At 68.1% G+C, this 55,361-nt stretch carries 53 protein-coding genes and 1 tRNA gene (2 of these 54 only partly in view); 18 read left to right on the top strand and 36 right to left on the bottom strand.

Going from position 1 to position 55,361, the window contains the following annotated elements; all coding sequences use genetic code 11:
* A protein-coding gene (locus tag J7500_RS14975; protein WP_294062647.1) for a DUF2167 domain-containing protein crosses the window boundary here: on the top strand, positions 1-93 show its final stretch. The gene continues 858 nt to the left of window position 1, outside the view; only the last 93 of its 951 coding nucleotides appear in the window; the start codon falls outside the window, past its left edge; it ends in the stop codon at positions 91-93.
* A 418-nt stretch (positions 94-511) separates the two neighbouring features.
* Here J7500_RS14975 and J7500_RS14970 read toward each other — a convergent pair whose 3' ends face one another.
* Positions 512-1,135 (bottom strand): TetR/AcrR family transcriptional regulator, encoded by a 624-nt coding sequence (locus J7500_RS14970; RefSeq protein WP_294062646.1) that lies wholly within the window; start codon positions 1,133-1,135, stop codon positions 512-514.
* Between the two features lie 126 nt (positions 1,136-1,261).
* Between J7500_RS14970 and J7500_RS14965 the strand changes: the two genes are divergently transcribed.
* Positions 1,262-1,750, top strand: coding sequence for a hypothetical protein (locus tag J7500_RS14965; protein ID WP_294062645.1), 489 nt, complete (start codon positions 1,262-1,264; stop codon positions 1,748-1,750).
* Between the two features lie 18 nt (positions 1,751-1,768).
* Here J7500_RS14965 and J7500_RS14960 read toward each other — a convergent pair whose 3' ends face one another.
* Genes J7500_RS14960 through J7500_RS14940 form a run of 5 tightly spaced genes read right to left on the bottom strand, consistent with a single transcriptional unit; the run spans position 1,769 to position 6,500 of the window.
* A complete protein-coding gene (locus J7500_RS14960) occupies positions 1,769-2,911 on the bottom strand; it encodes a mechanosensitive ion channel family protein (protein ID WP_294062644.1) in 1,143 nt (380 codons plus the stop codon).
* Positions 2,912-2,919: 8 nt separating this feature from the next.
* Positions 2,920-3,888, bottom strand: a complete 969-nt coding sequence (locus J7500_RS14955) for a DNA topoisomerase IB (RefSeq protein ID WP_367112988.1) — start codon at positions 3,886-3,888, stop codon at positions 2,920-2,922.
* Positions 3,801-5,015: an acyltransferase gene (locus J7500_RS14950; protein ID WP_294062643.1), complete on the bottom strand. Its 1,215-nt coding sequence runs from the start codon at positions 5,013-5,015 to the stop codon at positions 3,801-3,803. The genes J7500_RS14955 and J7500_RS14950 overlap by 88 nt, the downstream gene beginning before the upstream one ends.
* Positions 5,012-6,361, bottom strand: coding sequence for a putative O-glycosylation ligase, exosortase A system-associated (locus tag J7500_RS14945; protein ID WP_294062641.1), 1,350 nt, complete (start codon positions 6,359-6,361; stop codon positions 5,012-5,014). The genes J7500_RS14950 and J7500_RS14945 overlap by 4 nt, the downstream gene beginning before the upstream one ends.
* Positions 6,354-6,500 (bottom strand): hypothetical protein, encoded by a 147-nt coding sequence (locus J7500_RS14940; RefSeq protein WP_294062640.1) that lies wholly within the window; start codon positions 6,498-6,500, stop codon positions 6,354-6,356. The genes J7500_RS14945 and J7500_RS14940 overlap by 8 nt, the downstream gene beginning before the upstream one ends.
* Before the next feature lie 84 nt (positions 6,501-6,584).
* On the opposite strand from J7500_RS14940, the gene J7500_RS14935 reads away from it, so the two are divergent.
* Positions 6,585-7,826, top strand: coding sequence for a TIGR04063 family PEP-CTERM/XrtA system glycosyltransferase (locus tag J7500_RS14935; protein WP_294062639.1), 1,242 nt, complete (start codon positions 6,585-6,587; stop codon positions 7,824-7,826).
* A complete protein-coding gene (locus J7500_RS14930; protein ID WP_294062638.1) occupies positions 7,823-8,794 on the top strand; it encodes a hypothetical protein in 972 nt (323 codons plus the stop codon). The genes J7500_RS14935 and J7500_RS14930 overlap by 4 nt, the downstream gene beginning before the upstream one ends.
* 69 nt (positions 8,795-8,863) lie before the next feature.
* On the opposite strand, the gene J7500_RS14925 is transcribed toward J7500_RS14930, so the two are convergent.
* The gene (locus J7500_RS14925) at positions 8,864-9,178 is read right to left on the bottom strand and encodes a hypothetical protein (RefSeq protein ID WP_294062637.1); all 315 of its coding nucleotides are present in this window, start codon (positions 9,176-9,178) and stop codon (positions 8,864-8,866) included.
* Positions 9,175-9,357, bottom strand: coding sequence for a hypothetical protein (locus J7500_RS14920; protein WP_294062636.1), 183 nt, complete (start codon positions 9,355-9,357; stop codon positions 9,175-9,177). Before J7500_RS14920 ends, J7500_RS14925 begins: the two co-directional genes overlap by 4 nt.
* Before the next feature lie 86 nt (positions 9,358-9,443).
* On the opposite strand from J7500_RS14920, the gene J7500_RS14915 reads away from it, so the two are divergent.
* Positions 9,444-10,067, top strand: a complete 624-nt coding sequence (locus tag J7500_RS14915; protein ID WP_294062635.1) for a LexA family transcriptional regulator — start codon at positions 9,444-9,446, stop codon at positions 10,065-10,067.
* 117 nt (positions 10,068-10,184) lie between these two features.
* On the opposite strand, the gene J7500_RS14910 is transcribed toward J7500_RS14915, so the two are convergent.
* Entirely contained in the window at positions 10,185-12,716 is a 2,532-nt protein-coding gene (locus tag J7500_RS14910) for a TonB-dependent receptor (RefSeq protein WP_294062634.1), read from the bottom strand.
* A 153-nt stretch (positions 12,717-12,869) separates the two neighbouring features.
* Here J7500_RS14910 and J7500_RS14905 point away from each other — a divergent pair, with 153 nt between their 5' ends.
* Complete coding sequence (locus J7500_RS14905) at positions 12,870-14,294, top strand: aldehyde dehydrogenase family protein (protein ID WP_294062633.1); 1,425 nt, start codon at positions 12,870-12,872, stop codon at positions 14,292-14,294.
* Between the two features lie 40 nt (positions 14,295-14,334).
* Here the strand turns inward: J7500_RS14905 and J7500_RS14900 are convergent, their stop codons facing one another.
* Positions 14,335-16,104, bottom strand: coding sequence for an SLC13 family permease (locus J7500_RS14900; RefSeq protein ID WP_294062631.1), 1,770 nt, complete (start codon positions 16,102-16,104; stop codon positions 14,335-14,337).
* Positions 16,105-16,302: 198 nt separating this feature from the next.
* On the opposite strand from J7500_RS14900, the gene J7500_RS14895 reads away from it, so the two are divergent.
* Positions 16,303-16,653, top strand: coding sequence for a hypothetical protein (locus J7500_RS14895; protein ID WP_294062630.1), 351 nt, complete (start codon positions 16,303-16,305; stop codon positions 16,651-16,653).
* 444 nt (positions 16,654-17,097) lie between these two features.
* Here J7500_RS14895 and J7500_RS14890 read toward each other — a convergent pair whose 3' ends face one another.
* The gene (locus tag J7500_RS14890) at positions 17,098-17,310 is read right to left on the bottom strand and encodes a hypothetical protein (protein WP_294062629.1); all 213 of its coding nucleotides are present in this window, start codon (positions 17,308-17,310) and stop codon (positions 17,098-17,100) included.
* A 177-nt stretch (positions 17,311-17,487) separates the two neighbouring features.
* Between J7500_RS14890 and J7500_RS14885 the strand changes: the two genes are divergently transcribed.
* The gene (locus J7500_RS14885) at positions 17,488-17,667 is read left to right on the top strand and encodes a hypothetical protein (protein WP_294062627.1); all 180 of its coding nucleotides are present in this window, start codon (positions 17,488-17,490) and stop codon (positions 17,665-17,667) included.
* 24 nt (positions 17,668-17,691) lie between these two features.
* On the opposite strand, the gene J7500_RS14880 is transcribed toward J7500_RS14885, so the two are convergent.
* From J7500_RS14880 to J7500_RS14870, 3 genes are all read right to left on the bottom strand, one after another.
* On the bottom strand, positions 17,692-18,993 hold the full coding sequence (locus tag J7500_RS14880; RefSeq protein WP_294062626.1) for a M20/M25/M40 family metallo-hydrolase: 1,302 nt from the start codon (positions 18,991-18,993) through the stop codon (positions 17,692-17,694).
* Positions 18,994-19,096: 103 nt separating this feature from the next.
* Entirely contained in the window at positions 19,097-20,509 is a 1,413-nt protein-coding gene (gene glnA / locus J7500_RS14875; RefSeq protein WP_294062625.1) for a type I glutamate--ammonia ligase, read from the bottom strand.
* A 92-nt stretch (positions 20,510-20,601) separates the two neighbouring features.
* Positions 20,602-20,940 (bottom strand): P-II family nitrogen regulator, encoded by a 339-nt coding sequence (locus J7500_RS14870; protein WP_294062624.1) that lies wholly within the window; start codon positions 20,938-20,940, stop codon positions 20,602-20,604.
* A gap of 413 nt (positions 20,941-21,353) precedes the next feature.
* Here J7500_RS14870 and J7500_RS14865 point away from each other — a divergent pair, with 413 nt between their 5' ends.
* The gene (locus tag J7500_RS14865) at positions 21,354-22,298 is read left to right on the top strand and encodes a hypothetical protein (protein ID WP_294062623.1); all 945 of its coding nucleotides are present in this window, start codon (positions 21,354-21,356) and stop codon (positions 22,296-22,298) included.
* Between the two features lie 113 nt (positions 22,299-22,411).
* On the opposite strand, the gene map is transcribed toward J7500_RS14865, so the two are convergent.
* Positions 22,412-23,236 (bottom strand): type I methionyl aminopeptidase, encoded by an 825-nt coding sequence (gene map, locus J7500_RS14860; RefSeq protein WP_294062622.1) that lies wholly within the window; start codon positions 23,234-23,236, stop codon positions 22,412-22,414.
* Positions 23,237-23,297: 61 nt separating this feature from the next.
* On the opposite strand from map, the gene J7500_RS14855 reads away from it, so the two are divergent.
* Both J7500_RS14855 and J7500_RS14850 read left to right on the top strand, forming a co-directional pair.
* Positions 23,298-23,789 (top strand): GFA family protein, encoded by a 492-nt coding sequence (locus tag J7500_RS14855; protein WP_294062621.1) that lies wholly within the window; start codon positions 23,298-23,300, stop codon positions 23,787-23,789.
* Complete coding sequence (locus tag J7500_RS14850) at positions 23,789-24,562, top strand: molybdopterin-binding protein (protein WP_294062620.1); 774 nt, start codon at positions 23,789-23,791, stop codon at positions 24,560-24,562. The genes J7500_RS14855 and J7500_RS14850 overlap by 1 nt, the downstream gene beginning before the upstream one ends.
* Here J7500_RS14850 and J7500_RS14845 read toward each other — a convergent pair.
* The 4 genes from J7500_RS14845 to J7500_RS14830 all read right to left on the bottom strand — a co-directional run bounded on the left by J7500_RS14845 (position 24,543) and on the right by J7500_RS14830 (position 28,605).
* Complete coding sequence (locus tag J7500_RS14845; protein WP_294062619.1) at positions 24,543-25,922, bottom strand: M20/M25/M40 family metallo-hydrolase; 1,380 nt, start codon at positions 25,920-25,922, stop codon at positions 24,543-24,545. The two genes, J7500_RS14850 and J7500_RS14845, sit on opposite strands and share 20 nt — an antisense overlap.
* A gap of 28 nt (positions 25,923-25,950) precedes the next feature.
* A tRNA-Gly gene (locus J7500_RS14840) sits at positions 25,951-26,024 on the bottom strand.
* A 34-nt stretch (positions 26,025-26,058) separates the two neighbouring features.
* The gene (locus J7500_RS14835; protein ID WP_294062618.1) at positions 26,059-27,552 is read right to left on the bottom strand and encodes an MFS transporter; all 1,494 of its coding nucleotides are present in this window, start codon (positions 27,550-27,552) and stop codon (positions 26,059-26,061) included.
* A 30-nt stretch (positions 27,553-27,582) separates the two neighbouring features.
* Positions 27,583-28,605 (bottom strand): LacI family DNA-binding transcriptional regulator, encoded by a 1,023-nt coding sequence (locus J7500_RS14830; protein WP_294062617.1) that lies wholly within the window; start codon positions 28,603-28,605, stop codon positions 27,583-27,585.
* Between the two features lie 277 nt (positions 28,606-28,882).
* Here J7500_RS14830 and J7500_RS14825 point away from each other — a divergent pair, with 277 nt between their 5' ends.
* From J7500_RS14825 to J7500_RS14810, 4 genes are all read left to right on the top strand, one after another.
* Entirely contained in the window at positions 28,883-31,699 is a 2,817-nt protein-coding gene (locus J7500_RS14825) for a TonB-dependent receptor (RefSeq protein ID WP_294062616.1), read from the top strand.
* A gap of 80 nt (positions 31,700-31,779) precedes the next feature.
* Entirely contained in the window at positions 31,780-33,309 is a 1,530-nt protein-coding gene (locus J7500_RS14820; protein WP_294062614.1) for a tryptophan halogenase family protein, read from the top strand.
* Positions 33,306-35,090, top strand: a complete 1,785-nt coding sequence (locus tag J7500_RS14815) for an alpha-amylase family glycosyl hydrolase (protein ID WP_294062613.1) — start codon at positions 33,306-33,308, stop codon at positions 35,088-35,090. The genes J7500_RS14820 and J7500_RS14815 overlap by 4 nt, the downstream gene beginning before the upstream one ends.
* Positions 35,087-36,700: an alpha-amylase family glycosyl hydrolase gene (locus J7500_RS14810; protein ID WP_294062611.1), complete on the top strand. Its 1,614-nt coding sequence runs from the start codon at positions 35,087-35,089 to the stop codon at positions 36,698-36,700. Before J7500_RS14815 ends, J7500_RS14810 begins: the two co-directional genes overlap by 4 nt.
* Positions 36,701-36,847: 147 nt before the next feature.
* Here the strand turns inward: J7500_RS14810 and J7500_RS14805 are convergent, their stop codons facing one another.
* Genes J7500_RS14805 through J7500_RS14790 form a run of 4 tightly spaced genes read right to left on the bottom strand, consistent with a single transcriptional unit; the run spans position 36,848 to position 42,617 of the window.
* On the bottom strand, positions 36,848-38,008 hold the full coding sequence (locus J7500_RS14805; RefSeq protein ID WP_294062609.1) for a glycosidase: 1,161 nt from the start codon (positions 38,006-38,008) through the stop codon (positions 36,848-36,850).
* Positions 38,005-38,781, bottom strand: a complete 777-nt coding sequence (locus J7500_RS14800) for an SDR family oxidoreductase (protein WP_294062607.1) — start codon at positions 38,779-38,781, stop codon at positions 38,005-38,007. The genes J7500_RS14805 and J7500_RS14800 overlap by 4 nt, the downstream gene beginning before the upstream one ends.
* Positions 38,782-38,824: 43 nt before the next feature.
* On the bottom strand, positions 38,825-41,059 hold the full coding sequence (locus J7500_RS14795) for a hypothetical protein (protein WP_294062606.1): 2,235 nt from the start codon (positions 41,057-41,059) through the stop codon (positions 38,825-38,827).
* 25 nt (positions 41,060-41,084) lie between these two features.
* Positions 41,085-42,617: an MFS transporter gene (locus tag J7500_RS14790; RefSeq protein WP_294062604.1), complete on the bottom strand. Its 1,533-nt coding sequence runs from the start codon at positions 42,615-42,617 to the stop codon at positions 41,085-41,087.
* A gap of 76 nt (positions 42,618-42,693) precedes the next feature.
* Here J7500_RS14790 and J7500_RS14785 point away from each other — a divergent pair, with 76 nt between their 5' ends.
* The 3 genes from J7500_RS14785 to J7500_RS14775 all read left to right on the top strand — a co-directional run bounded on the left by J7500_RS14785 (position 42,694) and on the right by J7500_RS14775 (position 45,988).
* Positions 42,694-44,184, top strand: coding sequence for a DUF5597 domain-containing protein (locus tag J7500_RS14785; RefSeq protein ID WP_294062603.1), 1,491 nt, complete (start codon positions 42,694-42,696; stop codon positions 44,182-44,184).
* Positions 44,185-44,402: 218 nt separating this feature from the next.
* The gene (locus tag J7500_RS14780; protein WP_294062601.1) at positions 44,403-45,245 is read left to right on the top strand and encodes a diacylglycerol kinase family protein; all 843 of its coding nucleotides are present in this window, start codon (positions 44,403-44,405) and stop codon (positions 45,243-45,245) included.
* Positions 45,242-45,988, top strand: coding sequence for a metallophosphoesterase (locus J7500_RS14775; protein ID WP_294062600.1), 747 nt, complete (start codon positions 45,242-45,244; stop codon positions 45,986-45,988). Before J7500_RS14780 ends, J7500_RS14775 begins: the two co-directional genes overlap by 4 nt.
* A gap of 37 nt (positions 45,989-46,025) precedes the next feature.
* On the opposite strand, the gene J7500_RS14770 is transcribed toward J7500_RS14775, so the two are convergent.
* From J7500_RS14770 to J7500_RS14710, 13 genes are all read right to left on the bottom strand, one after another.
* On the bottom strand, positions 46,026-46,775 hold the full coding sequence (locus J7500_RS14770) for a class I SAM-dependent methyltransferase (RefSeq protein ID WP_294062599.1): 750 nt from the start codon (positions 46,773-46,775) through the stop codon (positions 46,026-46,028).
* A 179-nt stretch (positions 46,776-46,954) separates the two neighbouring features.
* Positions 46,955-47,476, bottom strand: a complete 522-nt coding sequence (gene rpsI / locus J7500_RS14765) for a 30S ribosomal protein S9 (protein WP_294062598.1) — start codon at positions 47,474-47,476, stop codon at positions 46,955-46,957.
* Positions 47,476-47,955, bottom strand: coding sequence for a 50S ribosomal protein L13 (rplM, locus tag J7500_RS14760; protein WP_294062597.1), 480 nt, complete (start codon positions 47,953-47,955; stop codon positions 47,476-47,478). Before rplM ends, rpsI begins: the two co-directional genes overlap by 1 nt.
* A gap of 130 nt (positions 47,956-48,085) precedes the next feature.
* A complete protein-coding gene (locus J7500_RS14755; protein WP_294062596.1) occupies positions 48,086-48,919 on the bottom strand; it encodes a hypothetical protein in 834 nt (277 codons plus the stop codon).
* Positions 48,919-49,233: a divalent-cation tolerance protein CutA gene (gene cutA, locus J7500_RS14750; RefSeq protein ID WP_294062595.1), complete on the bottom strand. Its 315-nt coding sequence runs from the start codon at positions 49,231-49,233 to the stop codon at positions 48,919-48,921. Before cutA ends, J7500_RS14755 begins: the two co-directional genes overlap by 1 nt.
* A complete protein-coding gene (locus J7500_RS14745) occupies positions 49,230-50,252 on the bottom strand; it encodes a COX15/CtaA family protein (RefSeq protein ID WP_294062693.1) in 1,023 nt (340 codons plus the stop codon). Before J7500_RS14745 ends, cutA begins: the two co-directional genes overlap by 4 nt.
* Positions 50,253-50,328: 76 nt before the next feature.
* Complete coding sequence (locus J7500_RS14740) at positions 50,329-50,535, bottom strand: hypothetical protein (protein WP_294062593.1); 207 nt, start codon at positions 50,533-50,535, stop codon at positions 50,329-50,331.
* Positions 50,532-50,903: a hypothetical protein gene (locus J7500_RS14735; RefSeq protein WP_294062592.1), complete on the bottom strand. Its 372-nt coding sequence runs from the start codon at positions 50,901-50,903 to the stop codon at positions 50,532-50,534. The genes J7500_RS14740 and J7500_RS14735 overlap by 4 nt, the downstream gene beginning before the upstream one ends.
* Positions 50,904-50,942: 39 nt before the next feature.
* Entirely contained in the window at positions 50,943-52,868 is a 1,926-nt protein-coding gene (gene dxs, locus J7500_RS14730) for a 1-deoxy-D-xylulose-5-phosphate synthase (protein ID WP_294062591.1), read from the bottom strand.
* 128 nt (positions 52,869-52,996) lie between these two features.
* The gene (locus tag J7500_RS14725) at positions 52,997-53,455 is read right to left on the bottom strand and encodes a Fur family transcriptional regulator (protein ID WP_294062590.1); all 459 of its coding nucleotides are present in this window, start codon (positions 53,453-53,455) and stop codon (positions 52,997-52,999) included.
* Positions 53,456-53,498: 43 nt separating this feature from the next.
* Positions 53,499-53,885 carry a MerC domain-containing protein gene (locus J7500_RS14720; RefSeq protein WP_294062589.1) on the bottom strand — a complete coding sequence of 129 codons (387 nt, stop codon included), beginning with the start codon at positions 53,883-53,885 and terminating at the stop codon, positions 53,499-53,501.
* A gap of 80 nt (positions 53,886-53,965) precedes the next feature.
* Positions 53,966-54,316 carry a DUF3147 family protein gene (locus J7500_RS14715; RefSeq protein ID WP_294062588.1) on the bottom strand — a complete coding sequence of 117 codons (351 nt, stop codon included), beginning with the start codon at positions 54,314-54,316 and terminating at the stop codon, positions 53,966-53,968.
* 647 nt (positions 54,317-54,963) lie between these two features.
* A protein-coding gene (locus J7500_RS14710; protein WP_294062586.1) for an alpha/beta hydrolase crosses the window boundary here: on the bottom strand, positions 54,964-55,361 show its 3' portion. The gene runs 280 nt beyond the window's last position; only the last 398 of its 678 coding nucleotides appear in the window; its start codon lies beyond the right edge, outside the window; it ends in the stop codon at positions 54,964-54,966.

The following is a 55,361-nucleotide window of genomic DNA, read 5'->3' as shown; positions in this document are numbered from 1 at the left end:
GTCATCCTGATCGGGCTGGCGGCGGCGGGGGCTGCCGTTGTCGGCTTCTTCAAGCGCCTGTTTGGGCGCGGCGGCGAAGAAGAGGCGATCTAGGGCGAATCGACGTTCATCCTAACGCGCTCCCCTCCCTTTTGGGGAGGGGAGACGAATGTCGGTACAACCTGGCACCCCGGCGCACGATCTTGCCGCTTGCAAAATAGGATTTGGCCTGAAACAAATCGGGAACGCTCTTTCTCAATCTGAATATAATCGGCGTCTCGCGCGCACACGCACATGCGCGCGCACAGGCACGTACGCACGCGCATGCGCCCGCGTTGGGATGTCCACTTTGTCCACTTCCGCCGTGTCCACTTCCGGCATCGCGCCGCCGGATCGGTCGATGGTCAGGCCCCGCTCGAACGGCCGCGATAGTGTGACCCTGGTGTGACCTTTGGTCGCGCGGGATGCGGGGCGGCGCTAGCGTAACGCCCTCCCCTCCCTGAATGGAAAGGGAGATGAATGTCGATACAACCTAGGCGTCTTCCTCCTGTTCCAGCGGCCTGCCGCCTCGTGCGCGCAGGTCGCGGAGCAGCGTGCGCATCGCCCAGCCGCAGGCGCGCGCGATCTGGCTGCCGTCCAGCCCCCATTGGTCGCGCATCTCGAGCCAGGCGGAGGTGTGCAGGAACTGGAGCATGGCCGTCGCCAGCTTGCGGTCCTCTTCGGGCAGGTCGTTCACGGCATCGGCGGTGACGGCAGTATAGGCGGCGACCCGCGCCTCGCGGTCGGCGAGCCGCGCCGCGCGCCCCTGCGGCGTGGTGCGAATGACGGTGGCGACGGGCGCGATCCGGTCGAATCCCTCGTAGATCGCCGGTAGCGTCGAGAGCAGCTCCGCCTCCGACTGCGGATAACGGACATTGGGGCCGGCGAGGCTGGTCACGCGCTCGCGGAGCGCGCGGAGCAGCGATTCCTGGTCGGGATAATAGCGATAGACGGTGCGGCGCGAGAGCCCCGCGCGCGCCGCGACTGCGTCGTGGTTCACGCGCTCGTCGTCGGCGAGCAGCCCCACCAGCGCGTCGCCGATCTTGATGCGGGTGTGCGGATTGTCGGGGGTTTCGGGCTTCGCCGGGTCGCTCAGGAGGAATTTCCGTTTGTGCATAGGATTCCCAATAAACGTGACACAAAAAGTGTCAAATCCAGATTGACACAGTTTGTGCCGGGCGTATTGGGCGCACCACACACAACAAAGGGGCGCACGCACAGACAGGAAATCAGGAGATCAGGGATGTTGTTTCACGTATCGATCGACGCCGCCGACCCCCGGCGCGTGGCGGAAGTAATCGCGGAGCTCTGGGCCGGAGTGGCGACGCCGTTCCCGCCGGTGATCGAAGGGAGCTGGATTGCGATGGCCGGCGACGATCGCAACAGCGCGGTCGAAGTCTATCCGCGCGGCACTGAGCTGGTGCAGGGCGATGGCGACAGCGACGCGCACGGCCGGATCGGCGCGAACGGCGATCATTCGTCGACTCACTTCGCAATGGCCACGGCGCTGGACGTCGAGCAGGTGCTCGCGATCGCCAAGCGCGAGGACTGGCCGGTCAAGTACCGCAAGCGCGGCGGCGCCTTCGGCGTGCTCGAGCTGTGGCTCGAGGGCACGCGGATGATCGAAGTGCTCACGCCCGAAATGCAGGCCGAATATCGCGGCGCGATGACGATCGAGGGCTGGACTCACTTCCTGCGCGCCCACGGGATTCCGGCACCCGTCGAGGCCTGACGCCCAGGCCGACCCAGGTCAGTCGGATGCTTCGGAAGCAGGCGGCGGCACGTCCCCCTGCGGGCCGAGCAGCGTGACCTGGGTCGGATAGGCGAAGGTGATGCCGTGCTTGCGGAAACAGGCGAGCACGGCCGCCGCGACCTTGTCGCGTGCATCGGGCGGGAAATCGACGCCCTGCGATTCGAACTCGATGTCATAGTCGAGCCCGCTCGCGCCGAAGCCGGTCAGGCCGCCGTGGTTGAGCTTGTAGCCCTGGCCCTCGACGGCTTCGCGCAGCAGCGCCGGGAGCTTCTCGACCGTCTCGGGCGGCGTGTCGTAGCCGAGGTTGAAGAGGAACTTGAACCGGTTGCGGATGCGGTTGGTGTTGTTGAGGATCTCGTTGTCGAGCAGCTTGCGGTTCGAGACGATCCGCTCCTCGCCCGCCGGCCCGCGGATCCGCGTCGACTTGAGGCCGATCGCCTCGACCACGCCTTCGCTCGTTCCGAACTTGATCGTGTCGCCGAGGCGGAAGGGGCGGTCGAAGATGATCGCGAGGGCGGCGAGCAGGTCGCCGAAGATGCCCTGCGCGGCAAGGCCGATCGCGATGCCGCCGACGCCAAGGCCTGCGATCAGGCCGGTGACGTTGACCCCGAGGTTGCCGAGCACCATCACCACGGCGATCGCGAAGAGCACGATCGAGACGAGCAGGCGGATGATGCCCAGCGCGCTCCCGAGGCCCGCGTCCTGATAGCCTTCGGACGTTGTGCGGTGCTCGATCATCCCGAAGACGACCTCGCGCACCCAGATCGCGCCCTGGAACACGGCGGAGATGGTGAAGAGGAAGTGGATCGTGGTGTCGAGCACGGCGGGCGTGCGCGCATAGCCGGCGACCAGCCGGAGCGCGGCGAGGATGATGAAGAGATTGCCGGTCTTTCCGACCGCGCGGCCCAGGATCGCGTACCAGTGGCCCACGCCGTCGCCGCGGCGGCACAGCTTGAGCGCCCAGCTGCGGACCATGAAGAGCAGCAGCACGATCCCGATGGCGATGCCGCCGGCGATCAGTATCTCGAGCCAATTGTCCTGGACCCAGAACCAGCTCTCGCGAAACAGCGTGGTGGTATGTTCCTGGATGGCGTCGCCCGTGGGAAGGGGCAGCGGCGTGGCGGCAGTCTTGTTGGTCATGCGGTTCGTCAGGCAGCCTTTGCTTGCACCGGCTCATCTCCCTCGAGGAAGGCGATCAGCCCGCGTTCGTAGCGGCTGAGGTAACGGGTGGCGCGGGGCAGCCGCAAGTGTGCGCGGAACGCGGCTTGCGCCTCGCGGTCCCGGGCGAGCCTCACGAGCGACGGATGGACATAGGATTTGCGCGCGATCGCAGGCGTGTTGCCGAGCGCTTCGGTCACCGGCTCGAGCATCGCCTTGAGGCCGAGATAGCCAGGCGCAGTGGCCAGCGCTTCGAAGGCGATCGCGCTGGCGCCCCAGGTGCGGAAATGCTTGGCGGTGAAGTCGTCGCCCATCGCGTCGCGGATATAGGCGTTGACGTCGGTCGAGGTCACCGGGCGCGCCTCGCCGGCATCGTCGAGCCAGGCGAAGAGCTGCTGGCCGGGCAGGTCCTGACAGCGCTTGACGAAGCGGCTGAGCGAGGCGTCGGTGATCGTCATCGCGCGCATCTTGCCCGATTTGGCGCGGAACTGGAGCCTGACCGTGTGGCCCTTCACCTGGGCGTGGCGCTTGCGCAGCGTCGTGGCGCCAAAGCTCTTGTTCTCCTGCGCATAGGCTTCGTTGCCGACGCGGATCGTGCCGCGATCGAGCAATCGGACGACGGCGGCGATGGCCTTTTCGCGACAGGCGCCGGGGCGCTTCAGGTCCCTCTCGACCTGCGCGCGCAGCCGGGGAAGGCGCTCGCCGAAGCCGGCGCAGCGATCATATTTGGCGGCTTCCTGCGCCTCGCGGAAGCCGAGGTGGTAGCGGTACTGTTTGCGGCCCTTCTCGTCATAGCCGGTCGCCTGGATATGGCCGCGCGGATCGGGGCAGAACCAGGCGTTGACGTAGGCGGGGGGCAGGCCGACGGCGTTCAGCCGGTCGATTTCGTCGCGGTCGGTGATCCGCTCGCCGTCCGGGCCCCAATAGCCCCAGCCGTGGCGGACCTTTCGACGGGTGATTCCCGGTTGCTGATCATCGACATAGACGATTTCGTCGTGCGGCATCGGCCCTCCTCGCGGCGCATCGGGAATGCACGGGAGGGGGCCTTCGTTCCGAGGCGGAGGGTGTTGAGCCAGCGCTGGGCGGGGCGCTCGAGCAGATGGTGGAGCGTTGCCGAGGCGGCGAGGACGAGGAGGAGATAGAGCGCAATCAGCGCAGGCGGGACCGCGGTCGGATCGGCGACCAGCGCGAGCTTGAAGGCGAACCACAGCGGGTAATGGGCGAGATAGGTCGCATAGCTGACCTCGCCGAGCCAGTGGAGCGGCCGCGCCTCGAGCGGGTTGCGGCTCCGGCCGGCGGTGAGCGCGAGCGCGAGCAGCAGCGCGGCGAAGGCGGCGGGAACGCGCAGTGTCTCGCCCAGTGGCGCGAGCAGCAGGAGCAGCGCGGCCGAGGCGGCGAGGGCGGCGGGCGCCCGCCACGCGCCGTGCCAGCGCAGCCAGAGCGCGCCGACCGCAGTGCCGCAGGCGAATTCGAGAATGCAGCGGATCAGCCCCAGGTGTGGAATATCCTCGCCAAGGTCGGCGGCGGAGCGTGCGGTGAAGACGGCGTGGAGCAGCACCAGCAAGGCGGCGATCGCGGCCAGCACGGCGGGGGTGGGAACGCGCCGCCAGTCGATCGCCAGCGCGAGCAGCGGGAAGAGGAGATAGGCGCCGAGCTCGCACGAGATCGACCAGGCCGGGTCGTTCCAGGCGAGCGCATCGGTGAAGCCCCAGTTCTGGAGCAGCAGCAGATGGAGCGGCAGTTCGGCCATCGGATATGGCGGCGCCGGGCGGCCGGTGGCGGCGAGCAGCAGCGCCAGCGCCAGCGCCACGCCGAGCATGACGGCGTGGAGCGGCCAGATGCGTGCGACGCGGCGGCGGAGGAAATCGGGGACGGCGCGCAGCCCGCCCTCGCGCAGCCGATCGGCATAGGCGAGCCAGATCACCATTCCGGAGAGCAGGAAGAAGAAGTCGACCGCGAGATAGCCCTTGCCGAGCAGCGCCGCGGCGGGCGCTGGCAGGCCTGCGATCGACTGGCGCAAGTGGAAGAGCACGACCAACCACGCCGCGATTCCGCGCGCCGAGGTGAGGGCGCGGAGCTCAGTCATGCCGGCGCCAGCTGCGGCTTGCGCATCGGGCGCCACGCGCTCTCGGCTCGCTTGCGCGCGACATAGGTGTCGAGCCCGATCTGCGCGCCGATCAGCATGTAGACGAAGGGCTGGAAGGCAATCGCGATGAAGGCGGCGCCGAGCAGGTAGATGATGTGCGCGCTCTGCAGCGCCGAGGCGAGCGGCGAGACCCACTCGAGCCCGGGCTCCGGGCTCCGGTAGCGACGGCGGAGCAGCTCCATGCGGAAGATGCCGATCGCGCTGATCAGCAGCCACAGCGCCAGGCCGGGATAGCCCTGCTCGCCGAGCATCTCGAAATAGGCACTGTGATAGGCGCGGGCCTTATCGACCTCGAGACTGCGCGCCACGGTGGCCTGGCCGCCGGCCTCGACCACCGAGACCTTCTCGTAGCGGATCTGGTTCTGGCGATAGGCCTCGAACCCGCCGCCCATCGGATGCGACTTGGCGTATTCCATCGTCCACTGCCACACGGCGAGGCGGGTCGAGGCCGATGAGTCCGCTTGGTAGGTCTTGATCGTTCCCATCCGTTCGGTGAAGGCCGAGGGAAGGAAAGGCACCGCGATCAGGCCGAGGAAGCCGAGCGCGCCGATATAGGCGACCTTGCGCCTGGCATCGCGCAGCAGCAGCAGCGCGAGCAGCCCGATGCAGAGCAGGCCCGTGCGCGTCGAAGTGCCCACCGGGATCAGCAGGCAGGCGAAGACGAGGGCGTAGGCGAAAGCCTTCACCCGCCAGTCGGGGGCGAAAATCGTACCGTGGCGCGTGAACCACAGGATCAGCGGGATGATCGCGATCGCGACGGTCGAGATGGTGCTGCCTTCGTAGAGCCCGGAATTATTGTCGATCATCAGATTGAGCTCGCCATAGCCGCCGCCCGAGAGGATCGTCTTGATCCCGCCGACGATGATGATCGAGGCGGCCGAGAGCACCATGAACAGCAGCAGCGCCTCGATACGCAGCCGGGTACGCAGTGTCAGCGGCAGGAAGGCGGCAAAGGCCAGTGCCTTCCACACCCAGTCCCATTTGAACTTCGCGTCGACGGGGAAGTCGGCATGGGCGGTGGTGTACCAGCAATAGCCGAGCAGCAGCAGGATCAGGAACTGGCGCGGGGCGACTCGGACGTCGCGCTTGTCGTCGAACGCCAGCCAGCCGAGCACCGCCAGCGCGACGGTGATCAGCGAGATCGGGATCGAATTGAGCAGCAGCCAGGTCAGCCGCTGGGGCGAGACGATGTCGATATAGGCATAGGCGAGGACGAACAGGAACGGCCGGCGCAGGCCCATGCCGAGAAGAGCGACGAGGAAGAGGACGAAGGCATAGTCACGCACCGGGCTTGCCCCAGCGGCGCTTGCGGGGGTCGACGTCGTGCGGGCCGGACTCGCGGTCGAGATCGGGGCGGCGGAGCAGCAGCCAGGCGGCGAGCAGCATCAGGCCGTGGCTGAGGCCAAGCGCGAAATTGTCGATCATCTGCCCGTCCGCCGCTCCTTCGTGCCCTCGTGTAGCGCGACCTAGTTGACGCGCCGTTAAGTGCTCGCGTGGCAGAGGGCGGCCATGCGGATCCTCCACATCCTCGACCATGGGCTGCCGCTCCACAGCGGCTACACCTTCCGGACCCGAGCGATTCTCAAGGCCCAGATCGCGCACGGTCATGAGGTGGCGGCGGTGACGGGCTGCCGGCACGGCAAGTTCGACACCGACGAAGAGACGATCGACGGAATCCGATTCCACCGCACCCCGCGGGTCAATTCGGGTCCGCCGGTGATCGGCGAGCTGCGCGAGGTCGCGGCCTTCGCGCGGCGGATCGAAGCGGTGGCGCGCAAGTGGCGCCCCGACGTGCTCCATGCCCATTCGCCGGTGCTCGACGCGATGGCGGCGCAGCGCGTGGCCGACCGGCTGGGGCTGCCGCTGCTGTATGAGATCCGCGCCTTCTGGGAAGACGCCGCGGTGGGCAACGGCACCGGGCGCGAGGGCAGCCTGAAGTATCGCGCCACGCGCGCGCTCGAGACGCGGGCGGTGCGCAAGGCCGATGCCGTCGCGGTGATCTGCGAGGGGCTGAAGCGCGACCTGGTGGCGCGCGGAGTCGATCCGGGCAAGATCATGATCTCGCCCAATGGCGTCGACCTGACCCTGTTCGGCGAGCCGCTGCCGCATGATGCGGCGCTGGCGGCCGAGCTGGGGGTCGCGGGGGCGGAAACGATCGGCTTCATTGGCTCCTTCTACGACTATGAGGGGCTCGACGTGCTGATCGAGGCGATGCCCGCGCTGGTCGCGGCGCGGCCATCGATGCGGCTGGTGCTGGTCGGCGGCGGGCCGATGGAGGCGGCGCTCCGGGCGCAGGCCGAGGCCTCTCCGGTCGCCGATCGCATCCGCTTCGTCGGTCGCGTGCCGCACGATCAGGTCGAGCGCTACTACAGCCTGGTCGACGTGCTCGTGTATCCGCGCAAGCACATGCGGCTGACCGACCTGGTGACGCCGCTGAAGCCGCTCGAGGCCATGGCGCAGCGCCGGCTGGTCGCGGCATCGGACGTCGGCGGGCACCGCGAGCTGATTCGCGACGGCGACACCGGCACGCTTTTCGCCCCCGACGATCCCGCCGCGCTCGCCCGCTCGGTCGCCGGGCTTTTCGAGGCGAAACAAGGCTGGGAATCCCGCCGCGACCGGGGCCGCGCCTTCGTCGAGGCGGAACGAAACTGGGCGTCAAACGTCGCTCGGTATGACTCTGTTTACCAAAAACTTTCTAAGATAGAGTCGATGAACGTCCCTTGGTCGCCCACGTCCCCGGTGAACGCATGAACCTGCCGCTCGCGCCCGTCCTTGCCACCCTGTTGGGAGTCGCCGCCGCGGCGGCCGCGCTGGTCGTCCCCGGCGCGACGCTCGAATCCATGGTGATGGCGAGCGGGCTTCCGGCAGTGATCGCCGCCGCCGAGCCGCCGCTGGGCACGACCGCGCGGGCGCTGCTCGCGCTGGGCGCGGGCGGCGTGGTCGCCGGCTTCTCCTGGCTCGCGCTGTTCGTGCTGATCGGCTCGCGCGGGATCACGCTGGGCGTCGAGGCCGAGGCCGACGAGAGCGACGAATATCTGCTCAACACGCCGGTGCTGCGCCGCGCCGACGCGCATCCCGACGCCCCGCCGCGTCCGCCGCTGTTCGCGATGCGCGACCTGGGAACGCCTTTCCTCGAAGTCTGCGCCGAGCAGGCGGAGGAGGGGCTGAAGATCGGACGCGCGGCCGAGGCATCCCTGGTGCCCCAAGCGCCGGTGGCAGTGCGCCCGGCGCCCGAACCCGAAGTTGCGCCGGCCCCCGTGGTCGTGCCTGAGCCCGAGCCCGCCGAGCGCGCGCTGCCGCAGGATTTCTCCCAGCCGCTCGCCGCCTTCGATCCGCACGCAATCCCCGACGTGCCGTTGCCGCCGCCAGTCAAGCTTTCGCCGCTGCGCGCCAAGCCGCAGCCCGAGATTCGCGAGCGCTTCGAGATCTTCGAGCTGACTCCGCCGGTGCGCCCGAGCGTCGATGTGCCGGCGCCGGCCGAGGCTCCGGTGACGGCCCCCGTGATGACCGAAGAACCCATCATGCGCCCCGAGACCGAGGCGTCCGTCCATGCGCTGCTCGAGCGGCTCGAACGCGGCATGATCCGCCACGGGCTGGCGAGCGGGCGCGAGACCGGGCCGGCACCTGCGCCCGCCCCCGAGCGAGTCGAGCGCCGCCAGCGCGAGCGTGGGCTCGAGGACGCGCTGGTCACGCTGCGCAACCTCGCCCGCCAGGCCTGAACCGCGCCGCTTCCGCCCCACGCGGAAGTGGACAAAGTCGACACCCTCCCCCGGGTTTTCGCGCCGCCATCAGCGCCGCTCGACCGTCAGCACTTCGATCTCGGCAGTCAGCGCGGCGCCCGCGCGGCGGACACGCACCAACTGAAGATCGGCGACGAGATGGCCGTGCAGCGCGAACTCGGCCTCGGGCAGCGCGGCGATCCAGGCGTCGAGCGCGCTCGAATGCGTGCCGACCAGCGTGATGCCGTGCCGCGCGCCGGTGAAGGTGGCGCTCGCCCAGCGGGTCCAGTCCGATTCGGCGAGGCTCACCGGGCAGCCCGCGCGCTCGGACGCGGCGACCAGCGCGCGCCCGAGCAGCGTCGCGGCATCGGGGCCGCGGCTCATTGCGCCTGCTCCTGCGCGGCGAGGAACGCCTCGATCCGCGCGACCATGCGCGGCCGCGGCTCGCGCCCACGTCGCAAATCGTGGACGAGCCGGGGGTCGCCGATGGCCAGCCGGCCGAACCGCGTCGGGGCCATGTCGGTCCGCCGCAGAAACTTCTCGATCTTCCGTTGCACGCACATCCTTACTCCTCCGAGTCGCCGGTTACGTGCATGTTTTGTTCTCAAATCCTACTTGTCTAGGAAAAATCCTATGGTAAGGATGATTCATGGATGGTGACGAGCAGAGGGCCGCGCTGGAGGCGCTGATGGCGGAGCAGGGCGCGAGCCTGAGCGAGCTGTCGCGCGTGATCGGGCGCAACCCGGCCTATCTGCAGCAATATCTGAAGCGGGGGACGCCGCGGCTGCTGGCCGAGGCCGACCGGGCGCTGCTCGCGCGCTATTTCGGCGTGCCCGATGCGCGGCTGGGCGGGCCGGCACCCGAGGGGCTGGTGGAAGTGGCGCGGCTCGATCTCGGCGCTTCGGCGGGGCCGGGGCGGATCGCCGAGGAGGAGGCACGGCGCGCGCCGGCGCTGCTCTCGCCCGCGCTGCTGCGCGCGCTGGGGGTGCGCGCTGGGGCGGCCTCGATCATCCGCGTCGAGGGTGATTCGATGGAGCCGACGCTATCCGACGGCGACGAGATACTCGTCGACGGCGACCGGCGCGACGTGAAGGGGAAGGGCGGGATCTTCGTGATCCGCCTTGACGGCACGCTGATGGTCAAAAGGCTGCGCCCGGCGGTGGGCGGCGTGGAAGTGGTGAGCGACAATTCCGTCTATCCGACCCGGCTGTGCGGGCGCGGGGAGGTGGAAGTGATCGGGCGCGTGGTCTGGTTCAGCCGGGCGCTGGTTTGAGGGGCCCGCCCGACGGCCAGGCGAAGGCCGGGGCCCAGTTACGCCTGGTCGGGCAGGAAAACCTTCCAGACGAGATCGTAACTGGGCCCCCGCCTTCACCGGGGTACTAGAGGAGCCTTAGTCGCCGATCTTCAGGCTCAGCGCGACGCCGTACATGCGCGGCTCGCCCGCGATGAAGGTGGGCATGCCGATGCTGTCGCCGGTGTTGCCCGCGTCCTTGATGTACGCCTTGTCGAGCAGGTTGGTGACGAAGCCCTCGATCCGCCAGCGGCCGTTGGGCGTCTCGAAGCCGAGCCGCGCGTCGACCAGCGCATAGCCGCCCTGGCGCTCGTCCTGCACCGTGTCGGGCACGAGGTTGCCCGCCTGCAGGCCGGGCAGATCGTTGTCGTCGTCGAAGAAGACTTCGGACTGCCACGTGACGCTCGGCGTGAAGTCGATCTTCACGCCCTCGGCGGGCACGCTCAGCGCGACGCCCAGCGAGGCGCTGTGATCGGGCGAGAGGCGGAAGCGATTGCCTTCGCGCGCGCCGCTCGAGAAGCGGCTGTGGTTGAAGGCGTAGGTGCCGAACACCTTGGCCCAATCGGCCGGCCGCCAGGTCACTTGTCCTTCGAAGCCATAGGTCTCGGCGCGGCCGGCGTTGACCGTGACGAAGGTCGTGCCCTGCTGCTCGGTCGTCTGGAAATTGGCGTAGCGGTAATAGAAGGCCGAGCCATCGAGGAAGAGGCTGTGGTTGGCGAGCGCCGTCTTGGCGCCGACTTCGTAGCTGTCGACAGTCTCGGACGGCAGCACGCTGAAGCGGGCCGCGCCGCCGGGCGCCGCCGGCGGAGCGACGCTCAGCACTTCGGGACGTCGGCCGCGCGCGTAATTGGCGTAGAGGCTCGCCTCGGGCGAAAGCTCGTAGCGGGCGATCGCGCGCCAGGTGAAGCCGTCATCGGTCAGGTCGGCGTCATAGCGCTGCCCGTTGGTGCCGGTCGGCTGCGCGCCCAGGCCGAACAGCGGCACCGGGAAGAGCGCCGAGGGCGGGATGGTCGCGGCACCCGGCGCTGCCAGCGCCTGGAGCAGCGCAGTGCGTGTCGCGGCCGGCTGGGTCATCGCGCCGATGAAGCCGCCCAGGATCGAGCGGCCGTTGAGCACCGCCGACTGATAGCCGGTGGTCTTGTCGTCGTGCGACCAGCGCACGCCGCCGCCGATCTGGAAGGCGGGGGTGATGTTGAAGGTCGCGTCGGCGAACAGGTCCCAGCTCTCGGTGCGGCCGAAGTTGGTGCTGGTCTCGTAATGGCCGGGCTTGAGGTTGGCCGCGATCGCGCGCGCCTGCGCCGTCGGAAGCGTCACGCCATAGGCCGCGGCGACGCCCTGGAGCAGTGCGCCGGTGAAGGCCGTGTTGCCGAACACTGCGCTCGGCGCCGGCTGGGTTGCGGGGCGGCCGGGGAGCGCCGGGCCGCCGTTCAGCGTGTTGGTCAGCCGCGCGAGAAGCACGCGCTCGTCGAACTGCGACGGCGTGCGCTGGAAGCCGTTCTCGCGATAATAAGTGCCGCCGGCGAAGGCGGTCAGCCGGTCGTCGCTGTAAGTCAGGCGCAGCGTGCCCATCGTCTGGTCGCCCTGCGCGTCCTCGGCGGCAGTGAGCGCAGGGAGCGAGATGCCGTCGGCGTCGAAGATCTCGATGCCGGCGAACTCGCGGTACGATCCGATCGCGTTGAGCGACAGGTGGCTCGAGAATTCATAGTTGGCGATGCCGGTCACGCCCCACACGTCGCGGTCGAGGCCCAGCCGCTTGCCGCCCTCGAACCCCGCGCCAGGCGCCAGCGCCGCGCCCGAAGTGCGGCCGCGGTCGCCGATCACTGCGCCGGTCACCGGGTCGGTCGGATCATAGGCGATCGACTTGAACGACGTGCCGGTGGCGCGGTCGTGCTGGTAGTTGCCGATCAGGTCGAAGGTCAGCGCGCCGGGCGCCCAGCGCAGCGATCCGCGCACCGCCTCGGACTTGATGCCGTTGAAATCCTCGCCGCCGAGCAGGTTCTCGACCGTGCCGCTGCGCTCGCGGATGCGCGAGGCGACGCGCAGGCCGACGTCGCCGCCGAGCGGCAGGTTGACCGTCTGATCGATCCGCCACGCGTCGTAATTGCCGTACTGGCCATAGAGATAGCCGAAGCCGTTCTCGGGGTCAGCCTTGGCCTGGACCAGATTGACTGCGCCAATCAGCGCGCCGCGGCCGTAGAGCGTCGACTGCGGACCCTTGGCGATCTCGACCCGCTCCATGTCGAACAGCTCGACATAGGAGCCGCGCGACTTGGAGATCGACACGCCGTCCTGGAAGACCGAGACGCGCGGCTCGTTGTACGCGGTGCCCGAGTCCGACGTGATGCCGCGCATCACGAAGCCGGGATTGTTAGGCGACTGGTTCTGCACGTCGAAGCCGGGGACGAACTGGCCGAGCCGGTCGAACTCGGTGATGCCGAGGTCCTGGAGGAAGCTGCCTTCATAGGCGGTGAGCGCGAAGGGCACTTCGATCGGCCGCTGCTCGCGCAGCTGCGCGGTGACCACGATCTCGCCGTCGCCTTGCGGCGCGGCCGGCGCGGCGTCCTGCGCATGCGCGGGCGCGATCAGCGCGAGCGGACTGGCGAGCGCGAGCAGCGCGTAACGGATCGACATGATATTCCCCCTGTTTCGGTTCCGGGTCGCCGTTGCGCGCGCTTGGTTACATCCATGTTGCATTGCAGCAGGCAAAATGCGGACGACTTGCGTGCGCAACGCAGAGCCGCCATCTTGGGCGCCATACCCGAATTTCGAATCGTGAGGGCGAGGATGCGCAGCTACCTGAAGCACTATATCGACGGCGCCTGGGTCGAGAGCGAGGGCGGCACGCCGCATCAGGTGATAAATCCCGCCACCGAGGCGCCGGTGACCGAGATCATGCTCGGCTCGCAGGCCGACGTCGACAAGGCCGTGGCGGCGGCACGCCGCGCATTCGAAAGTTGGTCGCGGACGAGCGCCGAGGAGCGCGCGGCGCTGCTCGACCGCATCGTCGAGGCGTACAAGACCCGCGCGGCCGACATGGCCGAGGCGATGAGCCTGGAGATGGGGGCGCCGCTGGGGCTGGCGAAGACCGCGCAGGTCGGCAGCGGCATCGGCCATCTGCTCGCGGCCGCGCGGGCTCTGCGCGAATTCCAGTTCGAGGAGCGTATCGGCAACAGCCTGGTCGTCCACGAGGCGATCGGCGTCGTCGCGATGATCACCCCCTGGAACTGGCCGCTCAACCAGATCGTGTCCAAGGTCGCCTCGGCGCTCGCCGCGGGCTGCACCATGGTTCTCAAGCCGAGCGAGGAGGCGCCGGGCGTCGCCGCGATCTTCGCCGAAGTGCTCGACGCCGCCGGCGTGCCCGCGGGGGTGTTCAACCTCGTCCAGGGCGACGGCCCGGGCGTCGGCGCCGCGCTTTCGAAGCATCCGCAGGTCGACATGGTGAGCTTCACCGGCTCGACCCGCGCCGGGATTCAGGTCGCCAAGAATGCCGCCGACACCGTCAAGCGCGTCCACCAGGAGCTCGGCGGCAAATCGCCCTCGGTCGTGCTCGAAAGCGCCGACCTGGCCCAGGCCGTGAAGGGCACCTTGTTCGGCGTGCTGCTCAACTCGGGGCAGAGCTGCATCGCCCCGGCGCGCCTGCTCGTCCCGCGCGACCGGCAGGAGGAAGCCGCCGCGATCGCCGCCGAGATGATGAAGGCCACCCAGTGCGGCGCGCCGTCCGAGGAGGGCCGCCACATCGGACCCGTCGTCAACAAGGCGCAGTGGGACAAGATCCAGGGGCTGATCGCCAAGGGGCTCGAGGAAGGCGCCAGGCTCGAGACCGGAGGTCCCGGCCGGCCCGACGGGATCGACACCGGCTATTTCGTCAAGCCGACGCTCTTCTCCAACGTGCGCAACGACATGACCATCGCGCGCGAGGAGATCTTCGGCCCCGTGGTCACGATCATCCCCTATGACAACGAGGAAGACGCGGTCCGCATCGCCAACGACACCGATTACGGCCTCTCGGCGATGGTCTTCGGCGATGCCGAGGGAGTGAAGCGCGTCGCCCCGCGGCTGCGGGCCGGCATGGTCTATGTCAACGGCGGCCAGCCCGACCCCAGCTTGCCCTTCGGCGGCTACAAGCAATCGGGGAACGGCCGCGAATACGGCAAGTTCGGGCTAGCGGAGTTCCTCGAAGTGAAGGCCATGGTGGGGGCGTTCGCCTAGAACCAATTCCCCTCCCTTTCAGGGAGGGGAATCAAAGGGATCACACCGGCCACACCCACAGGATCAGCGGCGTCCCCAGCACCAGCACGAGCAGCGACAGCGGCGCGCCGAGCCGGGCATAGTCGCCGAACTTGTACCCGCCGGGGCCCATCACCAGCGTGTTGCACTGGTGCCCGATCGGAGTGAGGAAGTCGCACCCCGCGCCGACAGCGGTCGCCATCAGGAAGGCGTCGGGCCGATAGCCGAGCCCGCTCGCGAAGGCCGCGGCGATCGGCGCCATCACCAGCACCGTCGCGGCGTTGTTGAGGAACGGCGTCACCGCCATCGCCGCCGCCAGGATCAGCGCCACCGCGCCCCAGGGCGGCAGCGTCGCGGCGACGCTCGAGAGCCAGGCGCCGATCAGCTCGGTGGCGCCGGTGCTGCGCAGCGTGTCGCTGACCGGGATCAGCGCGCCGAGCATCACCAGGATCGGCCATTCGATATGGCCATAGGCTTCGCGCACCGGCAGCGCGCCGCTCAGCACCACCAGCGCCGCCGCCGCGAAGAAGGCCACCGCGACGGGCACATAGCCGCTCGCCGTCGCGGCCATCGCCACCGCCAGGATCGCCAGCGGCAGATAGCGGCTGCGCGCGCTTCCGAGTCGCAGCGTGCGCTCGGCGAGCGGGAGGCAGCCGAGGTCGCTGAGGCGCTCGAACAGCAGCTCCATCGGGCCCTGCAGCACCACCACGTCGCCCGCCGAGAGCGCAATGTCGCCCAGCCGCTCGGCGAGCCGCTCGCCCTGGCGCGACACGGCGATCAGATTGAGGCCGAAGCGTTCGTGCAGCTCGAGCTCGCCGGCAGTGAAGCCGAGCAGGGGGCTGTCGGTGCCGACCACTGCCTCGATCACGCCGACCTCGCGGCCCGAACCCGCCGGGCGCTCGCGATGCTGACCCTCGAGCTCTAGGCCGTCGGCGGCGATCACCCGCTCGAGCGCGTCTGGCGCGCCGGCGAGGATCAGCAGGTCCTCGGGTGCCAACACCGTGTCGGGAAAGGGCACGCTGCGGATGTCGGAGCGCAGGATCGCCGTGACAGTCACTTCATGCTCGTGGCGCCGGTGGAAGTCGGCCACCGTCTCGTCGACCGCAGGCGATCCCGCGGGGATCTCGGCCTCGGTCACATAGTCCTGGATGTCGAGCGCCTCGCCCAGCGTCGGCGCCGCGCGGCGGTTGCGCGGCAGCAGGCGATAGCCGAAAGCCAGGAAGATCAGCCCCGCCGCGGTGAGCCCCAGCCCCACGGGCGCATAGTCGAACATGCGGAACGGCTCGCCGGTCATCTCCTCGCGCACGCGGCTGACGATGATGTTGGGCGAGGTGCCGATCAGCGTGATCAGTCCGCCTAGCAGCGCCGCGAACGACATCGGCATCAGGAACACCGCGGGCGTGGTCGAGGATCGTTTCGCCGTCTGCATCGCCACCGGCATCATCATCGCCAGCGCCCCGATGTTCTTGACCAGCGCCGAGGCGAAGCCGACGCTCGCGGTGAGCAGCAGCAACTGGCCCTGTACGCGCTTCACTCGCCGCTGGAGCGTCAGCATCGCGCGCTCGATCACACCCGATCGCTGCACCGCGCCCGACAGCACCAGCGCCGAGGCGACGATCACCACGATGTCGTCGGAAAAGCCCGAAAAGGCATCCTTGGGCTTGACGATCCCCACCGCCAGCCCTGCGAGCAGCGCCATGATCGCCACGAGATCGTAGCGGAAGCGTCCCCAGACGAAGAGCAGCATCATTGCCGCGAGCACCGCGACGGAGAGGATCTGGGGAGTGGTCATCAGGGCCTGGGTAGCATGACGGTCGCCTCACAACACACCAGCCGGGCCGAGGCTCCGGCCGCTGGCGGCCTTTTCAGGCCGTAGACTCATAAAGCAGCCCGTCGGCAAGTGTCCCGATGGTTGCCGTTTATGGCTGCGGTGGTGCTGCCTGCAAGCGGACGCTAGCATCCACCGATGAGCGAGGAACGAGTCTCTGGAATGACGCTGAACGAGCGGCTTTTTGCTGCGGGGTTGCTTCCCGCCTTTGATGAAGCTCTGGCAGCCGGTGATCGTGCCGCCCTTGAGGAAATGCTGACTGCCGTGGACACGAATCCGGGTCTGGCAAACGTGCTGCTTGGCGATGGCTACGAATGTTGGTTCTGCGGCAACGGCATCTCGCGCGAGCATACCGACGCGCTTCATGTTGGTCTGAGCGCCCTATGGAGAGAGGCCGTAGAAGCGCCGACGCAGACGATTTACGCGCACTTCGACTGCGCTCACGAGCGTATGCGGGGTGCAATAATGGAAATTGAGCGGGAGACCTTCTCGCTGGATGAAGCCGGTGCCTGAAGGGCCGCTTCCGCCGCACCTCGCCGCAAAGCTGCCCGTCCACGGGGCGGAAGCCAAGAGCTGCCGGTCCGCTCACGCAACCGAAAGCTGCCACTTGGCGAATGTGAGACGAGCGGTCATTGTGGCCCGATGGCCGCCAACCCCATCAAATCCAAACAGGCTCGGCTGATCGTAACTGCGCTAGCGATTTTCACAACGCTTGGGGTCTGTTGGGAACTTTATAGCGGTGTGGCGATCCACAAAACCGGGGGCCCTTCGGATCGGGCCATTCACCCGGGTTCGTATTGGTTTGAGATGGCATTCCAAGTGCCGGTCACGGTGGTGATTGTGTGGTTTGCCTTTCAAACGTGGAGGCGTCGCTAGGCCACACCAAATGTCCGTTTCCCACCCGATCCCAGCCGTTCGGCCCCTTGCGCCGAAAGCGGTCGTTTATGGGTACACGACCTAGTGCACCGTTCCCATCACCTCCTCGCCGGCGAGCAGCGTCACCAGCCGCTCGATCTGGCGCCAGCGGCAGAAGTGGATGTGGTTGCCCAGCGCCCGGCTGTGTTCGGCGCGCGCGGCGGCTTCCCAACAGGCGTCCTCGCCGAACTCGCGGATCAGCGCAGTGGCGTCGGCGACGTCGCCGCGATCGCCGAGATAGAGGATTTCGTCCATGCAGGCTCCGGAAACTCGGGGCCGCGATTCAGGCAACAGCCGTGCCACGATCGCGCCTTCGGCCAGGGCCGCGGATCACGAAGGTGAAGCCGCGCTAACCATGCCCCCGGAGCCGTGCCGCCTGTTCGGCAACGGGACAGGTGGCGTCCCGCAGCGGGACGTGGCAAAGCCCCGCGCATGGCCAACACCCCCTCCCGCGCGCCGCTCGCCGGCGGCTCGCTCCTCGCCCTCAGCCTGATCGCCGGCACCGTCCTGGGCGCGCTGCGCGGCCAGCCCTCGATGGGCTTCGTCGCCGGGCTGGGCGTGGGGCTGGCGCTGATCGCGCTGATCTGGCTGGTCGATCGCGCGCGGGGATAGTCGCACCGTGCCTCGACGCGAGGATCAGCGCTTCTCCGCGGCCAAGCGGCTCATCAGGATCGCGCTGCGCTTGGCCTGGAGCGCCAGGCTGGGGATGTCGAGCCATTCGCCCTCGGCGTGGAGGTTGCCGCCGATCGGGCCCATGCCCGCGAGCGTGTCTGCATAGGCCGCGACGAAGCTCGAATCCGCGGCGCCGCGCTTGGCTGGCGGGAACTCGGCCATTTCGGGTAGCCCCATGTCGCGGTTGGCGCGGTTGAGCCGGGTGAGCAGCGCGCGGTTGCCCTCGGTCGGCGCCATCGGCGGGGTATTGTCCTGGAAGCTGAGCGTCGCCGAGGTGCCGGGCAGGTGCTGGTCGACGATCGCCTGCATGGCCTGGCGGACGCGCGCGTCCTGCTCGGGCGTGAGGCTGCGCAGGTCGCCGCGCGCGATCGCGGCGGCGGGGACGACGTTGGTCTTGCCGCTCGCCTCGATCCGCACGCCGTCGGCGTCGATCGTCGCGGGGGTGCCGCCGCCGATCACGCCGACGTTGAAGGTGAGGTTCTCCTCAGGAAGCGCCTGGCGCCACGCGTCGAGGACGCGGACGATCTCGTAGATCGCGCCATAGCCGGTCTCGGGGCTGAAGATGCCGCCGCCATGGCCGGTGCGGCCGGTGGCGGTGAGCGTCCAGTTGTTGGCGCTGCGCCGCGCGACGGTGCCGAAGTCCTGCCCGTTCTCGTGCGCCAGATTCTCGAACTCGAGCGCGACGTCGGCCCATTTGCCCGCCTCGACCAGCGGCGCGCGCGAGACCGGGATCGGGTCGCCGGTCTTCTCCTCGTCGCCGGTGAGCATCACCTTGATGTCGGCATTCTTGAGCGTGCCCGCGGCGTGCATCGCGCGGAGCGCCGCGAGGATCACCGAAATGCCGCCCTTGTCGTCGACCACGCCCGGGCCGATCGCCTTGTCGCCTTCGCGGCGGAAGGTGCGGAAGGGGGAGGTCGGCTCGAACACCGTGTCGAGGTGCGCGATCAGCAGCATGCGCTTGCCGCGGCCATTGCCCTTGTGCGTGGCGAGGAAATGGCCGGCGCGCCTGGTCTCGGGCAAGTCGATCCATTCGACCTTGAAGCCCAGCGCCTCGAACTCGGGGCGCAGCATGTCGCCCATCGCGCGCACGCCCGGCAGGTTCAGCGTGCCGCTGTTCTGGTTCACCATCCGCTCGAGCAGCGCGAGCGTGGCGTCGCCGTCCTTTTCCACCGCGGCGATCATCGCGCTTTCCTGGCGCGAGAGCTGGGCCGTGGCGGGGGCAGTGGTGAGGAGCATGGCGAGGGCCGCGAGCGAGAGGAGCTTCATGCGCGCGAGGCTAGGGGCGAGGGGCCGCTGCGCCAAGCGGGTAAAAGCAAAAGGGCGCCCGGATCACTCCGGACGCCCTCTTGTTTTGTCGAAGCCGTGAAGCTCAGGCCGAATAGTACATGTCGTACTCGACCGGGCTCGGCGTCATTTCCCAGCGGGCGACTTCGGCGCGCTTGATATCGACATAGGCCGCGATCTGGTCCTTCGAGAAGACGTCGCCCTTGAGCAGGAAGTCCATGTCGGCTTCCAGGCTGTCGAGTGCTTCGCGCAGCGAGCCGCACACCGTCGGCACTTCCGCCAGCTCGGCCGGCGGCAGGTCGTACAGGTTCTTGTCCATCGGGTCGCCCGGATGGATGCGGTTCTGGATGCCGTCGAGGCCGGCCATCAGCAGCGCCGCATAGCAGAGATACGGATTGGCCAGCGCGTCCGGGAAGCGGAACTCGACGCGCTTCGCCTTGGTGCCCGCACCGTACGGGATGCGACACGAAGCCGAGCGGTTGCGCGACGAATAGGCCAGCAGCACCGGCGCCTCATAGCCCGGCACCAGGCGCTTGTAGCTGTTGGTGGTCGGGTTGGTGAAGGCGTTGAGCGCCTTGGCGTGCTTGATGACGCCGCCGATGAAATAGAGGCAGGCGTCGCTCAGGCCGGCATAGCCGTTGCCCGCGAAGGTGTTGGCACCCTTTTCCCAGATCGAGATGTGGGTGTGCATGCCCGAGCCGTTATCTTCCTTGATCGGCTTCGGCATGAAGGTCGCGGTCTTGCCGTACGCATGCGCCACCTGGTGCACGACATACTTGTAGATCTGCATGCGATCGGCGGTCTGGACGAGCGTGCCATAGGTCAGGCCGAGCTCGTGCTGCGCGGCGGCGACTTCGTGGTGGTGCTTGTCGCAGGGCAGGCCCATCTCGAGCATCGTCGAGACCATCTCGCCGCGGATGTCGACCGCCGAGTCGACCGGCGCGACGGGGAAATAGCCGCCCTTGGCGCGCGGGCGGTGGCCGAGGTTGCCGGCCTCATATTCCTTGCCCGAATTGCCCGGCAGCTCGATGTCGTCGATCGCGTAATAGCTGGTCGAGTAGCTGTTCTCGAAGCGGACGTCGTCGAACATGAAGAACTCGGCCTCGGGGCCGACATAGACGGTGTCGCCGATGCCGAGCGACTTGAGGTACGCCTCCGAGCGCTTCGCGGTCGAGCGCGGGTCGCGGGCGTAGAGCTCGCCGGTCGAGGGCTCGACGATGTCGCAGACCAGGATCAGCATCGGGGTGGCCGAGAAGGGATCGACCCAGACGGCGTCGAGGTCCGGCTTGAGGATCATGTCCGACTCGTTGATCGCCTTCCAGCCCTCGATCGACGAACCGTCGAACATCAGCCCGTCGGTCAGCTCGTCCTCGCCCAGCACGCTCGCCACCATGGTCAGGTGCTGCCACTTGCCCTTGGGATCGGTGAAGCGCAGGTCGATCCACTCGATCTCCTGGTCCTTCACCATCTTCAGGATGTCACTGGCCGAATTCGCCATCTTAAAACCCTTTCGCTCTCTTTCGTGCGCCCGACGAATCGGGCAATAAAATTACGCGCTCGCGGGCGCAATTGGCACAGCGCTGCGCCGCGTCAAATAGCGTTTTCGTTACGCTCGCCGGTGCGGATGCGGAGTGCCGTCTCGACGGGGATGACGAAGATCTTGCCGTCGCCGATGCGGCCGGTCTGGGCGGCGGTGGCGATCGCCTCCACCACGCGATCGGCCAGCGCATCCTCGACGACGACTTCGAGCTTCACCTTGGGCAGGAAGTCGACGACATATTCGGCGCCGCGATAGAGTTCGGTATGGCCCTTCTGCCGCCCGAAGCCCTTGGCCTCGGTGACGGTGATTCCGGAGACGCCCACCTCGTGCAGCGCTTCTTTCACTTCATCGAGCTTGAACGGCTTGATGATCGCTTCGATCTTCTTCACGTCGACCCCCACACAGGACAGGACTGAGGCACTCCCCGCCATCGCGCGTCTGGCAACAAGCGTGCCAAGAGCGATTCCACAGGGAAGCCCTGCGGTCGCACGCCGCGACGGCGCATACAAGTGCCTAGCAATTGGGCAGCGGGCAGCGTCCTGCTGCTTTCGGCGGCACGTGCCGCATGCCCGAGGAGCCGTGCGGCCGCGGCGGCGTGAGCGCGATTCTTTCCGAAAATTCCGACGGATCGCAGTAAAACGCGACTCGTCTGCGACTTCCGTCAAGTTGCCGGAAGCGGCGATTAACTGTCGGGCATAGGTCCCAAGCAAAAGCTGTATTGGATTTCAGTCGACAGGTGTATTAAGCCACTGTCACGCGACGCCGGGGGCTTCGCATTCACAATGCGATGGGAAGAAGATCGATGAGGATCCGCACGACGTTTGCGGCGCTTGCCGCCGCTGCCGTGCTGCTGCTGGGAGCGAACCCGGCGGAAGCGCAGTTCGGGGGACTGGGGAAGCTGGTCAAGAAGGCGGGCGTATCGTTGCCGAGCCTTGAGAAGGCGCCGATCACCACCAGCCTGCCCGACGCCAAATGGTCGGTGCCCGACAAGGACGGCTTCACGCCGCGCGAGCCCGAGCGCAGTCTGATGACGCTGCAGCGCACGCCCAACGGCGGCTTCGTGCTCCAGCCCGGCTATTATCGCTTCCACGACCAGAGCTATTGCCTGAAGGCCGGCACGCACGGGCCGGGCGGCGGCGACGGCTATATCTATGCGCCGCCCAAAGGGCCGGCCGAAGACGCGGTCATGACGATCGTGCGCAACTCGGTGAACCATCCCGAGATCGATCAGCACGACATCCAGACTTTGCTCTGGGCGATCATCGCGCGCGCCAAGTTCGAGGACCTCTCGACCGAGCACAAGGCAGTCGCGGCGCGGCTGCTGACGCCGCGCCAGCTCGCCAGCCTCAACCGCAGCGCGCTGGGCATGCTGACCGAAGGGCCGCTAGCCGACAATCTGCCGAGCGGCGTGCGCCAGGTGCTCCAGGCCGAGGCCGACCTGCGGCGGATGCTCACTTCGCCGGGCACGAGCTTCGCCGAGCTCGAGCGCGTCGCGGTGCTCGCGGGTGCCGCGGGGATCGGACCGGGCAGCCAGGACATTCCCTCGGGCCGCTGGAGCATGCATCCGGACGGCTATTACGTCCGCTATCTGCCGCAGAGCTACACCAACACGGTGGTCGAGATCTGGGTGCCGCAGGGCAGCCCCGCGGTGGGCAAGGAATATGACCCCGCGACCCACATCGCGGTGCCGGGGAATACCGCGCGCCAGCGACTGATCCAGTCGGGGCGGCCGTACCAGTCGCATTGAGGCCGAAGCGCTGAAACGAAGAGGGGAGCGGCACGGCGGCTGCTCCCCATTGGCGTCCGGCGGTTGCCCATCTCTGTACCCCGGCCTTTACCGGGGTGCAGCAAGCGACGGCCTCAATAGGGCGGGCGGTCCAGCCCCTTGGGGCTCTTGGTGAAGATCTCGCAGCCCGTTTCGGTGATGCCGATCGAATGCTCGAACTGCGCCGAGAGCGAGCGGTCGCGCGTCACCGCGGTCCAGCCGTCATCGAGCAGCTTCACGTCGGGGCGTCCGATGTTGATCATCGGCTCGACGGTGAAGAACATGCCCGGACGCAGCTCGGGGCCGGTGCCGGGGCGGCCGACATGGACGACCTCGGGCGCATCGTGGAAGACCTGGCCCAGGCCGTGGCCGCAGAAATCGCGGACCACGCCGTAGCGGTGCTTCTCGGCATGACGCTGGATCGCGTGGCTGATGTCGCCCAGGTGGTTGCCCGGCTTGGCCTGCTCGAGGCCGAGCATCAGGCATTCATAGGTCACGTCCACCAACCGGCGCGCCTTGATGCTCACGTCGCCGACCAGATACATGCGGCTGGTGTCGCCGTGCCAGCCGCCGAGCATCGGCGTCACGTCGATGTTGACGATGTCGCCGTCCTTGAGCGTCTTCTCGCTCGGGATGCCGTGGCAGACGACATGGTTGATCGAGATGCAGCAGCTGTGCGTGTAGCCGCGATAGCCGAGCGTTGCGGGCACGCCGCCCGCCGCCACCGTCATGGTGCGGACGATGTCGTCGAGCTCGGCGGTGCTGACGCCAGGCACCACATGCGGCACCAGCGCGTCGAGGATCTCTGCGGCCAGCCGGCCGGCCTTGCGCATCCCCTCGAACCCCTCGGGCCCGTGGAGCTTGATCGCGCCCGTGCGGGCCTGCGGCATGTCTTCGGTGACGCTCACATATTCGGTCATGGATTGCGATATAGGGCCTCGCGGCTCTACTGACGAGGGGTGGCGAAGAGGGAGTTGCGGGATGGCGGACGGGCTGGAAGGCGGATGCGCGTGCGGGGCGGTGCGGTATCGCGTCGACAGGGAACCGATCTTCGTCAACAACTGCCATTGCACGCTCTGCCAGCGGCAAACCGGCTCGACCTCGGTGGTGAACATGTTCTTCGAGACCGAGGCGGTGACGCAGCTTTCGGGCGAGACGACTCGGCACATGGTCAAGGCCGGGAGCGGGGGCGACCATGCGATCGTGCGCTGCTCGGCATGCGGCACCGCGATGTGGAGCGTCTATCCGCGGCTGGGCGAGCTGGCGGTCGGAATCCGTGCGGGTACGCTCGACGATCCAGGCGCAGTGACCCCCGACGCGGCCATCTTCACGGCTGATCGCATGCCCTGGGTGACGCTGCCCGAGGACATTCCCCATTTCGAGAAGACCTATGTTCCCGCCGAGCTGCTGCCGCCCGAGCGGTTCGCGCGATTGCAGGCACTGATCGCGCTGCGCGCGGCGCAGGCGGCGTGATGAGCGAACGCGTCTGGACCGCGGGACTGGTGGTGATCGGCGACGAGATCCTCTCCGGCCGCACGCAGGACAGGAATGTCGCCCAGCTCGCGGCGTGGCTCAACGTCCAGGGCATCCGCTTGGCCGAGGTGCGGATCGTGCCCGACGTGGAGGAGCGGATCGTCGAGGCAGTCAATGCGCTGCGGGCGCGGTGCGACTATTGCTTCACCACCGGGGGGATCGGGCCGACCCACGACGACATCACCGTCGACGCGATCGCCGCGGCGCTGGGCGTGCCGGTAGTGATCCACCCCCAGGCGCGCGCGACGCTGGAGCGTTATTACGAGAGCCGCGGCGGGTTGACCGAGGCGCGGCTGCGCATGGCGCGCGTGCCCGAAGGCGCTGAGCTGATCCCCAACCGCATGTCGGGCGCGCCGGGCATCCGTATCGGCAGCCTCTTCATCCTCGCCGGTGTGCCGCACATCGCCGCAGGCATGCTCGACGCGCTCACCGGGACGCTCGAGGGCGGGCTGCCGGTGCTTTCGCGCACGATCGGCGCCTGGGCGGCCGAGAGCGAAGTAGCCGACATGCTGCGCGAGGCCGAGCAGGCGCATGCCGGCGTGGCGATCGGCAGCTATCCCTTTTTCCGCGAGGGGCGCACCGGCGCGAACTTCGTGGTGCGCGCGACCGACGCGGCGCTGCTCGACCGCTGCGCGGTGGCGCTGGTGGACGGCTTGCGCGGGCTGGGGATCGAGGCGGTCGAGGGCGGGATCCCTACTTCGCCAGGTCCTTGATCACTGCCTTGTAGAAGGTCACCGCCGGGCCGATCTCGCCCACCGGAATGCGCTCGTTGAGGCCGTGGGCGAAGCTGTCCGACGGCTTCATGAACAGCGGGCTGACGCCGTAGCTCGGCACCCCGCGGCCGCGGAACCACATCGAGTCGGTCGCGCCGGCGGACATCACCGGCACCACCGGCACGTCCGCGAAGCGCGCATGCACCCTCTTTGCAATGACCTTCATCAAGGCGGGGTTGAGCGGCGAGGCGTCGCTCGGCACCGATCCGCTCTCGACCTTGGTGATCTTCACCGCCGAATCGCCCACCACTTCCGCCAGCTTCGCCCGCACCGCCTCGATCGGGGTGCCGGGGAAGATGCGGCAGTTGATGTTGGCGGTGGCGCGCTGGGGGAGTGCGTTGGTCGCATGGCCTGCGCTCGCCATGGTCGCGACGCAGGTCGTGCCGGTCTGGCCGACGTAATTGGGATCGGCGCGCAGCAGCGCGCGCGCCTCGGCGTCCTCGGGATTGGCCGCGAAGCGGCGCATCGCGTCGGCAACCTTGGGATCGGAGGCCTTCTCGGCCGCCGCGGCCCAGCTCGCGCGGGTGATGTCGTTGACCTGGCCGGGGAATTCATAGGCGGCGATCTTCTGCAGCGCGTTCGCCAGCTGGTAGATCGCATTGGTCTTGCGTGGCGCGCTTGAATGGCCGCCCGGATTGGTGACGCTCAGCTCGAAATCGGCATAGGTCTTCTCTGCGCCCTGGACGCCGAACAGCACCGGCCGGCCGGTCTCGTCCATGTCGCCGCCGCCGCCGTCGATGTTGAGCAGCAGCTCGGCGTCGTGGAAGCGCTCGGCGAGCGCCGCGGTGGTCTTCATCGCTGTCTCCTCGTCGCCCGAGAAGAGCATCACCACGTCGCGGCTCGGCTTGAAGCCCTCGCGCTTGAGCTGGATCATCGAGGCGACGAAGGTCGAGACGTCGAACTTGTTGTCGCTGGCGCCGCGGCCGAAGAGATAGCCGTTCTCGATGACGGGCGTGAACGGATCGCGCTCCCAGCCGGCGGGCTTGGCCTCGACCACGTCCATATGGCCGGAGATCAGGATCGGCTTGGCGCCCGCCTTGCCGGTGCCGCGGTAGCGCGCGACCAGATAGGCGGTGTCGCCGATCCGCTCGATCTGCACGTCCTCAGCCGCGAATCCGCCGGCGACGAGCGTCGACTTCAGAAATTCGGCATATTCGGGCGTCTGATTGCCGGGGCCCGCGACGGTGCGGAAGGCGACGCCGCGCTTGAGCAGCTCGAGCGCCTGCGTCTCGGCATTGGTCTGGGCATTCGCACTGCCGGCGGCGAGCGCCACTGCGAGGAGAGCCGCGAGCTGGCGCATCATTTCGCTCCGTCGATCAGGGGAGATTTGGAGCGGGTGAAGGGAATCGAACCCTCGTCGTAAGCTTGGGAAGCTTCTGCTCTACCATTGAGCTACACCCGCGCGGCGCTCGAAGTCCTAGGTTTTGGCCCTTCTGTCAAGCACTGGCCGCGCGCTCGACCCGCAGCATCGCGAGCGCCGCGATCAGCAGCGTGGCCGCCGCGAACGCCATCGTCCAGATCGGCTCGCCTGGGAAGAAGCGCTTCATGATCGATCCCATCACGGTCGCGACGAGCAGCTGGGGCACCACGACGAAGACGTTGAACAGCCCCATGTAGATGCCGAGCTTCCGCTGGGGGAGCGAGGAGGCGAGGATCGCATAGGGCATGGCGAGGATCGACGCCCAGGCGATGCCGATGCCGATCTCGCTCGCGAGCAGCCAGCGCGGATCGCGGATCAGGAAGAAGCTGGCATAGCCCGCCGCGCCGCAGAGCAGGCCGACCATGTGCGTGCGCGCCTGGCCGATGCGCGCGGCGAGGAAGGGGAGGAGCGTGAGCGCCGCGACCGCCGCCACGCCGTTGTAGGTCGCGAAGAGCACGTCGACCCAGTTGGCGCCCTGCTGGAAGAGCGGGCTGGTCGCGTCGGGCGCGCCGAAGAAATGCTGCGCAACAATCGGGGTGGTGTTGATCCACATGATGAAGAGCGCCGACCAGCTGAAGAACTGCACGACCGCGAGGCGCTTCATCAGCAGCGGCATGCCCGAGAAGTCGCCGACGATGCTGCTCAGCATGTTGGTGCTCGAGCCGGCGCGGGCGAGCGCGATGCCCACGGCGCTGGCCAGGCCATAGCCGGCGAGCAGCCCGCCGAGCAGATAGACTTCTTTTTCCAGCCCCAGCGGCGCGACCGCGAGCATCACGAGCGCGCCGGCGGCGAGCCAGGCGATGCTCGAGCCGTAGCCACGGCCAGCGAGCGACGGGGCGCCGGCGGCTTCCTCGGCGCGCACGCCGTCGAACACAGCCATCTCCTCGGGGCTGTATTCGCGCGTGGTGAGGACGGTCCACAGCACCGCGAGGAACAGCGCCGCGCCGCCGAACCAGAAGGCTACGCGCACGGTATCGGGCACGGCACCCCCCACGGCTTCGTTGGAGACGCCGAGATGCTCGAGCACCCAGGGGAAAATCGATCCGACCACCGCGCCCGCGCCGATGAAGGCGGTCTGTACCGCATAGCCTGCAGCGTGCTGATCCTTGCGCAGCATGTCGCCGACAAAGGCGCGGAAGGGCTCCATCGAGACGTTGAGCGAGGCGTCGAGCATCCACAGCAGCAGCGCGGCGAAGAGCAGCGCAGGCGCGAGCGGCATGACGACGAGCGCGAGCGCGGCGAGGATCGCGCCGGCGACGAAATAGGGCCCGCGCCGGCCGATGCGGCCGAGCCAGGTGCGGTCGCTCATATGGCCGATCACCGGCTGGACGAGCAGCCCGGTGAGCGGGGCGGCGACCCACAGCCAGGAAAGATCGTCGATCTTGGCGCCGAAGGTCTGGAAGATGCGGCTCATGTTCGCGTTCTGCAGCGCGAAGCCGATCTGGATGCCGAAGAATCCGAACGAGATGTTCCAAAGTCCCGCGAAGGACTGGCGCGGCTTTTCGGTCATTCGGGTTCCTTCAGGAGCGGCAATCGGGTGTCACGATCCGCACGAGCGGCGGACGACGAGCTTGGTGGGGAGGAGCGTGCTGCCGACCGGCTGCTCGCGGATGCGGCCGACGAGAGTCTCGACGAGCCGCCGCCCGGCGAGGCGCGGGTCCTGCATCACGGTGGTGAGCGGCGGGTTGGCGATGCTGGCGGCGGGGATGTCGTCGAAGCCAACCACGGCCACATCCTCCGGGATGCGCTTGCCGGCGGCCTCGAGCGCGCGCATCGCGCCGATCGCGATCAGGTCGCTTGCCGCGACGATGGCGTCGAAGTGCTCGCCGCTCGCGAGCAGCGCCTCGGCGGCGTCGGCGCCTGAATCCTCGGTGGTGATCGCGTCGAACTGCAGGCCCGAGCGCGCGGCAATGCCGGCATCCTTGAGCGCCGCGACATGGCCGCGGTAGCGGTCCTGGAATTCGGGGTAGTGGCTGGACGCGGTGCCCAGGAACGCGATGTTGCGCCGGCCGAGGCGCAGCAAATGGCGCGTCGCTTCCTTCGCCCCGCCATGATTGTCGCAGCCGACGGTGAGCCCGGCGGCCTCCGCCTGGACCGATCCCCAGCGCACGAAATGGGTGCCCGCGTCCTTCAGTGCCTGGAGCCGCGAGCGGTAGAGCTCGTAATCGCCATAGCCGAGCAGGATGATGCCGTCGGCGCGGTGCGCGTCCTCATATTGGCTCTGCCAGTCGCTGGAGAGCTGCTGGAAGCTGATCAGCACGTCATGGCCCAGCTCGGCGCTGGTACGGATGATCGAGCCCAGCATTGAGAGAAAGAAGGGATTGATCAGCGAATCGTCCGAGGTCGGATCCTCGAAGAAGAGCAGGGCGAGCGTCTGCGAATGGCGCGTGCGCAGGTTCGAGGCGGCCTTGTCGACCTGGTAGTTGAGCTGCTTGGCGATCGATTCGATGCGCATGCGGGTGGCGGGCTTGACCCCGTTCATGCCGCGCAGCGCGCGCGAGACGGTGGGCTGCGAAACCCCCGCCAGATGCGCGATGTCGAACGATGTCGGCCTGCGCTGCATGCGCGCGAATCCTCTCGAAAAACGCCGCTGTTCGCGCGGCTTTGCATAATATGCAAGACAGCGCAGATTGCCGGACCGGTCAACGGCGCGCGTGGTGCAAAAGGGCCACTCCGGCCGCATAACAGGATTGAATACGTATGTGAGCCGCTGGTTAGCGGCGGGGCTTTCGCACGATTTAGGCCGCGAAGCGCATGGGGCTCCACTGCGCAGCATTCGATCGCGCCGCGAGGAGAACCGCCGGGAGAGCGGGAAGGCGTGAAGCTAGGGAGAAGGAATTTTGATCAGCATTTCGCGTCGCCGCACCGCCACTCGCCTGACGATGGGCGTTGGCGGTCAGGCTCTTGCGGCAGCCCTTGCGCTCGCCGCCTTCGCCGCACCCGCCGCGGCTCAGGACGCCGCCCAGGCGCAGAACGACGCCGCCCAGGCACAGAACGACGCCGCTCAGGCGCAGAACGATGCGGCCCAGGCGCAGAATGACGCCGCCCAGGCGCAGAACGAAGCGATCGTCGTCACCGGCATCCGCGCGTCGATCGCCAATTCGGTCGCCTTCAAGCGCGAGAACACGTCGATCGTCGAAGTCGTCTCGGCCGAGGACATCGGCAAGCTGCCCGACCAGTCCATCGCGGAATCGCTGTCGCGCCTGCCGGGTCTCGCGACCCAGCGCCTCGACGGCCGCGCGAGCGTCGTCTCCGTCCGCGGCCTTGCGCCCGACTATACCACGACGCTGCTCAACGGCCGCGAGCAGGTGAGCGCCAGCAACAACCGCGGCGTCGAGCTCGACCAGTATCCGTCCGAGCTGTTGAGCGGCGCGGTGGTCTACAAGACCCCCGACGCGAGCCTGATCGGTCAGGCGCTGGGCGGCACGATCGACCTGAAGACGGTGCGTCCGCTCGCCTATGGCCACACCGCGGTCGCGATCGGCATTCGCGGCGAGATCAACGACCTCGGCAAGCTCAACCCGGACATCTCGAACAAGGGCTATCGCTTCAACGCCTCGTACATCGGCCAGAACAACGCCGGCACGCTCGGTTGGGCGATCGGCTATGCGCGCATGGTTTCGCCGACCGCCGAGGAGCGTTGGCAGTCCTGGGGCTACCCCAATTACAGCGACGGCAATCTCGTGATCGGCGGCGCCAAGCCGTACGTGAAGTCGAACAAGCTGACGCGCGACGGCGTGATGGGCGTGCTCGAGTTCAAGCCCGACGACAAGCTGCACGTCACGCTCGACGGATATTGGTCGCGCTTCAGCGACGAGCAGCGGCTGCGCGGTATGGAACTGCCCTTCGCCTGGGGCGGCCAGGGCGAGACGCTGCTGCCCGGCTATACGGTCGAGGACGGGCTGATCACCCAAGGCACCTGGACCAACGTCAAGGCAGTGCTGCGCAACGACATCGTCCACCGCAAGGTCAACATCTTCGCCGGCGGTCTGAACGTTGCCTATGACGCGAACGACGATCTGAAGCTCGAGGCCGACGCCAGCTATTCGCGGCTGCGGCGGACCGAGGAGAACATCGAGATCTACGCCGGCAGCGGCCGCGGCGCCGCCAACGGCGTGCGCGACACGATGGGCTTCCAGCTCGATTCGGACGGCGTCGCAACCTTCTCGCCGACGCTCGACTATTCGGACACGAGCATCTTCCAGCTCACCGATCCGCGCGGCTGGTGCGGCCGGCCCGGCTTCCCGGGCAATTGCCAGGACGGCTTCATCAACGCGCCGCGGGTTCGCGACGAGCTCGCCTCGCTGCGTCTCCAGGCGACGCAGAAGATCGGCGACAACCACAGCCTGCGCGTCGGCGCGAACTATAGCCAGCGCAAGAAGTCGCTGGTCGACGAAGGCTATGTGCTGACGCACAACAACTATCCGGCCAACACGCCGATCCCCGACGAATATCTGTACGAGCCGGTGTCGCTGGACTTCATCGGCATTCCGGCGATGGTCGCGTTCGACAGCTCGCGCTACTTCGCGGACGGCAACTACACCGAGACGCCAGAATCGCTGTGGACCTCAGGCCGCCTAACCAACAGCTTCGAGATCACCGAGAAGGTGTTGACCGGCTTCGCGCAGTTCAACTTCGACGCGCAGGCCGTGCGCGGCAACGTTGGCGTCCAGATCGTCCACACCGACCAGCAGGGCGACGGCTATGCGGCCTCGAACCTGGGCGGCACGGTCACGGCCAATCCGATCCGCGACGGCGTCAAGTACACCGATATCCTGCCGAGCATGAACCTGAACTTCGAGTTCGCGCCCAACAGCTTCGTCCGCTTCGGCGCGGCCCGCGTGCTGGCGCGTGCCCGCATGGACCAGATGAATCCGGGTGTCGGTTTCAACTTTGACATCAACAAGGCGGGCAACGTCGGCGACATCAACGCCTCGCCATGGTCGGCGACCGTCGGCAACGCCAAGCTGCGCCCGCTGATCGCCGACGCCGCGGACATCGCGGTCGAGACCTATTTCGGCCACGGCGGCTACGTCTCGCTGAGCGGTTTCTACAAGTATCTGGAATCGTTCATCTATCGCCAGAACGACCTGTTCGACTTCACCGGCTACCCGTACAATGGGACGCAGGCGCCGCTGATGTGGGAAGGCATCGTCTCGCAGTGGCGCAACGCCGGCGGCGGGCGCGTCTATGGCGCGGAAGCGGCGGCGTCGCTGCCCTTCGGCGTGCTGACCAACGCGCTCGACGGCTTCGGGGTGCTCGCCAGCGGCACCTACACGCAGAGCAATGTCCGGCTCGGCGGCGCGCCGACCACGCTGCCGGGGCTTTCGGAATGGGTGGCCAATTCGACCGTCTATTACGAGAAGCACGGCTTCCAGGCGCGGGTGAGCGGGCGCTACCGCTCGTCGTTCCTCGCCGAGGTCTCCGGCCTCAGTCTGGTGCGTGACCTCGTTCAGGCCAAGGGCGAGTTCCTGGTCGATGCGCAGATCGGCTACGAGTTCCACGGCGGGCCGCTCAAGGGCCTGTCGATCCTCGTGTCGGGCAGCAACCTGACCAACGAGCCCTTCGTCACCTATCAGAACGGCGACGAGCGGCAGATCCGCGACCATCAGAACTATGGTCGGAACTTCATGGCTGGTCTCAGCTACAAGTTCTGATCGTGTAACGATGTGGCGGGGCCCGGAGCGCCGGACCCCGCCACAGCGAAGATCGTCCCTTCTGGCAGATGGACAGCGTCGTGGCCGACAATCGCATCAGGAACGTCGTGATCGTCGGCGGCGGCACGGCCGGATGGATGGCGGCGACGGCGCTTTCGCGCGCCTTCGACCACCAGCTCGACATCCGCCTGGTAGAGAGCGACGAGATCGGCATCGTCGGCGTGGGCGAGGCGACCATCCCCTCGATCCGGCTGTTCAACGCGCTCGCCGGCATCGACGAGGACGCATTCGTCCGCGCGACGCAAGGGACGTTCAAGCTCGGGATCGAGTTCCAGGGCTGGGGCGCGCCGGGCGAGCGCTACATGCATGCATTCGGCCAGGTCGGGCAGGGCCTGGGGATGCTCGAATTCTTCCAATATTGGCTGCGCGCGCGCAGCGAGGGCCTGGCCGGCCCGCTGTGGGACTATTCGTTCAACGCCACCGCGGCGTGGGACGGCCGATTCGCGCGACTGCCGCGCATCCCCGACACCAAGCTGGAGGGACTGACCCATGCCTTCCACTTCGACGCCAGCCTCTACGCGAGCCACCTGCGCGGCATCGCCGAGGGCAACGGAGTCACGCGGATCGAGGGCAAGATCGTCTCGGTCGAGCGGCGGCCGGAGGACGGCTTCGTCCAGTCGGTGACGCTCGACGACGGCCGTGCGGTCGACGGCGAGCTGTTCATCGACTGCTCGGGCTTCCGCGGGCTGCTGATCGAGCAGACGCTCGGCGCGGGGTTCGAGGACTGGAGCGAGTGGTTGCCGTGCGACCGCGCGGTGACGGTGGCCAGCGAGAACGCGGGGCCGCCGCGCCCCTATACCCAGTCGATCGCCCATGACGCTGGGTGGCAGTGGCGCATCCCACTGCAGCATCGCACCGGCAACGGTCATGTCTTCTGCAGCGATTACATCAGCGAGGGCGAGGCGACGTCGGTGCTGCTTGCGAATCTGGAAGGCGCGCCGCTCGCCGAGCCGCGGGTGCTGCGCTTTACCGCGGGCATGCGCCGGAAGTTCTGGGACCGGAACGTGGTCGCGCTGGGGCTCGCCTCGGGCTTCCTCGAGCCGCTCGAATCGACGAGCATTCATCTGATCCAGAGCGGCATTGCCAAGCTGATCGCGCTCTTCCCGCACGCCGGCTTCGCGCCCGCGACCACCGCCGAATACAACCGCCAGGCGGGCTTCGAGTACGAGCGGATCCGCGATTTCATCATCCTCCATTATTTCGCCAACCAGCGGGTCGGGCAGCCCTTCTGGGATCGCTGCCGGGCAATGGCGATCCCCGACACGCTGCGCGAACGGCTGGAGCTGTTCCGCGCCACGGGTCGTGTCTTCCGCGAGCATGAGGAGCTGTTCATCGAGATCGGCTGGTACCAGGTGCTCACCGGGCAAAATATCGTGCCCGAGGCGTGGCACCCGCTCGCCGATGCGCTGACCAGCGACGAGCTCGTGGGCTTCCTCGCGGACCTCAAGACCATCGTGAGTACGACGGCAGCCAAGCTGCCGACACACGAGCAATTCATATCCGCCCGGTGCGCGGCGGCTCCCATCGAGACCCAAAGGAAAACCGCATGATCGGCAGGCTGTTGCTACCCCTGATCGTCGCAGCCTCGGCCGCCGCTCCCGCTGCGGCGCAGGACTATCGCCAGCGCCTGCCCGAGGACGAGGTCCTCTATTTCCTGCTGCCCGATCGGTTCGAGAACGGCGACACTGCCAACGACCGCGGGGGACTGAAGGGCGACCGGATCGCGACCGGCTTCGATCCCGCGTCCAAGGGCTTCTATCATGGCGGCGACCTGAAGGGGCTGACCAAGCGGCTCGACTATGTCCAGGCGCTCGGCGCGACTGCGATCTGGGTCGGGCCGATCTTCAAGAACAAGGCGGTGCAGGGGCCCAAGGGGCAGGAATCGGCCGGCTATCACGGTTATTGGGTAACCGACTTCCTGACGGTCGACCCGCATCTGGGCACCAACGCCGACTTCAAGGCACTGGTCGATGCCGCGCACGCTCGCGGGATCAAGGTCTATATGGACATCATCGTCAACCACACGGCGGACGTGATCCAGTATCGCGAATGCGGCATCCAGGCGTGCGACTATCGCAGCCGCGCGGACTATCCGTACCAGCGCGCCGGCAAGAACCCGGGCTTCCTCGGCGATCATGTCCACACCGCGGAGAATTTCGCCAAGCTGACCGATCCGGGCTTCGCCTATACGCCTTACGTTCCGGAGGCGGAGAAGGGGATCAAGAGCCCCGCCTGGCTCAACGACCCGATCTATTACCATAATCGCGGCAACTCGACCTTCGAGGACGAGAGCGCGACGATGGGCGACTTTGTCGGGCTCGACGATGTGATGACCGAGAGTCCGCGCGTCGTCGCCGGCATGATCGAGATTTTCGGCGGCTGGATCGACCGGTTCAAGATCGACGGCTTCCGCATCGATACCGCGCGGCACGTCAATCCCGAGTTCTGGCAGGCCTTCGTCCCCGCGATGCTCGATCGGGCCAAGGCGAACGGCATCCCGAACTTCCACATCTTCGGCGAAGTCGCGCTCAACAATGCCGAGGACCTGGCGGTCCACACCCGCGTCGACAAGCTGCCGGCGGTGCTCGACTTCGCCTTCACCGATGCCGTCAACCAGGTCGCGGGCGGCAAGGCGGGGACGCGGATGCTCGCGCACGTCTTCCAGGTCGACCCGCTCTACGAGGGCGGCGAGGCGACGGCGCACCGGCTGCCGACCTTCATCGGCAACCACGACCAAGGCCGCACCGGCATGTTCCTGCGCCGCTATGCGCCCAATGCGAGCATGGACGAGCTGCTCAAGCGCTCCGAGCTGGCGCATGCTATGCTGCTGCTGCTGCGCGGCGTGCCGACCATCTATTCGGGCGACGAGCAGGGCTTCATCGGCGACGGCGGCGATCAGGACGCGCGCGAGGACATGTTCCCGAGCAAGGTCGCGGTCTACAACGACAACAAGCTGATGGGGACGAGCAAGACCACGGCGGATTCGAACTTCGATCCCGATCATCCGCTGTTCCGCGAGATTGCCGAGCTCAGCCGCCTGCGCCGCGCCCATCCGGCGCTCACTCGCGGGCGCCAGGTGACGCGCGCGGCGGGCGACAAGCCGGGGCTGTTCGCGGTCTCGCGCTTCGATCCCACGACCGGCGCCGAATATCTGATCGCCTTCAACAGCGCGACCGAGCCCTGGAGCGGCAACGTCCAGGTGGAGACCGCCTCCACTGCCTTCACGTCGCTCGTCGGGCAATGCCCCGCCGCTTCTGCCGCGCCCGGCAGCATCCAGCTTTCGCTTCCCGCCTTCGGCTATGCCGTCTGCGCTGTCGGAGTGTCCAAATGAATCAAGTCGTTGCTTGCAGTCCGCGTACCCAGGCTCGCGCATGGTGGCGCGGCGCCGTGATCTACCAGATCTATCCGCGCAGCTTCGCGGATTCGAACGGCGACGGCATCGGCGACCTCGCCGGCATCACCCGGCACCTCGACCATGTCGCGTCGCTGGGCGTCGACGCGGTGTGGCTGTCGCCCTTCTTCACCTCGCCGATGCGCGACTTCGGCTATGACGTGGCCGATTTCTGCGACGTCGATCCGATCTTCGGCACGCTGGCCGACTTCGACGCGCTGATCGCGCGCGCGCATGCGCTCGGCCTCAAGATCATCATCGACCAGGTCTATTCGCACAGCTCGGACCAGCATGCCTGGTTCCAGGAGAGCCGTTCGAGCCGCACCAATCCCAAGGCCGACTGGTATGTCTGGGCCGATGCCAAGCCCGACGGCAGCCCGCCCAACAACTGGCAATCGGTGTTCGGCGGCCCGGCCTGGACCTGGGACGCGCGGCGCGGGCAGTATTATCTCCACAACTTCCTGCGCGAGCAGCCCGACCTCAATTTCCACAACCCCGAGGTTCAGGAGGCCGCGCTCGCCGCGGCGCGCTTCTGGCTCGACCGCGGCGTCGACGGCTTCCGGCTCGATGCGATCAACTTCACGATGCACGACCCCGAGCTGCGCGATAACCCGCCGGCGCCCGAGAACGGCGCCCCGCGCACCCGGCCGTTCGACTTCCAGCAGCACGTCTTCAACCAGAGCCACACCGACATTCCGCGCTTCCTCGAGAAGCTGCGCGCGCTGGCCGATGGCTATGGCGAGCGCTTCCTGGTGGCCGAGGTCGGCGGGCCTACGCCCGAGCCCGAGATGCACGCCTTCACCGAAGGCGAGACGCGGCTCAACAGCGCCTATGGCTTCAACTTCCTCTATGCCGACCGGCTGACGCCGGCACTGGTGCGCGACGCGGTGGCGGGCTGGCCGTGCGCCGAGGGCGTGGGCTGGCCGAGTTGGGCGTTCGAGAACCATGACGCGCCGCGCGCCCTCTCGCGCTGGGTGGCGCCCGAGGATCGGGCCGCGTTCGCGCGGATGAAGATGCTGCTGCTGCTGTCGCTGCGCGGCAACGCCTTCCTCTATTATGGCGAGGAGCTGGGGCTCACCCAGGTCGAGATCGGCTTCGAGCATCTCCAGGACCCCGAGGCGATCGCCAACTGGCCGATGACGCTGAGCCGCGACGGCGCGCGCACCCCGATGCCGTGGCGTTCGGACGCGGCGCAGCTCGGCTTCACCACCGGCCGGCCGTGGCTGCCGCTGGGCCCGGATCACGGCGCGCTGGCGGTTGACCGTCAGGCGGGGGACGCCGAGTCCCTGCTCAACGTCACGCGTCGGCTGATCGCCTTCCGCCATGCGCACCCGGCGCTGATGGAAGGCGATATCGCGATCCTCCACGCCGACGAGCAGCTCCTCGTCTTCCGCCGCGAGTGCGGCGGCCAGGCGCTGCTCTGCGCGTTCAACCTGGGCGTGACGCCGGTCGCGCTGCCGATCGCGCTGCAGAAGGGGAATGTGCTGGAAGCGGTCAACGGCGCGACGGTGGAGCAGCTGCCGGGCTATGGGGCGCTGGTGTTGGGTTAGGACCCAAACCTTCTCCGGAGGGAGAAGGATCGGCGCCGCTCTTAGCCCCTCCCCTTTAGGGGAGGGGTTGGGGTGGGGCAGTAATCGCGGGCGACAAGCTCGTGGAGAGTCCCCCACCCCAAACCCCTCCCCTGAAGGGGAGGGGCTTTAGGCTTGAAACACGCTCTTCGGCACATGCGTGATCCGGCAGGCCAGGTCGGCCTCGCCGCTGGCCACGACATAGTGATCCCCCGCATCGGCAATCCCCGTCGTGAACACCACGTCGCGGACGTACATCTTGTCCTCGAGCGGCCGCGTCAGCTCGGTATTGGCCTCGAGCAGCGGAGCGTGTTCGGTGCGCAGCACGCGCGTGGGATCGTCGCGGTCGAGGATCGACCAATAGGTGCGATAGACGCCGACGATCTCCTTGGGCTCGACGCCGTGCCACAGCGTCAGCCAGCCTTCATCGGTGAGGATCGGGGGCGTGCCGCCGCCCATGCGCGCAGTCGCGATCGTGTCGGCATGGGGGCGGATGCCGGGCTCGCGGTGCGGCTTCCAGTGGAGCGCGTCGGGCGACGTGGCGAGGTTGATCGAGGGGCCGGCGCGCCATTCGCTGCCCGGCGGATAGGCGAAATAGAGGTCGCCGAGGGGGCGGGTCTGGGCCCAATATTGCCCGTCGATCCGGCCTTCGAAGATCAGCATGTCCTTGTTCTGGTGATCGAGGACCACGTCCTCGAACGTCCATTCGAGCCCGTCGGTGGAGCTGTAGAGCGTGGTCGAATGGCGCTCGGGGCTGACCGAGCAGGTCGTCATCAGCCAGCGGTCGCCGACGTGCGAGACGCGGGCGTCCTCAACGCCATAGCATTGGAAGCTGCCCTGCGGGGCGACCGCGCGGTCATAATGGACCGCGACCACGTCCAGACCGTCGGCCGACAGCTCGACCGGGAGGATCCAGGAGAGCGAGGTCAGCGCCATCACGCGCCAGCGCCCGCCGCGGATCAGGAATTTGCGGGGATCGGCGGTGTCGACCTGGTCGAGCGGCCAGGCATCGAGGACGTAGCGGCCGGCCTGCGACATGCCCCCGGCATGTCGCCGACCGCCTTCGGCTTCCCAGCGGATCGCGTGGACATGGCCGTCGAAGATCGGCTGGCGCAGCGCCTCGGCGATCCGAACCATCATCAGGAGATTGCCGTTGGGCAGCCGCGTCAGGCCGGGATTGAACGCGCCGAGCACATAGGTCTCGGCGCCGAGATGCCCGGCGAGGGGCGAGCGGGCGAGGTCGACGTCGTCGGGACCGAAGACCAGGCGATCAACAGGGAAGCTGCTCATTCGGCGATGCGCGGCTCGACGTGGATCATCGACACGAGCGACCGCCGCGACTGGGTGAGCATATAGTGCGTGGCAACCGCTATGTCCTCGGCGCGGAGCATCTTGTGCTGGTGGATCATCTCGCGCTGCTTGTCTGCGGGGATCTCGGGATATTGCATGTCGGTGCCGGTCAGGCCCGGCTGGATGATGCCGACCTTGATGTCCTTTTCCGCCAGCTCCTTGCGCAGTGCGATGGCGAAGCCCTCCATGCCGGTCTTGGCGGCGACGTAGACCGACGAGCCGGCCTCCTGCGTCACCGAGGACATCGAGCCGATGAACACCACGTCGCTGCCCGGCTCCATCCGCTCGGTGGCGAGCTTGGCGGTCTCGACCACGGCGGTGAGGTTGGTGTCCATCACATAGCGGATGAAATCGGGCTCGCTTTCCTCCAGCGTCTCGGCGGGGAGCGCGGCGTTGATCACTGCGATGTCGATCTTGCCGAGATAGCGCTCGGCTTCACTGACGAAGCGCTCGATCTCCTCCTGTCGGGTGAGGTCGATGTTGATGCCGTCGCCTTCGCCGACTTCGCGGATGCGCTTGAGCGCGTCGTCGAGATGCTCGGGCGTGCGGCCGCAGACGAAGACCCTGGCGCCCTCGCTCGCGAGCAGGATCGCGATGGCGCGGCCGATGCCGGTGGTGCCGCCGCTGATCAGCGCGCGCCGGCCGGCCAGGCTGGGCTGCTCCGTGTGCGCGTCGGCCAGGTCGCGCGCGGGCGGATCGGCGAGCTCGGGCATGGATTCTCTCCTAGAATTGTCGAGTCCAGTGTTCGGGCCCGGCTTAGGTTCCCCAGCGCAGCGTGACTCGTCCGTTCGCCGGCACGATGTAATCGACGCGGTCTTCGTCGCGGAAGCAGGGCTCGATCGCTTCCTCGCTCGGCGTCGCGACATGGAACTCGGGCAGCTTCGCGCGGCCGGTGCGAACCAGGCTGAGCCGCGCGGTGCGGCCGTCGCCGCCGCCGAGCTGGAAGGCCAGCGCACTCTCCGACGGACGCTCGCTGGCGAGCAGGAAATGATCGCAGAACATGCGGAAAGGCGCGCCGCTCACTGTGTGGAAGGTGCGGCTGGCGAAGACGAAGGCCGCGCCGGCGCCGTAGATTTCCTGCCCGACCTGGCCCGCGGGCTGTCCGTCGACGTACAGGTCCTCGACCGGGAAGCTGAGCTTGCGGTCGACATAGCTGTTGCGCGACTTCTCGGCGATCGCCTCGGGCGGGAGCGAAGCGGGGTAGTAGAACCAGGCGCGATCGAGCGTGTAGCGGCAATATTCGGAGACGAGCATCCGCACCGCCGGATCGAGGTCGGGGCCGCTGTCCTTGAGGAAACGCTCGAACGCCGAGAAGCTGTCGAAGCATTCGTAGAGCGCCATGTACGGCGCATCGTGGAGCGCGGTCGCGCCCAGGAACGTGCGGTAGTGCTTCGCCAGGCCGATCTCGGACTCCCACACCACGACATTGTGGAAGAAACTGGCGAGATAGACGTAGCTCTGCCGCAGATAGGTCTTCTCGCCGGTGATCCGCCACAGCCGCAGGCACGCGGAGGCACCCCAGGCGGTGAGGTTTGCCTGATAGTTGAGATTGAAGCGCATACCCTCCGCCGCCTTGATGGCGGCGCGGGCCTCGTCGAGGAAGCGCTTGTCGTCGGTCAGCTCGAAGGCCTGGAGCATCACATAGGCATAGATGCCGCCGACGTCGGTCTGGCCCAGCCCCTCCTCGTCGCGCGAGGCAGTGATCACCGAGAAGTCGGTCACGTTGTACTGGATCGGCCAGTGGTATTTGAAATGGTGGGCGGCCTCGATCCCGAATTCGATCGAATCGAGGAACAGCCGCTTGGCGCGATGGTCGCCGTCCGCCGCGAGCCGGCCGAGGTTGAGCAGCGGGTGGTAGAGATACCAGCTGTCGACCGCGTCCTTGTCCTTGTCCTTGCCGACATTGGGCAGGTAGCGCCGCAGCGTGCCGAGCTTGGCGTCGTAGAATTTTCGTACGCCGCGCTTGAGCTCGGCGAGCAGGGGGATCTCCTCCTGCTTCCACGCCTCATAGTCGCGGATCGCGGCGAGCACCGAGATCTGGACCATCGAGTCCGGATATTCGGTCGCGGTATAGGGGTGGATGTAGCGGAAGCCGTAGTGGCGGATCGTCGCTTCGTTCGCCCTGTCGAGGTCCTTGAGCGATGCCTCGGCGCGCCCCACCCAGTCGCGATAATCGGTGCGCGGTGGCTCGATCTGCCGGTAGATCGAGCCGAGCAGCGAGAGATAGCGCCGCGCCATCTCTGCTTCGTCGCCGTCCGGGTCCTGATGGAAGGCGAGCAGCGTGTCGAGGACCACCACTTCCTCGCCCGCCGGAAGCGGATCGAGCGGCGGCCGGCCTTTCTGCGGCGCGGTGGGGGGCAGGAAGCCGATCTCCGGCCACTCGCCGCCGACCGCGCCGTCGGGCGTGGTGCCGGTGGCGATGAAATAGGGGTTCAGGCTGGTGAAGTTCTGGAAATAGAGCACGCTGCCGAAGGCGGGCTTGCACAGCCGGAAATAGTCGACGCCGCCGTTCATGCCGCGCTGCGCCGCCTCCACCACGCCGACCGCGCCCGCCGGATCGTCGTTGGCATCGAGCGCGAACAGGTCGCGGGGAAGGAAGGGGACGAGCAGCGGCACCGATGGCGTCACGCGCGAGATGACGCGCAGCACCGGCAGCGCATCCTCCTGCAGGCGGAAGCTGACGAGGTGGCGGCCGACCGTGGAGGTGAACTCCACGCGCAGCGCCTCGCCTTCGTGCGGCTTGGGAGTGCGGATGTTCGAGCAGCCGCCGAGCGCATAGGCCGCGCGCAGCGCGAGGCCGCCCTTGCCGGGCCGGCGGACGATCGCCCAGAGCGCGTCACGCCCGGCGCGAATCTCGACCCCCAGGTCGCCCAGCCCAAGCTCGGCGACCTTCTTCATCGTGCTCGAGCGCAATTCCTCGCGCAGCAACAACAGGTTAGGGCTGACTCCGGGAAGTCTGCCGGAGCCGGAGCGCGCGGGGAGAGGTTCCATGTCGGCCATGCCTGCCACAACAGAGCTAGGCGGGAATCGTTGCCCCGCGCATCTGCCTTATTCGCCGCCGCTGGAGCCGCAGGAAGCGCGCGCGGACCTCCGCATCGCGGAGCAAAGTGGCGGGCAGATAAGTGAGGGTGCGCAGCCCCGCGACAGTGGAGAGGTTCCGCGCGGTGCGACGGGTCTGGTGGATCACCTGCTGGATCATCTCGCGCCGCTGAATCTCGCCCTTCTCGCGCACCAGCGTCAGCCGGTGGAGCGCATAGAGGCCGAGCGCGCCGGCGATGAGGAAGTAGAAATCCCATTGCGACAGCCGCAGCGGCGAGACGATCGCGACGCCGTCCGGGCTCGTCCAGCGCAGCAGCAGCTCGAACTGGCGCGCGGCGAAGAAGTCGGCGAAGGCGCCCCCCAGGATCGGCGCCACGCCCGCGGCAACGGCGGTCGCCAGCCCCGCGGTGGCGACATAGGCGGTCGCCTGGCCCTTGGGCGAGAGCTTGAGCGCGATGCTGGTGGTGGCGAGCGTCGCGCCGGCCACCGCCGATCCCATGAACAGGTGCAGCACCACCAGATAGGCGACCAGCCACGGCCCGTGCGCCATCTGCGAAGCGCCGACCATCGCGACGATGCAGACGATATAGGTCGGCGCGGCGACCAGCAGCACCGACTTGTTGGCGAAGCGATCGGCCAGCGCCCCCCAGTTGCGCAGCGCCACCAGATTGGCGAGCTGGCTCACCACGCTCAGCACCATGACGAAGGTCATGTCGAAGCCGAGCTGGCGGACGATGAAGACGGTGAAGAAGGGCGTCGCCAAGTTGATCGCGAACTGCCAGCTGGCGAGGAAGATGGTCAGCCGGCGGAAGTTGCGGTCTGCCAGCGGCTCGCGTAGCAGCCCGAACAGGCCGAGCTGCACCTCGGGGCGCGGCGGCATGGCGGGCTCGGCGATGCGCGAGGTCAGCCAGGCGCTGACGAGCCCGGCGAGGAAGCCCAGCCCATAGAGCGCGCCGAAGATGATGCTGCGCCATGCCGATCCCTCGGTCGTGCGGTCGAGCACGATCGCGGCGGCGATCCCCGCGGCCAGGCTCACCGTCGCGGCATAGCTGGTGCGGCGCGAGAAGACCCAGCCGAGCCGATCCTCGGGCGCCAGGTCGCGCATCCAGGCGTTCCAGGCGCAGGTCCCGATCGCGCCCATGCCGCAGAGGATGAGCTGGGCGAGCGCCAGCGCGGCGATCCCCAGCTCGGGCGGGAGGAAGGGGGAGAGCGCCATCAGCGCCATCATCGCGCGGCCGGTGAGGCTGCTCACCACCGAGATCAGCTTGCGCTGGCGCAGCCGTTCGACGATCAGGATCGCCGGCGCCTGGAGCAGCTGGCCGAGGAAGGGGGCGCTCGCCAGCACGCCGATCACCAGGTTCGACGCGCCCAAGTGCATCGCCAGCGCGGTCAGGATCACGCCGCTGGTCAGCGCCGTCGCGGCGGCGGCGAAGGCACCCTCGGTCACTACCTGGCCGAGCGCGTGCTGCCGTTCGGCCTCGCTCACGCTGTGCTGCGGCTGGAGGGTCATCGGGTCACCTTTGCTGGAGCAGCTGAAAAGGCCCCGGCGCTTGACGAGTTCCCTCGTCCCGGCGACACGGACGCCCATGTTGCGCCGCCTTGCCCCGTTGCTGCTGCTGACTGCCGCAGTCCCCGCCGCCGCCCAGATCCCCCAGGTCAAGGACGGGCAGCTGCTCGTCGAGGGCAAGCCCTTCCTCGTCCTTGGCGGCGAGCTGGGCAATTCGAGCGCGTCGAGCCGCGAATGGCTGGGGCCCTATTGGCAGAAGCTCAAGGCGATGCACCTCAACACGGTGATCACGCCGGTGAGCTGGGAGCTGATCGAGCCGCAGGAAGGCAAGTTCGACTTCTCCTCGGTCGACTGGCTGATCGAGGATGCCCGCGCGCACGACATGCGGCTGGTGCTGCTGTGGTTCGGCACGTGGAAGAACTCGATGTCGACCTATGTCCCCGCCTGGGTGAAGCGCGACGAGCGGCGCTTCCCGCGCACCACCGGCCCGGACGGCAAGGCGCAGGAGATCCTCTCGGCCTTCGGCACCGAGACCCGCGACGCCGATGCGCGCGCCTTCGCCGCGCTGATGCGGCACCTGCGCGAAGTCGATGGCGAGCGCCACACGGTGGTGATGGTCCAGGTCGAGAACGAGATCGGCTTCCTCCCCACCGCGCGCGAGCACGGGCGCGTCGCCGACGCGGCCTTCGCCAGGTTCCGCGGATCGGAGGAGGCGTTCACCGTCGATGCCTATGCGCGCTTCACCGAAGTCGTCGCCAAGGCGGGCAAGCGCGAATATCCGCTGCCGATGTACGTCAACGGCGCGCAGGGCCGGCCGGGCAAGCAGCCGGGCGAATATCCGAGCGGCGGGCCGCTCGCGCATCTCTATGACGTTTGGCGCAAAGGGGCGCCCTCGCTCGATTTCCTCGCGCCCGATATCTATTTCCCCAGCTTCGCCGGGATCGCCGCGGGCTATGCGCGGCCGGGCAACCCGCTGTTCGTCCCCGAGGCGAACAACGCCGGCGAGGCGCATGCCGCCGCCAATGCCTTCACCGTGATCGCGAAGCATCGCGGCATCGGTTTCAGCCCCTTCGGCATCGAGGGCATCGACGAGGCGGGCGCGGCCCGGCTCGGCGCGCTCTACGGCCTGCTCGGCAGCATGGCGCCGCAGATCCTCGAGGCGCAGAAGGCGAACCGCATCCTTGGCTTCTCGCCGCCCGTGACCTTCGAGGGGCAGGTCGACGAGACGCCGCAGGTCCAGACGCTCGGCGGCTATCGCTTCACGGTGAGCTTCGTCGATCCCTGGACGCCCAAGGACAAGCAGGTGGCGGCCGAGCATGGCGGCATGATCCTGTGGCTCGGCGGCGAGGATTATCTGATCGCGGGCAGCGGCATCACCGTCACGGTGGAGCCGGCCGACGGCAAGGGCCGCGCCGGGCTCGACCGCGTCGAGGAAGGCAGGTTCGTCGATGGCAAATGGGTGCCCGGCCGCGTGCTCAACGGCGACCAGACCCACCAGGGCCGCCACGTCCGCCTGCCGCTCGACGTCATGGGCGTGCAGCGCGTGCGGCTGTATCGGTATGGGGGCTAGTCCAGGTTCTCCCCCTCCCTGAAAGGGAGGGGTTGGGGGTGGGTGCGCGCGTCTGCGCGCTCGAAAGGACTCATCAGCGCTCCGCTGAAAAGCGCGGTGCGAGGCATCGAGCCTCGCCCAGCGCCTGACCCACCCCTTGCCCCTCCCTTCCAGGGAGGGGAAAAGAGTGTGGGCGCGGGGCAAGCCACCAATTCCCCCCTCGCGCGTTGGGCGGCGCAATGGACAGGCTCTGGTTCATCACCAATCCCAATTCCGGCACCGCGACGCGCGCCAAGTGCGAAGCGCTGGAGGCGGTGTTCGAGGAACAGGGGCTCACCCTGGCGGGGCGCACCGAATTCCCCGAGCAGAAGCTGCCGACGGGCGAGGAACTGGACGCGGCGCGGGCGGACACGGTGGTGCTCTTCGCCGGCGACGGGACGATCAACGCGGCGCTCTGCGCGCTTGGGGAATGGGAAGGCGCCTTCCTGATCCTGCCCGGGGGCACGATGAACCTGCTCGCCAAGGGACTGCATGACGAGACCGATCCGCACAAGATCGTCCATGCCGCGCACCAATGCGATCGGCGCGTCGCGCTTCCTTATGTGATCGCGGGCGAGAACCGCGCCTTCGTCGGGCTGATCCTCGGCCCTGCCGCGGCGTGGTTCCGCGCGCGCGAGGCAGTGCGCGACGGGCGGATCGGCCGGCTCGGCGCGGCGGTGCGCAGCGCCTGGCGCAGGACCTTCGGCGAGCGCGGAATCCGCGTCGCGGGTGCGGCGGGGCTGCACGACGATTATCAGGCGGTGTTCGTCACTCCCTATCCGCACGAGCTCCATGTCGCCGGCGTCGATGCGCGCGACTGGGGCTCGATCGCCCAGCTCGGCTGGGACTGGCTGACCGGCGACTGGGTCGCGGCGCGGGCGGTGAGCGAGACCTGCACCCAGGAGCTGCGCATCCGCGGCAACCGGCCGGTGCTCGCGCTGTTCGACGGCGAGCCGGTGACGCTTGCGCCCTCGGTGCCGATCCGCGCCGGGCGCAGCCTCGAGACCTTCATCGCCACCAAGGCGGAGGCGCCCGAGCCATGATCCGGCTGTTCCATGTCAGCGACGTCCATTTCGGCCGCGAGGACCGCGAGGCGGTCGACTGGTTCGGCCGCAAGGTGGTCGAGGAGCAGCCCGACGCGATCGTCATGACCGGCGACCTGACGATGCGCGCCCGCGCGCGCGAGTTCGCCGCCGCGGCCAAATGGCTCGAAGGGCTGGGGCGGCCAGTGACGGTGGAAGTCGGCAACCACGACCTGCCCTATTTCAATCTCTGGGCGCGCTTCGTCACGCCCTACAAACGCTACCAGGCACTCGAGCGGATGATCGAGCGCCCGCTCGACGTGAAGGGCGTCGCGGTGGTGCCGCTCAAGACCACCGCGCGGTTTCAGCTGCGGCTCAACTGGGCCAAGGGCTATGTGAGCACGCACGCGCTGCAGGAATCGCTCGCGCTGGTCGAGGCCGTGCCCGCGGGCGACCTTATCTTCGTCGCCGCGCACCACCCACTGATCGAGGCGGGGACGCGCGGCACGTCCTTTACGCGCCACGGCCGGATGGCACTCGACGCGCTTGCCGCGGCGGGAGCGCATGCCGTGCTCACCGGCCATGTCCACGACCCGTTCGACGTCGAATATCCAGTCGGTGGCCGGACGGTCCGGCTGATCGGCGCGGGTACCCTCTCCGAACGCGTCCGCGACCAGCCCCCGTCGTTCAACGAGATCCGCGTGGAGGGTGCGAGCTTCGAGACCCGCGCGCGGTTCAAGGGTGAAGGCGCGGTGACGCTCTGAGTTGCTCCCCTTCCTCCCTTTCAGGGAGGGGACTAGCCTACCGCAGCCGCGTCCCGATCAGCGTGCCCTTGGTCCCCGCATTGACCAACCGGAACTCGAAGTCCGGCCACTTCCGCCGCCATTTGCGCGCGACCACGCGCTCGCCGGGGCGGGCGGCGTCGTCGAGCATCACCGTGCCGCCCACGGGCAGCCGGTCGAACAGGCTGTCGGCCGCGCCGCGCACAAAAGGGTGGATCGTCCAGGGCGGGCCGTCGATAAGAAGCAGGTCGATGCGCGCGGGCAGCGGGCCGTGATCGTACCAGACCCCGGGCCAGCCGCCTGGGGAGGGGATGAGGGGCGTGGCGCGCAGCTCGGTCTCGACGCCGTTCTCGTGCAGCCAGCCCCGCGTCGCCTCGACGAAGCCGGCGTGCTGGTCGCAGCTGATCAGCCGGCCACCGCCGAACTTCTGGAGCGCGCGGCCGGCGATCAGGCTCGAGGCGCCGGCGCCGAGCTCGAGCACGATCTGCGGGCGCTGGCGCTCGATCTGGTCGACGATCAGCGTGAGGAAGCCGGTGTCGGCCTTCCAGCTGCCCAGGTGCGGCAGCGCGTCGGGCGCGAGGTCGAGCCGTTCGAGCAGCGCCGCCTTGGCTGCCCTGGATCCGCCCGAGAGGCTGCGCAGCAACCACGGCCAGTTGAGCGCGCCGAACGCAAGGAGATGGGCGATGTCGGATGCGGACCGCCGCACGTCCTCGGGCCAGACGCCGTCGTCGGCGAGGGGCAGGAAGGGCGTCGCGTTCCGTGAGGTCATCAGGCATCTCTCCTGCGGACCGAAATGCCCGGCGGGCGATCGGTTCCCTTGGGCGGAGATGCTACCTGCGCTTCGCGACGCTGTCTCGCCCCCAGGCGACGAACGGCGCCGGGAGAGAGCCCAAAGCAAAAGGGCGGCCCGTTGCCGGACCGCCCCTTCGTGTTTCCGTGCGGAAAGCCTTAGCGCTTCGAGAACTGGAAGCTGCGGCGGGCCTTGGCCTTGCCGTACTTCTTACGCTCGACGGCGCGGCTGTCGCGGGTCAGGAAGCCGGCGGCCTTGACCGGGCTGCGCAGCACCGGCTCGTAGCGGGTCAGCGCCTGGGCGATGCCGTGCTTGACCGCGCCGGCCTGGCCCGAAAGGCCACCGCCCTTGACGGTGCAGACCACGTCATACTGGCCCTCGCGCTCGGCGACACCGAACGGCTGGTTGATGACGAGGCGCAGCGTCGGACGCGCGAAATAGACTTCCTGGTCACGACCGTTGATCGTGATCTTGCCGGTGCCGGGCTTCAGCCACACGCGGGCGACGGCGTCCTTGCGGCGGCCGGTCGCATAGGCGCGGCCGAACTTGTCGACTTCCTGCTGGCGCAGCGGCGTGGTCTGCACCTGGACGACGGGAGCGGCGGCTTCCGCACCTTCGACAGGCGCTGCGCCCTGGGTCAGGTTGCCCAGATCGGAAAGGGACTGGCGGTTGTCGGACATTATGCGCCCACCTTGTTCTTGCGGTTCATGCCCGCGATATCCAGGACTTCGGGGTTCTGCGCCTCGTGCGGGTGCTCCGAACCCTTGTAGATGCGCAGGTTGCGCATCTGCTGGCGGCCGAGCGGGCCGCGCGGGATCATGCGCTCGATCGCCTTCTCGAGCACGCGCTCGGGGAAGCGGCCGTCGAGCACCTTGTCGGCGCGGACTTCCTTGATGCCGCCGGCATAGCCGGTGTGCTTGTAGTAGAACTTCTGCGTCAGCTTCTTGCCGGTGAACCGCACCTTGTCGGCGTTGATCACGATGACGTTGTCGCCGCAGTCGACGTGCGGGGTGAAGCTCGTCTTGTGCTTGCCGCGAAGCACATTGGCGATGATCGTCGCCGCGCGACCGACCACCAGGCCGTCGGCATCGACGATGTGCCACTTCTTCTCCACCTCGTGCGGCTTGGCCGACTTGGTGGTCTTCATCAGCTCCTTCATGGGGCCGGGACCTTTCGTTTGAAACGCAAGCGCGCCACCCCGAGGGGCAGCGCGGACGGCGGGCATTTGGCTGAGGGGCTCGCGAAAGTCAAGCAAATCGGCCGATTTGCTGACGGGTATTATAATACCATCAGCTTCCGGGCCATGCGCCGGGGGCTGCCGGGACGACGCGGACGACGGTCGTGCGCACTGCCTGGCGGGCGCTCTCGCCGGTGCCGGTGACGATGCGGTTGGTGTCGCTCGCGAAGCGGATCAGCCCGCTGCGCGGGTCCGTTCGGCGGAGCCGTTCGAGCTCGATGCGGCTGGCGTCGGCGCCCGTGGGCGCGGCGCTCGACGCGCGCGTGACCGACTGCAACTCCCCGCCCTCGACGGCAGTGGTAGTGCGGATGCCCTCCAGCATCTGCGCGGCGCCGAGCGGGGAGGTTCCGGGAATGCGCACGGGCGCGATGCTGCCGGCCGGCGCGCGCGGTTCGTCGTCGATGACCGCCGTGACCAGGGTGCTCAGCATCGCCCGGCGGCGAGCCTCCGGCAGGCCGCGCAGCGGCGTGGCGATGCGCTCGGCCAGCGTCGCGCGGGTGGCGGGATCGCGCGCCTTGCTGCCGGCCAGCGTGCCGATCGCATCGCACAGCCGGCCCCAGAGCGCGTCGACATCCTCCACCGCCGTCACGCTCCCGCGATCGTCGAGATGGAAGACGAGCGTCTGCCCGGTAAGCGCCGCGAAGCCGGCATCGACCATCCCGCCCACGCCGGCCGAGGCCTCCGCCTGCGGGGCCAATACCCGGACTTCGGCGCGATAGCCTGCATCCTCGCGGTGGAAGCGGATCAACCGGTGCAGCGCATAGCGGCGCTCGCTGGCGGCGTCGGTCGCGGTCTGCTCGGTGGTGACGAGCAGCGGCACGTCGAGCGGCGGGGCGAAGGCCGGCGCGGCGACCGCCGCCTGGAGCAGTATCGCCGCGGCAAGCATCAGCCGGTTTCCGTGCTCACCCAGCGCCAGACCGCGGAGGTCGCCGCGACGGGCCAGATCTCGACCACGGGCAGGTCATAGGGATGCAGCGCCTCGATCCGTTCGCGCAGCCGCTCGGCGAGCTCGACGGTGGTCTTGAACAGCGCGGGCACTTCTTCGGCGCGCTCGATCGCACCTTCCCAGCGATAGAGGGCTGAGCTGGCGCCGAGGAGGTTGACGCAGGCGGCGAGCCGTTCGGCGAGGACGGTCTGGGCGACGCGCTCGGCGTCGGCGCGCGTGGGGAGGGTAGTATAGAGGAGCGCGAGGTCGCTCACCGGCGCTGCCCGACGACGTGCGCGCCCCAGGTCGTGGCGACGAGCAGCAGCGCGCCGGTGAGCTGGTGGAGCGCGGCCAGCTCGATGTTCACCCCGCTCATCACCGTGGCGATGCCGAGCAGGATCTGCGTGCCGAAGGCGCTGTGGATCGCGATCGAGGCGCGGCGGTCGAGCTTGCGCGTGGCGCGCGCCAGCAGGACCAGCGCGGCGACGGCTATCCAGGCCCACCAGCGGTGGACGAAGTGGACGATCGCGGGGTCGTTGACGAGCGCGTCGAAGAACGGCCGGCCCTCGATCGTCGCGCCCGGGAAGAAGCGGCCGTTCATCAGCGGCCATTGGTCGGTGACCAGCCCGGCGTTGAGCCCCGCGACGAGCGCGCCGTAGAAGAGCTGGAAGAACAGGATCAGCCCGGCCGCGGCGCCTAGCGGAGTGAGGCGGGCAGGGCGCGCGTCGGGCGTGCGGGCGAGCACGCGCAGGTCGAGCGCGGTCCAGACGATCGCGGCGAGCGTGAACAGCGCGACCAGCAGGTGCGTCGCGAGCCGCAGATGGCTCACGTCGGTGCGCACGCTCAGTCCCGACTTGACCATCCACCAGCCGATCGCGCCCTGGAAACCGCCGAGCGCGAGCAGCGCGACCAGCCGCCAGCCATAGCCTTTGGGAATCTGCCGCTTGATCGCGAACCAGATCAGCGGCAGCGCGAAGGCCAGCCCGATCAGCCGCCCGAGCAGCCGGTGGAAATACTCCCAGAAGAAGATCGACTTGAACCCGGCGAGCGTCATGCCCTGGTTGAGCTGCTGATACTCGGGAATGCGCTTGTAATTGTCGAACTCGGCCTGCCACTGCGCGTCGTTGAGCGGCGGGATCACGCCCGAGATCGGCTTCCACTGCGTGATCGACAGCCCGGACTCGGTCAGTCGGGTGATGCCGCCGACCACCACCATCAGCACGATCAGCGCGGCGACCGCGAAGAGCCAGTTGGAAAGCGCGCGGGGCCGGGTGGAGGCTGTCGGAGTCGTCATCTGGAGCACGGGAGGCGTTTACTTCGCGCGCGAGGGCTTTGCCAGCGAAGAGACGTGCGCAACGCCGGGACGGCGTTCAATTTTCGGGCAGCTGCGGCTGGATCGGCGGCGGGGCGGGGCGCTTCATCGCGAGGTCGATCAGCGTCTCGAGCTGGATCAGTCGCTCGCGGGTCTCGATCGAGTGGCGCCGGGCCTCTTCGGCGACGGTCAGCGCCTGCTCGACCTTGTACTGGAGCAAGGTGACCTGCTGGAGCGCGCGCAGCGCGTCGGTCCAGAAGCTCATTGCGTCTTGCCGCCCGAAAGCGCGCCGCGCAGCGCATCCCAGTCGATGTCGGTGCGAGCGAGCAGCGCCTCGCGCGCCTTGGCGCGATAGGCGTCCTCGTCGAACGCATCGGCCTGCGCCTCGGCCGCCTCGAGCGCGGCGAACGCCTTCTCCGTACGCGCATTGGCGGCCTCGAGCTGCGCGAGCAGGTCGCGCATCAGCAGCTTCTCGACTTCGGTCGGCTCCGAATAGCGTTCGGCGGCAGTGCGCATGAAGTCGCTGACGGTCATGTCCGCCGCAGCCGCATTGGCCGCGATCCGCCGTTTCTCGGCGGGCGAGACCAGCACGACGACGCGGCTGGAACGCGGATCGGAAAGCTGGGTAGCCATGTGCATGTACATAACATGCACATGGCAGTGTTTCAACGGTCAGGCGCGCGCGCCGCCCTCGACTACGCTCTCGTTGTAGCGCAGAGCCTTGAGCACCGTATCGACGATATGCTGGGCGTTCAGCCCCGCTTCGTCATATTGCTTCTCGGGCTTGTCCTGGTCCTGGAAGACGTCGGGCAGGCGCATCGTGCGCAGCTTGAGCCCCGAGTCGGTCAGTCCCAGGTCGCTCGCCAGCGTCAGCACATGCGCCCCCAGTCCGCCGATCGCGCCTTCCTCGATCGTCACCGCGACTTCGTGGCTGGTGAGCAGTCGGCGGATCAGCGCCTCGTCGAGCGGCTTGGCGAAGCGCAGGTCGACAACCGTCGTCGAAAGTCCGCGCGCGTCGAGCGCCTCGGCGGCCTTGAGCGCCTCGCCGAGCCGCGTGCCGAGCGAGAGGATCGCGACGGTCTTGCCCTCGCGCACCACGCGGCCCTTGCCGATCTCGAGCCGCTGCGGCGCGGCCGGCAGCTCGACGCCCGTGCCGTTGCCGCGCGGATAGCGCAGCGCGATCGGGCCGCTGTCGTGCAGCGCCGCGGTGTGCGTCATATGGACCAGTTCGGCCTCGTCGGCCGCCGCCATCACGACGAAATTGGGAAGCGAGGCGAGATAGGTGACGTCGAAGCTGCCTGCGTGCGTCGCACCGTCGGCGCCGACCAGCCCCGCGCGATCGATCGCGAAGCGCACCGGCAGGTTCTGGATCGCCACGTCGTGGACGACCTGGTCGTACGCGCGCTGCAGGAAGGTCGAGTAGATCGCACAGAAGGGCCGCATTCCCTGCGCGGCGAGACCCGCCGCGAAGGTGACGGCATGCTGCTCGGCGATGCCGACGTCGAAGCAGCGATCGGGGAACAGCTGCTGGAACTTGTCGAGCCCGGTACCCGAAGGCATCGCCGCGGTGATCGCGCAGACCGTCGGGTCGCGCTCGGCCTCTGCGAGCAGTGCCTGGGCGAAGACATTGGTGTAGCTCGGCGGCCCCGGGGGCGCCTTGGCCTGGGCGCCGGTGATCACGTCGAACTTCTGGACGCCGTGGTACTTGTCCGCCGCCGCCTCGGCCGGGGCATAGCCCTTGCCCTTCTTGGTGACGACATGGACCAGGATCGGCCCATGCTCGCTGTCGCGGACATTCTCGAGCACCGGGATCAGATGCTCGAGGTTATGCCCGTCGATCGGGCCGACATAATAGAAGCCCAGCTCCTCGAAGAGCGTGCCGCCGGTCGCCATGCCGCGGGCATATTCCTCGGCCTTTTGCGCGGCGTCGTGCACCCGGCGAGAAATGCGGCGGATCGCGCGCTTGGCGAAGTTCCGGAGGCCCAGATAGTTGGACGAGGAGACGGTGCGGGCCAGATAGGCCGAGAGCCCGCCCACCGGTGGCGCGATCGACATGTCGTTGTCGTTGAGGATCACGATCAGCCGGTTGCCCGCCAACTCGGCGTTGTTCATCGCCTCATAGGCCATGCCCGCGCTCATCGCGCCGTCGCCGATCACGGCGATCGCCTTGCCCGGCTGGCCGGCGATCTTGTTGGCGACTGCGAAGCCGAGCGCGGCCGAGATCGAAGTCGACGAATGCGCTGCGCCGAAGGGGTCGTACTCGCTCTCGCTCCGCTTGGTGAAGCCGGAGAGCCCGCCGCCCTGCCGAAGCGTGCGGATGCGGCTGCGCCGGCCAGTCAGGATCTTGTGCGGATAGCATTGATGCCCGACGTCCCAGATCAGCTTGTCCGCCGGCGTGTCGAACACATAATGAATCGCGACCGTGAGCTCGACCACGCCCAGTCCCGAGCCGAGGTGCCCGCCGGTCGTGCCCACCGCAGAGATCGTCTCCGCACGCAGCTCGTCGGCGAGCTGGCGGAGCTGCTTGGGATCGAGCTTGCGAAGGTCCTTGGGCGTCTCGACGCTGTCGAGCAGCGGCGTGTTCGGAAGATCAGCCATTCAACCGCCCTTACTCCTCAAGCTTGTTGGTGTCGATTGCCGGCGCTCGTCCGGCGGCGCGCCTCGTCGCAGGTCGCGCCGTGCGGGTCATGAGCAAAAGCTGAGATTTCGGTGAGAAAAGCCGCCGCTCACTCGCAGTCGGCGCACTTGCCCCGTACTTCGATCACCGGCCGCTCGGGCGAGAATCCGGCGTGCCGCGCGGCGGCGCGCACCGTCTTGGTGATCGAATCGTCGTCGATGTGCGTGGTCTGGCCGCAGCTATCGCAGACCAGGAAGATGCAGTCGTGCAGGCAGTCGGGATGCGCGTTGGCCACATAGGCGTTGGCGCTCTCGACGCGACGCGCGAGGTTCGCGCCGACGAACAGGTCGAGGATGCGATAGACGCTGTTCGCGGCGACACGGCGCCCCTCTGCCTTGGAGACCGCCTCGGCGATGTCGTAGGCGGAGGCGGGTTTCTCGAACCCCGCCAGCGCCTCGAACACGCGCTCGCGCATCGAGGTCCACTGCTCGCCGGCCTTCTCCAGCGTCACCTGCGCGGCGCGGGTGAGGTCGGTGCCGTGATGCTCGTGATGGTCGTGCGCATGCATGCTACAGATTTAGGCGCGCGGGCGCCCGCGGGCAAGGCGCGGATCAGTAGGTGGCGCGGCGATTGAGGTCGTGGCCCAGCGCGACGATGCTGACGCCGACCAGCGTCCAGAAGGTCTCGAATCCGCCATGCGGCAGGCTCAGCGCGCCGGCCATGATGCCGATGCCGAAGGCACCGACCACCGCGGGCATCATATAGCCGTGCGAATAGACGCCCTTGCCCAGTGCGAGCACGCCGAAGCCGATCGCCAGCGCCAGCCCGACCTCGTGGATCGCGGGGTGCACCAGCGCGCCGGCGGAGGACAGCACGGTCAGCAGCAGCGTCGTCGCCATGCAATGGACGAGGCACAGGCCGCTCACTCCCATCGCGATGCGATCGAAGCGCGCATCGATACCACCCCAGAATCGGGTTAGCGGGAGACTCACCGGCATGGGCGGCATATAGACCCGATGAGGTCAGGGTACAACATATCATCCGCATATTTCCGCCGCCTGCGGAAACGAGGGTCAGATCAGAGCCGTAGGCCGAAGCGGGGAGCCATCCAGGTCATCGCGGTGTAGAGGACGACAGTGAGGACGCACCCTGCGATCAAGGCGGGCCAGAACCCCGATCCATGCCGAAGCAGCAGCGGAATGAGCAGGAACATCGGGAGCGAGGGGAGGACGTACCAGAAGGTAGCGCTCGCGTGCGCTGCCATGTTCCCGGCGTCTGGCTTCTCGTTCCACAGCCAGATCATGCCCAGCACCGACACCAGCGGAAGCGACGCGATGAGCGCCCCGAAGCCGGGATATCGCTTCGCGAGAGTCGATGCGACTGCGATCAGGATGCCGGAGATGACGGACTTTAGGGCGAGGTAGAGCATGTACCTCAGCTTAGGCGAGGCGAGTTCCACGCGGAAGGCGCCCGGGGCGTATCGACATTCAGCCTAACGTGCTCCCTTCCCTTTTGGGGAGGGGAGATGAATGCGGAGACAACCCAGGCGTCCGGCGCACGATATTGCCGCTTGCAAAATTGGATTTGGCCTGAAACATAACGGGAACGCTCTTTCTCAATCTGAATATAATCGGCGTCTCGCGCGTACACGCGTGCGCCCGCGCCCGCGCGCGCGCACGTACGCACGCGCATCCGCCCGCGTTGGGGTGTCCACTTTGTCCACTTCCGCCGTGTCGACTTCCGGCATCGCACCGCCGGATCGGCCGATGGTCAGGCCCGCTCGAACCGCCGCGATAGTGTGACCTTGGTGTGACCTTTGGTCGCGCAGGATGCGCGGGGCGGCGCGATAGCGTAATGCGCTCCCCTCCCTGAAAGGAAAGGGAGATGAATGTCGATACAACCTAAGCCTTGTGGCGCGATGCCGGCCTTTTCGCGCGGGAAGCGAGTAGGCCGGGTGGCGCTCTAGGGGCACGCCACCCGGCCACGCCTGCGAACCTTCCATCTAGGAAGGGGACCGCCCGCCATCCATCGAAGTTGCGCCGGGTCGAGGGCGTAGTGCGATGGCTTGCACGGACGTCACGCGGGCGATCCGAGATAGTGCGTCTGGGCCGCGTCGGTCGCGTTCACCGCCAGCACCGAGCGCGCATCCGCTGCCGAGCGGAGCCGGCCCTTGCGGTCCGACGCGGCGTCGAGCACGCGGTCGAGCAGGCCCTGGCCCTCTTCCCACCAGCCGATTCCCGACGCGGCGTTGAGATGGCCCTGCGGCCCCGCATCGACGAACAGGCTCCCCCAGCCTCCCGCCAATTCGCGTGCCTTGTCTCGCGAGATCCAGGGATCGTCGCTGCTGGCGACGACGATCGAAGGGAAGGGCAGCGATCGCCGCGGAGTCGGGCCGAAGCCGGCGAGCTCGGGCCGCACGCCTTCGCGGTCCACGTCGGCCGGCGCCACGAGCAGCGCGCCGGCGACCGGCCAGG

Origin of the sequence: Sphingomonas sp., from assembly GCF_017744835.1 — a bacterium.
Lineage (GTDB): Bacteria > Pseudomonadota > Alphaproteobacteria > Sphingomonadales > Sphingomonadaceae > Sphingomonas.
Note: the sequence above shows the minus strand (reverse complement) of the source record. Positions and strands in the feature narration are given on the sequence as shown.

What these genes read in the sequence shown, in the direction of transcription:
- J7500_RS14810 (WP_294062611.1), top strand. Translation starts at nt 35,087, where the DNA reads ATGAATCAAGTCGTTGCTTGCAGTCCGCGTACCCAGGCTCGCGCATGG.
- J7500_RS14865 (WP_294062623.1), top strand. Translation starts at nt 21,354, where the DNA reads ATGAGGATCCGCACGACGTTTGCGGCGCTTGCCGCCGCTGCCGTGCTG.
- rpsI (WP_294062598.1), bottom strand. Translation starts at nt 47,476, where the DNA reads ATGTCCGACAACCGCCAGTCCCTTTCCGATCTGGGCAACCTGACCCAG.
- J7500_RS14940 (WP_294062640.1), bottom strand. Translation starts at nt 6,500, where the DNA reads ATGATCGACAATTTCGCGCTTGGCCTCAGCCACGGCCTGATGCTGCTC.
- J7500_RS14910 (WP_294062634.1), bottom strand. Translation starts at nt 12,716, where the DNA reads ATGTCGATCCGTTACGCGCTGCTCGCGCTCGCCAGTCCGCTCGCGCTG.
- rplM (WP_294062597.1), bottom strand. Translation starts at nt 47,955, where the DNA reads ATGAAGGAGCTGATGAAGACCACCAAGTCGGCCAAGCCGCACGAGGTG.
- J7500_RS14935 (WP_294062639.1), top strand. Translation starts at nt 6,585, where the DNA reads ATGCGGATCCTCCACATCCTCGACCATGGGCTGCCGCTCCACAGCGGC.
- J7500_RS14950 (WP_294062643.1), bottom strand. Translation starts at nt 5,015, where the DNA reads ATGACTGAGCTCCGCGCCCTCACCTCGGCGCGCGGAATCGCGGCGTGG.
- J7500_RS14745 (WP_294062693.1), bottom strand. Translation starts at nt 50,252, where the DNA reads ATGACGACTCCGACAGCCTCCACCCGGCCCCGCGCGCTTTCCAACTGG.
- J7500_RS14880 (WP_294062626.1), bottom strand. Translation starts at nt 18,993, where the DNA reads ATGAAGCTCCTCTCGCTCGCGGCCCTCGCCATGCTCCTCACCACTGCC.
- J7500_RS14815 (WP_294062613.1), top strand. Translation starts at nt 33,306, where the DNA reads ATGATCGGCAGGCTGTTGCTACCCCTGATCGTCGCAGCCTCGGCCGCC.
- J7500_RS14800 (WP_294062607.1), bottom strand. Translation starts at nt 38,781, where the DNA reads ATGCCCGAGCTCGCCGATCCGCCCGCGCGCGACCTGGCCGACGCGCAC.
- J7500_RS14785 (WP_294062603.1), top strand. Translation starts at nt 42,694, where the DNA reads ATGTTGCGCCGCCTTGCCCCGTTGCTGCTGCTGACTGCCGCAGTCCCC.
- J7500_RS14780 (WP_294062601.1), top strand. Translation starts at nt 44,403, where the DNA reads ATGGACAGGCTCTGGTTCATCACCAATCCCAATTCCGGCACCGCGACG.
- map (WP_294062622.1), bottom strand. Translation starts at nt 23,236, where the DNA reads ATGACCGAATATGTGAGCGTCACCGAAGACATGCCGCAGGCCCGCACG.
- J7500_RS14720 (WP_294062589.1), bottom strand. Translation starts at nt 53,885, where the DNA reads ATGCCGGTGAGTCTCCCGCTAACCCGATTCTGGGGTGGTATCGATGCG.
- J7500_RS14845 (WP_294062619.1), bottom strand. Translation starts at nt 25,922, where the DNA reads ATGCGCCAGCTCGCGGCTCTCCTCGCAGTGGCGCTCGCCGCCGGCAGT.
- J7500_RS14930 (WP_294062638.1), top strand. Translation starts at nt 7,823, where the DNA reads ATGAACCTGCCGCTCGCGCCCGTCCTTGCCACCCTGTTGGGAGTCGCC.
- J7500_RS14755 (WP_294062596.1), bottom strand. Translation starts at nt 48,919, where the DNA reads ATGCTTGCCGCGGCGATACTGCTCCAGGCGGCGGTCGCCGCGCCGGCC.
- J7500_RS14830 (WP_294062617.1), bottom strand. Translation starts at nt 28,605, where the DNA reads ATGCAGCGCAGGCCGACATCGTTCGACATCGCGCATCTGGCGGGGGTT.
- J7500_RS14715 (WP_294062588.1), bottom strand. Translation starts at nt 54,316, where the DNA reads ATGCTCTACCTCGCCCTAAAGTCCGTCATCTCCGGCATCCTGATCGCA.
- J7500_RS14895 (WP_294062630.1), top strand. Translation starts at nt 16,303, where the DNA reads ATGACGCTGAACGAGCGGCTTTTTGCTGCGGGGTTGCTTCCCGCCTTT.
- J7500_RS14905 (WP_294062633.1), top strand. Translation starts at nt 12,870, where the DNA reads ATGCGCAGCTACCTGAAGCACTATATCGACGGCGCCTGGGTCGAGAGC.
- J7500_RS14795 (WP_294062606.1), bottom strand. Translation starts at nt 41,059, where the DNA reads ATGGAACCTCTCCCCGCGCGCTCCGGCTCCGGCAGACTTCCCGGAGTC.
- J7500_RS14735 (WP_294062592.1), bottom strand. Translation starts at nt 50,903, where the DNA reads ATGGCTACCCAGCTTTCCGATCCGCGTTCCAGCCGCGTCGTCGTGCTG.
- J7500_RS14890 (WP_294062629.1), bottom strand. Translation starts at nt 17,310, where the DNA reads ATGGACGAAATCCTCTATCTCGGCGATCGCGGCGACGTCGCCGACGCC.
- J7500_RS14775 (WP_294062600.1), top strand. Translation starts at nt 45,242, where the DNA reads ATGATCCGGCTGTTCCATGTCAGCGACGTCCATTTCGGCCGCGAGGAC.
- J7500_RS14855 (WP_294062621.1), top strand. Translation starts at nt 23,298, where the DNA reads ATGGCGGACGGGCTGGAAGGCGGATGCGCGTGCGGGGCGGTGCGGTAT.
- J7500_RS14850 (WP_294062620.1), top strand. Translation starts at nt 23,789, where the DNA reads ATGAGCGAACGCGTCTGGACCGCGGGACTGGTGGTGATCGGCGACGAG.
- J7500_RS14770 (WP_294062599.1), bottom strand. Translation starts at nt 46,775, where the DNA reads ATGACCTCACGGAACGCGACGCCCTTCCTGCCCCTCGCCGACGACGGC.
- J7500_RS14960 (WP_294062644.1), bottom strand. Translation starts at nt 2,911, where the DNA reads ATGACCAACAAGACTGCCGCCACGCCGCTGCCCCTTCCCACGGGCGAC.
- J7500_RS14915 (WP_294062635.1), top strand. Translation starts at nt 9,444, where the DNA reads ATGGATGGTGACGAGCAGAGGGCCGCGCTGGAGGCGCTGATGGCGGAG.
- J7500_RS14835 (WP_294062618.1), bottom strand. Translation starts at nt 27,552, where the DNA reads ATGACCGAAAAGCCGCGCCAGTCCTTCGCGGGACTTTGGAACATCTCG.
- J7500_RS14725 (WP_294062590.1), bottom strand. Translation starts at nt 53,455, where the DNA reads ATGCATGCGCACGACCATCACGAGCATCACGGCACCGACCTCACCCGC.
- glnA (WP_294062625.1), bottom strand. Translation starts at nt 20,509, where the DNA reads ATGGCGAATTCGGCCAGTGACATCCTGAAGATGGTGAAGGACCAGGAG.
- J7500_RS14805 (WP_294062609.1), bottom strand. Translation starts at nt 38,008, where the DNA reads ATGAGCAGCTTCCCTGTTGATCGCCTGGTCTTCGGTCCCGACGACGTC.
- J7500_RS14970 (WP_294062646.1), bottom strand. Translation starts at nt 1,135, where the DNA reads ATGCACAAACGGAAATTCCTCCTGAGCGACCCGGCGAAGCCCGAAACC.
- J7500_RS14925 (WP_294062637.1), bottom strand. Translation starts at nt 9,178, where the DNA reads ATGAGCCGCGGCCCCGATGCCGCGACGCTGCTCGGGCGCGCGCTGGTC.
- dxs (WP_294062591.1), bottom strand. Translation starts at nt 52,868, where the DNA reads ATGGCTGATCTTCCGAACACGCCGCTGCTCGACAGCGTCGAGACGCCC.
- J7500_RS14740 (WP_294062593.1), bottom strand. Translation starts at nt 50,535, where the DNA reads ATGAGCTTCTGGACCGACGCGCTGCGCGCGCTCCAGCAGGTCACCTTG.
- J7500_RS14965 (WP_294062645.1), top strand. Translation starts at nt 1,262, where the DNA reads ATGTTGTTTCACGTATCGATCGACGCCGCCGACCCCCGGCGCGTGGCG.
- J7500_RS14790 (WP_294062604.1), bottom strand. Translation starts at nt 42,617, where the DNA reads ATGACCCTCCAGCCGCAGCACAGCGTGAGCGAGGCCGAACGGCAGCAC.
- J7500_RS14920 (WP_294062636.1), bottom strand. Translation starts at nt 9,357, where the DNA reads ATGTGCGTGCAACGGAAGATCGAGAAGTTTCTGCGGCGGACCGACATG.
- J7500_RS14900 (WP_294062631.1), bottom strand. Translation starts at nt 16,104, where the DNA reads ATGACCACTCCCCAGATCCTCTCCGTCGCGGTGCTCGCGGCAATGATG.
- J7500_RS14885 (WP_294062627.1), top strand. Translation starts at nt 17,488, where the DNA reads ATGGCCAACACCCCCTCCCGCGCGCCGCTCGCCGGCGGCTCGCTCCTC.